50 protein-coding genes and 3 pseudogenes (1 of these 53 cut by a window edge) are annotated in these 57,671 nt (G+C 53.0%); 22 read left to right on the forward strand and 31 right to left on the reverse strand.

Going from position 1 to position 57,671, the window contains the following annotated elements; all coding sequences use genetic code 11:
- The 3 genes from DB847_RS13360 to DB847_RS13370 form a co-directional block, all read right to left on the reverse strand.
- Nucleotides 1-485, reverse strand: the 5' portion of a protein-coding gene (locus tag DB847_RS13360; protein ID WP_108651146.1) for a LysR family transcriptional regulator. 361 nt of this gene lie to the left of the window's left edge; only the first 485 of its 846 coding nucleotides appear in the window; it begins with the start codon at nucleotides 483-485; the stop codon falls past the left edge of the window.
- 66 nt (nucleotides 486-551) lie between these two features.
- Nucleotides 552-854 carry a DUF3955 domain-containing protein gene (locus tag DB847_RS13365; protein WP_234418402.1) on the reverse strand — a complete coding sequence of 101 codons (303 nt, stop codon included), beginning with the start codon at nucleotides 852-854 and terminating at the stop codon, nucleotides 552-554.
- 83 nt (nucleotides 855-937) lie between these two features.
- Nucleotides 938-2,455 (reverse strand): fumarate hydratase, encoded by a 1,518-nt coding sequence (locus tag DB847_RS13370; RefSeq protein WP_108651147.1) that lies wholly within the window; start codon nucleotides 2,453-2,455, stop codon nucleotides 938-940.
- 143 nt (nucleotides 2,456-2,598) lie between these two features.
- Between DB847_RS13370 and pabB the strand changes: the two genes are divergently transcribed.
- The 7 genes from pabB (at nucleotide 2,599) to DB847_RS13405 (ending at nucleotide 10,216) form a co-directional block, all read left to right on the forward strand.
- Nucleotides 2,599-4,014, forward strand: coding sequence for an aminodeoxychorismate synthase component I (gene pabB, locus DB847_RS13375; protein ID WP_108651148.1), 1,416 nt, complete (start codon nucleotides 2,599-2,601; stop codon nucleotides 4,012-4,014).
- A complete protein-coding gene (locus DB847_RS13380) occupies nucleotides 3,917-4,528 on the forward strand; it encodes a CoA pyrophosphatase (protein ID WP_159084611.1) in 612 nt (203 codons plus the stop codon). The genes pabB and DB847_RS13380 overlap by 98 nt, the downstream gene beginning before the upstream one ends.
- 89 nt (nucleotides 4,529-4,617) lie before the next feature.
- Nucleotides 4,618-5,097 (forward strand): hypothetical protein, encoded by a 480-nt coding sequence (locus tag DB847_RS13385; RefSeq protein WP_159084612.1) that lies wholly within the window; start codon nucleotides 4,618-4,620, stop codon nucleotides 5,095-5,097.
- 61 nt (nucleotides 5,098-5,158) lie between these two features.
- Complete coding sequence (locus tag DB847_RS13390) at nucleotides 5,159-6,007, forward strand: GNAT family N-acetyltransferase (RefSeq protein ID WP_108651151.1); 849 nt, start codon at nucleotides 5,159-5,161, stop codon at nucleotides 6,005-6,007.
- A 202-nt stretch (nucleotides 6,008-6,209) separates the two neighbouring features.
- A complete protein-coding gene (locus tag DB847_RS13395; RefSeq protein ID WP_159084613.1) occupies nucleotides 6,210-7,853 on the forward strand; it encodes an AAA family ATPase in 1,644 nt (547 codons plus the stop codon).
- Nucleotide 7,854: 1 nt separating this feature from the next.
- Nucleotides 7,855-9,303, forward strand: coding sequence for a VWA domain-containing protein (locus DB847_RS13400; RefSeq protein WP_108651153.1), 1,449 nt, complete (start codon nucleotides 7,855-7,857; stop codon nucleotides 9,301-9,303).
- Nucleotides 9,304-9,449: 146 nt separating this feature from the next.
- Nucleotides 9,450-10,216, forward strand: a protein-coding gene (locus DB847_RS13405; protein WP_108650678.1) for an IS5 family transposase whose coding sequence is annotated in 2 segments (ribosomal slippage) — nucleotides 9,450-9,825 and nucleotides 9,825-10,216 — 768 coding nt in all. Because the reading frame shifts where the segments join, the coding sequence is not laid out codon by codon here.
- Nucleotides 10,217-10,278: 62 nt separating this feature from the next.
- Here the strand turns inward: DB847_RS13405 and DB847_RS13410 are convergent.
- Nucleotides 10,279-10,566 (reverse strand): Bor family protein, encoded by a 288-nt coding sequence (locus DB847_RS13410; RefSeq protein ID WP_108651154.1) that lies wholly within the window; start codon nucleotides 10,564-10,566, stop codon nucleotides 10,279-10,281.
- 226 nt (nucleotides 10,567-10,792) lie between these two features.
- On the opposite strand from DB847_RS13410, the gene DB847_RS13415 reads away from it, so the two are divergent.
- Nucleotides 10,793-11,437: a YceH family protein gene (locus DB847_RS13415; protein ID WP_108651155.1), complete on the forward strand. Its 645-nt coding sequence runs from the start codon at nucleotides 10,793-10,795 to the stop codon at nucleotides 11,435-11,437.
- Between the two features lie 38 nt (nucleotides 11,438-11,475).
- Here DB847_RS13415 and DB847_RS13420 read toward each other — a convergent pair whose 3' ends face one another.
- Nucleotides 11,476-11,625: a DUF2986 domain-containing protein gene (locus tag DB847_RS13420; protein ID WP_108651156.1), complete on the reverse strand. Its 150-nt coding sequence runs from the start codon at nucleotides 11,623-11,625 to the stop codon at nucleotides 11,476-11,478.
- Nucleotides 11,626-12,761: 1,136 nt separating this feature from the next.
- Between DB847_RS13420 and DB847_RS13425 the strand changes: the two genes are divergently transcribed.
- Nucleotides 12,762-13,724 (forward strand): VirK/YbjX family protein, encoded by a 963-nt coding sequence (locus DB847_RS13425; RefSeq protein ID WP_159084614.1) that lies wholly within the window; start codon nucleotides 12,762-12,764, stop codon nucleotides 13,722-13,724.
- Nucleotides 13,725-13,757: 33 nt separating this feature from the next.
- Here DB847_RS13425 and DB847_RS13430 read toward each other — a convergent pair whose 3' ends face one another.
- The 8 genes and pseudogenes from DB847_RS13430 to DB847_RS13465 all read right to left on the reverse strand — a co-directional run bounded on the left by DB847_RS13430 (nucleotide 13,758) and on the right by DB847_RS13465 (nucleotide 22,538).
- Nucleotides 13,758-14,921 carry an iron-containing alcohol dehydrogenase gene (locus tag DB847_RS13430; protein ID WP_108651158.1) on the reverse strand — a complete coding sequence of 388 codons (1,164 nt, stop codon included), beginning with the start codon at nucleotides 14,919-14,921 and terminating at the stop codon, nucleotides 13,758-13,760.
- A 919-nt stretch (nucleotides 14,922-15,840) separates the two neighbouring features.
- On the reverse strand, nucleotides 15,841-16,566 hold the full coding sequence (locus DB847_RS13435) for a pseudouridine synthase (protein ID WP_108651159.1): 726 nt from the start codon (nucleotides 16,564-16,566) through the stop codon (nucleotides 15,841-15,843).
- Between the two features lie 74 nt (nucleotides 16,567-16,640).
- On the reverse strand, nucleotides 16,641-17,393 hold the full coding sequence (gene kdsB, locus DB847_RS13440) for a 3-deoxy-manno-octulosonate cytidylyltransferase (protein ID WP_108651160.1): 753 nt from the start codon (nucleotides 17,391-17,393) through the stop codon (nucleotides 16,641-16,643).
- Nucleotides 17,390-17,578, reverse strand: coding sequence for a Trm112 family protein (locus tag DB847_RS13445; RefSeq protein WP_199911569.1), 189 nt, complete (start codon nucleotides 17,576-17,578; stop codon nucleotides 17,390-17,392). The genes kdsB and DB847_RS13445 overlap by 4 nt, the downstream gene beginning before the upstream one ends.
- A pseudogene (gene lpxK, locus DB847_RS13450) lies at nucleotides 17,553-18,544 on the reverse strand (tetraacyldisaccharide 4'-kinase). Before lpxK ends, DB847_RS13445 begins: the two are co-directional and overlap by 26 nt.
- The gene (msbA, locus tag DB847_RS13455) at nucleotides 18,544-20,295 is read right to left on the reverse strand and encodes a lipid A ABC transporter ATP-binding protein/permease MsbA (protein WP_108651161.1); all 1,752 of its coding nucleotides are present in this window, start codon (nucleotides 20,293-20,295) and stop codon (nucleotides 18,544-18,546) included. The pseudogene lpxK and the gene msbA overlap by 1 nt, the downstream one beginning before the upstream one ends.
- 87 nt (nucleotides 20,296-20,382) lie before the next feature.
- A complete protein-coding gene (locus DB847_RS13460) occupies nucleotides 20,383-20,718 on the reverse strand; it encodes a ComEC/Rec2 family competence protein (protein ID WP_108651162.1) in 336 nt (111 codons plus the stop codon).
- Nucleotides 20,715-22,538 carry a DNA internalization-related competence protein ComEC/Rec2 gene (locus DB847_RS13465; RefSeq protein ID WP_159084615.1) on the reverse strand — a complete coding sequence of 608 codons (1,824 nt, stop codon included), beginning with the start codon at nucleotides 22,536-22,538 and terminating at the stop codon, nucleotides 20,715-20,717. The genes DB847_RS13460 and DB847_RS13465 overlap by 4 nt, the downstream gene beginning before the upstream one ends.
- Before the next feature lie 31 nt (nucleotides 22,539-22,569).
- Between DB847_RS13465 and DB847_RS13470 the strand changes: the two genes are divergently transcribed.
- The 4 genes from DB847_RS13470 (at nucleotide 22,570) to DB847_RS24420 (ending at nucleotide 24,507) form a co-directional block, all read left to right on the forward strand.
- Complete coding sequence (locus DB847_RS13470; RefSeq protein ID WP_108652980.1) at nucleotides 22,570-23,100, forward strand: DUF2062 domain-containing protein; 531 nt, start codon at nucleotides 22,570-22,572, stop codon at nucleotides 23,098-23,100.
- Between the two features lie 83 nt (nucleotides 23,101-23,183).
- Nucleotides 23,184-23,711: a DUF2062 domain-containing protein gene (locus DB847_RS13475; protein WP_108651164.1), complete on the forward strand. Its 528-nt coding sequence runs from the start codon at nucleotides 23,184-23,186 to the stop codon at nucleotides 23,709-23,711.
- Between the two features lie 18 nt (nucleotides 23,712-23,729).
- A complete protein-coding gene (locus DB847_RS13480; protein WP_108651165.1) occupies nucleotides 23,730-24,200 on the forward strand; it encodes a DUF2062 domain-containing protein in 471 nt (156 codons plus the stop codon).
- Between the two features lie 91 nt (nucleotides 24,201-24,291).
- The gene (locus DB847_RS24420; RefSeq protein ID WP_159084616.1) at nucleotides 24,292-24,507 is read left to right on the forward strand and encodes a hypothetical protein; all 216 of its coding nucleotides are present in this window, start codon (nucleotides 24,292-24,294) and stop codon (nucleotides 24,505-24,507) included.
- Between the two features lie 290 nt (nucleotides 24,508-24,797).
- On the opposite strand, the gene DB847_RS13485 is transcribed toward DB847_RS24420, so the two are convergent.
- The 6 genes from DB847_RS13485 to DB847_RS13505 are packed head-to-tail and all read right to left on the reverse strand — an operon-like array spanning nucleotide 24,798 to nucleotide 34,725.
- Nucleotides 24,798-27,215, reverse strand: coding sequence for an acyl-CoA dehydrogenase (locus DB847_RS13485; protein WP_108651166.1), 2,418 nt, complete (start codon nucleotides 27,213-27,215; stop codon nucleotides 24,798-24,800).
- Nucleotides 27,216-27,231: 16 nt separating this feature from the next.
- On the reverse strand, nucleotides 27,232-29,559 hold the full coding sequence (locus DB847_RS13490; RefSeq protein WP_108651167.1) for a 3-hydroxyacyl-CoA dehydrogenase/enoyl-CoA hydratase family protein: 2,328 nt from the start codon (nucleotides 29,557-29,559) through the stop codon (nucleotides 27,232-27,234).
- Nucleotides 29,556-30,443, reverse strand: coding sequence for a thiolase family protein (locus DB847_RS13495; RefSeq protein WP_199911570.1), 888 nt, complete (start codon nucleotides 30,441-30,443; stop codon nucleotides 29,556-29,558). The genes DB847_RS13490 and DB847_RS13495 overlap by 4 nt, the downstream gene beginning before the upstream one ends.
- Nucleotides 30,444-30,445: 2 nt before the next feature.
- Nucleotides 30,446-30,697 carry a thiolase family protein gene (locus DB847_RS26090; protein WP_199911571.1) on the reverse strand — a complete coding sequence of 84 codons (252 nt, stop codon included), beginning with the start codon at nucleotides 30,695-30,697 and terminating at the stop codon, nucleotides 30,446-30,448.
- A gap of 1 nt (nucleotide 30,698) precedes the next feature.
- A complete protein-coding gene (locus DB847_RS13500; RefSeq protein WP_108651168.1) occupies nucleotides 30,699-32,393 on the reverse strand; it encodes a long-chain-fatty-acid--CoA ligase in 1,695 nt (564 codons plus the stop codon).
- 37 nt (nucleotides 32,394-32,430) lie between these two features.
- Entirely contained in the window at nucleotides 32,431-34,725 is a 2,295-nt protein-coding gene (locus tag DB847_RS13505; protein WP_108651169.1) for a serine aminopeptidase domain-containing protein, read from the reverse strand.
- A 324-nt stretch (nucleotides 34,726-35,049) separates the two neighbouring features.
- On the opposite strand from DB847_RS13505, the gene DB847_RS13510 reads away from it, so the two are divergent.
- Entirely contained in the window at nucleotides 35,050-35,382 is a 333-nt protein-coding gene (locus DB847_RS13510; RefSeq protein ID WP_108651170.1) for a TfoX/Sxy family protein, read from the forward strand.
- 115 nt (nucleotides 35,383-35,497) lie between these two features.
- Nucleotides 35,498-35,878: a DUF4345 family protein gene (locus DB847_RS13515; RefSeq protein WP_108651171.1), complete on the forward strand. Its 381-nt coding sequence runs from the start codon at nucleotides 35,498-35,500 to the stop codon at nucleotides 35,876-35,878.
- A gap of 267 nt (nucleotides 35,879-36,145) precedes the next feature.
- On the opposite strand, the gene DB847_RS13520 is transcribed toward DB847_RS13515, so the two are convergent.
- Nucleotides 36,146-37,030, reverse strand: a complete 885-nt coding sequence (locus DB847_RS13520) for a LysR family transcriptional regulator (protein WP_159084617.1) — start codon at nucleotides 37,028-37,030, stop codon at nucleotides 36,146-36,148.
- A gap of 116 nt (nucleotides 37,031-37,146) precedes the next feature.
- Here DB847_RS13520 and DB847_RS13525 point away from each other — a divergent pair, with 116 nt between their 5' ends.
- Nucleotides 37,147-38,583 carry a CoA transferase gene (locus tag DB847_RS13525; RefSeq protein ID WP_108651173.1) on the forward strand — a complete coding sequence of 479 codons (1,437 nt, stop codon included), beginning with the start codon at nucleotides 37,147-37,149 and terminating at the stop codon, nucleotides 38,581-38,583.
- Nucleotides 38,584-38,941: 358 nt separating this feature from the next.
- Here DB847_RS13525 and DB847_RS13530 read toward each other — a convergent pair whose 3' ends face one another.
- The 4 genes from DB847_RS13530 to DB847_RS13545 form a co-directional block, all read right to left on the reverse strand.
- Nucleotides 38,942-39,307, reverse strand: coding sequence for a hypothetical protein (locus DB847_RS13530; RefSeq protein ID WP_159084618.1), 366 nt, complete (start codon nucleotides 39,305-39,307; stop codon nucleotides 38,942-38,944).
- 705 nt (nucleotides 39,308-40,012) lie between these two features.
- Nucleotides 40,013-41,260 (reverse strand): lipoprotein-releasing ABC transporter permease subunit LolE, encoded by a 1,248-nt coding sequence (lolE, locus tag DB847_RS13535; RefSeq protein WP_108651175.1) that lies wholly within the window; start codon nucleotides 41,258-41,260, stop codon nucleotides 40,013-40,015.
- Nucleotides 41,257-41,940, reverse strand: a complete 684-nt coding sequence (lolD, locus tag DB847_RS13540) for a lipoprotein-releasing ABC transporter ATP-binding protein LolD (protein ID WP_108651176.1) — start codon at nucleotides 41,938-41,940, stop codon at nucleotides 41,257-41,259. Before lolD ends, lolE begins: the two co-directional genes overlap by 4 nt.
- Nucleotides 41,933-43,168, reverse strand: coding sequence for a lipoprotein-releasing ABC transporter permease subunit (locus DB847_RS13545; RefSeq protein WP_108651177.1), 1,236 nt, complete (start codon nucleotides 43,166-43,168; stop codon nucleotides 41,933-41,935). The genes lolD and DB847_RS13545 overlap by 8 nt, the downstream gene beginning before the upstream one ends.
- Nucleotides 43,169-43,248: 80 nt before the next feature.
- Here DB847_RS13545 and DB847_RS26410 point away from each other — a divergent pair.
- The 4 genes and pseudogenes from DB847_RS26410 (at nucleotide 43,249) to DB847_RS13565 (ending at nucleotide 49,819) form a co-directional block, all read left to right on the forward strand.
- A pseudogene (locus DB847_RS26410) lies at nucleotides 43,249-43,826 on the forward strand (PilZ domain-containing protein).
- A gap of 15 nt (nucleotides 43,827-43,841) precedes the next feature.
- Nucleotides 43,842-47,292: pseudogene (mfd, locus tag DB847_RS13555) on the forward strand (transcription-repair coupling factor).
- Between the two features lie 10 nt (nucleotides 47,293-47,302).
- Nucleotides 47,303-48,316, forward strand: coding sequence for a peptidoglycan binding protein CsiV (locus tag DB847_RS13560; protein ID WP_159084619.1), 1,014 nt, complete (start codon nucleotides 47,303-47,305; stop codon nucleotides 48,314-48,316).
- Nucleotides 48,317-48,496: 180 nt separating this feature from the next.
- A complete protein-coding gene (locus DB847_RS13565) occupies nucleotides 48,497-49,819 on the forward strand; it encodes a Na+/H+ antiporter family protein (RefSeq protein ID WP_108651179.1) in 1,323 nt (440 codons plus the stop codon).
- Between the two features lie 32 nt (nucleotides 49,820-49,851).
- Here DB847_RS13565 and DB847_RS13570 read toward each other — a convergent pair whose 3' ends face one another.
- Both DB847_RS13570 and DB847_RS13575 read right to left on the reverse strand, forming a co-directional pair.
- The gene (locus tag DB847_RS13570; protein ID WP_108651180.1) at nucleotides 49,852-50,832 is read right to left on the reverse strand and encodes a YheT family hydrolase; all 981 of its coding nucleotides are present in this window, start codon (nucleotides 50,830-50,832) and stop codon (nucleotides 49,852-49,854) included.
- Nucleotides 50,833-50,904: 72 nt separating this feature from the next.
- Nucleotides 50,905-51,885: an ABC transporter substrate-binding protein gene (locus tag DB847_RS13575; RefSeq protein WP_108651181.1), complete on the reverse strand. Its 981-nt coding sequence runs from the start codon at nucleotides 51,883-51,885 to the stop codon at nucleotides 50,905-50,907.
- Between the two features lie 123 nt (nucleotides 51,886-52,008).
- Here DB847_RS13575 and DB847_RS13580 point away from each other — a divergent pair, with 123 nt between their 5' ends.
- Both DB847_RS13580 and DB847_RS13585 read left to right on the forward strand, forming a co-directional pair.
- Nucleotides 52,009-52,998 (forward strand): ABC transporter substrate-binding protein, encoded by a 990-nt coding sequence (locus DB847_RS13580; RefSeq protein ID WP_159084620.1) that lies wholly within the window; start codon nucleotides 52,009-52,011, stop codon nucleotides 52,996-52,998.
- A 104-nt stretch (nucleotides 52,999-53,102) separates the two neighbouring features.
- Nucleotides 53,103-54,101 carry an ABC transporter substrate-binding protein gene (locus DB847_RS13585; RefSeq protein WP_108651183.1) on the forward strand — a complete coding sequence of 333 codons (999 nt, stop codon included), beginning with the start codon at nucleotides 53,103-53,105 and terminating at the stop codon, nucleotides 54,099-54,101.
- A gap of 187 nt (nucleotides 54,102-54,288) precedes the next feature.
- Here the strand turns inward: DB847_RS13585 and DB847_RS13590 are convergent, their stop codons facing one another.
- The 5 genes from DB847_RS13590 to DB847_RS13610 form a co-directional block, all read right to left on the reverse strand.
- The gene (locus tag DB847_RS13590; RefSeq protein WP_234418404.1) at nucleotides 54,289-55,260 is read right to left on the reverse strand and encodes an ABC transporter substrate-binding protein; all 972 of its coding nucleotides are present in this window, start codon (nucleotides 55,258-55,260) and stop codon (nucleotides 54,289-54,291) included.
- Nucleotides 55,261-55,394: 134 nt separating this feature from the next.
- Complete coding sequence (locus DB847_RS13595) at nucleotides 55,395-56,135, reverse strand: phosphatase (RefSeq protein WP_108651185.1); 741 nt, start codon at nucleotides 56,133-56,135, stop codon at nucleotides 55,395-55,397.
- A 93-nt stretch (nucleotides 56,136-56,228) separates the two neighbouring features.
- Complete coding sequence (locus DB847_RS13600) at nucleotides 56,229-56,609, reverse strand: hypothetical protein (RefSeq protein ID WP_108651186.1); 381 nt, start codon at nucleotides 56,607-56,609, stop codon at nucleotides 56,229-56,231.
- Between the two features lie 58 nt (nucleotides 56,610-56,667).
- Entirely contained in the window at nucleotides 56,668-57,300 is a 633-nt protein-coding gene (serB, locus tag DB847_RS13605) for a phosphoserine phosphatase SerB (protein ID WP_159084622.1), read from the reverse strand.
- 80 nt (nucleotides 57,301-57,380) lie between these two features.
- Nucleotides 57,381-57,653 carry a hypothetical protein gene (locus tag DB847_RS13610; protein ID WP_108651188.1) on the reverse strand — a complete coding sequence of 91 codons (273 nt, stop codon included), beginning with the start codon at nucleotides 57,651-57,653 and terminating at the stop codon, nucleotides 57,381-57,383.
- Nucleotides 57,654-57,671 lie beyond the last annotated feature (18 nt).

Below are 57,671 nucleotides of genomic sequence, written 5' to 3' on the forward strand. Positions count from 1 at the left end.
AAAGGCTCCATGGCCAGACACTCAACACTGACTCCGGAGATCTCCCCGAGGTAACCCGCACAAAGGCCAAGGGCCGCCTCTCCGGACTGAACCCGACTGGCAATCACCGGGGTATGATAGGTGGCAACGCGCAACCAGGGATCCCGCCGGTAATACTCTGCCAATGCCGGAGCAACCAATCCCGCCACCAGAGTTTCTGAACAAGCCAGGATCATTGGTGAATCCTGTGCCTGCTCGGTTTCATCGAATAAAACACCCTTAAGTTGCCCCAGCGCTGGCTCTAAGCGATCCAGCAACCGATGAGCATGAGCTGTTAGTTCAATTTTACGTCCACTGGGCTCGATCAGCGGCCGCCCCAGCCGCCGCTCAAGATTGGCGATCCGCTTACTGACGGCCGATTGACTCACATACAGCTGACCTGCGGTCTTGCCCATTGAGCCCTGCCGGGACAGCTCCAGCAGTGTTTCCAGCTCCTCAAATAGCACACTCACCTCACTGAGTTATCGACCCATACCAACCCGCTTCACAAAGAGAATACCTACAAGCCAAGCTTATTCCCCTCTGGCCCACCATCGCTCCAGGACAAGGCGGGTGATCACCGCTAAAATCCCGATAAAGCTTAACAGATAGCCCAATGGAATAAACACAAACCCAGGCTCATGCAGGTAGCCCTGAGCATCCACTGTGCTGCCCATCAAAGACGATAGGATAAAACTCAGCCCGGAGAGAGCAAAAAGGAGCAGACAGCCACACCAATAGCCACGCGAACTTTTTCCACGAACCAGTTTCATAATGGACAGCAGCATCAGCAGCCAGGCAACCCCGAGGGTTGTGAAAAAAACCAAACTGCTCATCGCTGTCTCCCTCTAACAAGTACCGGGACCGATAAAAATGGAGGCCTTCGCCTCCAATCGTCCCATATCATATTTGCTGGCGGTTACTTGCCTTCCATCTCGGCAATCTTCACCTTCCAGATCTCCGGGCCCTGCTGATGGATGTTGGTGCCCTGGTGATCGACTGCAACCGTGACCGGCATATCCTCAATCTCAAACTCATAGATAGCCTCCATGCCAAGTTCAGGGAAGGCAACCACCCTGGATTTGCGGATCGCCTTAGCCACCAGGTAAGCCGCGCCACCGACCGCCATCAGATAGACGGCATCATGCTTCTTAATCGCCTCAATCGCGGCAGGTCCACGCTCAGCCTTACCTATCATGCCGATGAGGCCAGTTTGTGCCAGCATCATCTCGGTGAACTTGTCCATTCGGGTCGAAGTCGTTGGCCCCGCCGGACCAACCACCTCATCTCCAACCGCATCTACTGGCCCCACGTAATAGATAAAGCGGTTGGTGAAATCCACTCCCTCGGGCAACGTCTCTCCCCTGGAAAGCAGATCGGCGATGCGCTTATGGGCGGCATCGCGGCCGGTCAGGATCTTGCCGGAAAGCAACAGGGTTTCCCCACTTTTCCAGGAGAGGATATCCTCTTTGGTCAGCCCATCCAGGTTAACCCTGCGGGTGCCAGCCCCCGCCTCACGAGTGATCTCAGGCCAATCCTCAAGGCGTGGCGCCTTCAGCTCGGCGGCACCTGAACCATCCAGGGTAAAGTGAACATGACGGGTCGCAGCACAGTTAGGAATGATCACCACCGGCTTGGAAGCGGCATGGGTTGGTGCGCTCTTCACCTTCACATCCACCACGGTCGTCAGGCCACCGACTCCCTGGGCACCAATTCCCAGCTCATTAATTCCCTTGAACAGGGCAAGACGCAGCTCCTCATCGGCATTGTTAGCACCCCGCTCAAGCAGCTCATGGATATCCACCGGATCCATCAGGGATTCTTTGGCAAGCACCGCCGCTTTTTCAGCGGTCCCGCCGATCCCTATCCCGAGGATCCCGGGAGGACACCAGCCCGCTCCCATCTGCGGCACCGTCTCCAACACCCAGCTGGCAATATCGTCAGAGGGGTTGAGCATCTTCATCTTGGTTTTATTCTCAGAGCCGCCACCTTTGGCCGCCAGAATCACCTCAACCTTGTCCCCCGCAACCATCTCAATATGCACCACCCCAGGGGTGTTATCCCGGGTATTTTTACGGCTGCCGGCCGGATCGCTGACGATGGAGGCACGCAGCGGGTTATCAGGATTGGTATAGGCGCGACGGATCCCCTCATCCACCATCTGCTGCACCGTCCAGTCCGTATCCCATTGGGCCTGCATCCCAATCTTGACGAAACAGGTCACAATTCCGGTGTCCTGACAGATGGGTCTGTGCCCCTCGGCCGACATTCGAGAGTTAATTAAGATTTGAGCAATCGCATCCTTCGCGGCCGGGTTTTGCTCTTTGTGATAGGCCTTATCCAGCGCCTGGACAAAATCAAGCGGATGATAATAGGAGATATATTGCAGCGCATCTGCAACTGAATCGATGAAATCCTGCTTTTTTATTATGGTCATAAATGCCCCTTGCTGCGGCAATCTGCCGGCTCCATGCCAAAAGTCATACTTTAGCTTTCGAATTTAGTGTTCGACGGGCGAGTATGATACGCTTGTCGGCCATTTTGAACCAGCTTTGAGATCACAAGTCAGTCATCGCTCAAATGAAACCAACTCTTCATCGAAAGCCCCTGTGTGACACAGACGATATCCATGGGCTGTTTGCCCCGCTTGCTCATCTTCCCTGGGCCATGCTTCTCGAATCAGCCGCAGCGGACCATCCCGATAGTCGCTATCACATCATCACAGCAGACCCCCTCGCCACCCTGACCACCTACGGCCAAACAACCAGAGTAAGGTATGATGGCATAATAGAGGAGAGTGCAGAGGATCCATTGCAGCTTCTCCAAGCCTGGCAACATCAACTGCTGGGAGATTGCAGCCAGATCCCCTGCGAACTGCCATTTTTTTCCGGTGCCATGGGGTTATGGAGCTATGATCTGGGGCGGCGCTTTGAATCCCTGCCTCAGACGCTGGCTGTGGATGACTCTGCGCCGGATATGGCCGTTGGGATCTATGACTGGGCCATAGTGATCGATCGCAGCACGGGCAAAACCGAACTGCTGCAGCTTGGGGGTGAACAGCAACTGCAGGCGCGCTACCAGTGGTGGCAGCAGCAAATCACCACGGAGCAAGCCCCCTTTGCCCTGAGCTCACAGTGGCACTCCAATATGAGCTACCCCGAATACCAGCAGAAATTTACCGCCATCGAGCAGTATCTTAAGAGCGGAGATTGCTACCAGATCAACCTGACCCAGCGCTTTAGCGCCCGCTATCGGGGTTGTGAGTGGCAGGCCTATTGCCTGCTTAGCGAACAAAATAGGGCTCCCTTCTCGGCTTTTATCCGCCTGGATGAGTGTGCCCTGCTAAGCATCTCACCGGAGCGTTTTATTGCCGTCGATGACCGGCATGCTCAAACCAAGCCGATCAAGGGCACCCGGCCCAGGGGCAGTAACCCGGTTGAGGATCGGCAACAAGCCGAGTGGCTCCTTTGTTCAACCAAAGATAAGGCCGAGAATCTGATGATCGTTGATCTACTACGCAACGATTTCAGCCGGGCCTGTGAAGCCGGCAGTGTCAAGGTTCCGATCCTGTTTGGCCTTGAGAGCTTTCCCGCGGTCCACCACCTGGTCAGTACAGTCACCGGCACTCTGGCCCCCGGCCAGCAGGCAAGCGATCTGCTACGAGCCTGTTTTCCCGGTGGATCCATCACCGGAGCCCCCAAGATCCGGGCGATGGAGATCATCGAAGAGCTTGAGCCGACCCGCCGTTCCGTATACTGTGGAAGTATTGGATATATCAGTGCCCATGGACGAATGGATACCTCCATCACCATCCGCACTTTGCTTTGCCACCAGCAAGTCATTCATTGCTGGGTCGGTGGCGGGATTGTCGCCGATTCGACCGTTGAAGAGGAATTTCGTGAAGCTGAGCACAAAGTCGCCAAAATCTTACCCCTGCTTTCAGGAGTTAACCAAAGCCCATCTTCTCAGCCGCTTTGTTCTGCAGCAACCGCCTGAGCCGGTTCATTTCAAACACTTTCTTCCCAAGCGGATGTCGGCGGTGCTGATCCCGATCATCTCACGCGACGAGCGGCTCAGCGTGCTGCTGACCCGGCGCAGCGAAACCCTGCGCCATCATGCCGGTCAGATCTGCTTTCCCGGCGGGCGCTGCGATCCTGAGGATCAGGATGAGGTTCAAACTGCGCTGCGGGAAACCCATGAAGAGATAGGGCTGCAACCCCAAGAGATCCAGATCCTCGGCAAACTCCCGGGCCGGGGTACCCGCACCCAATTTCATATCACCCCCATCGTCGGCTTGATTGAACAGGAGTATGCGCTGCGCTTGAACCACACCGAGGTAAGCGAAGCCTTTGAGGTCCCTCTGCATGTTCTGAGACAACAGCTGCCCCCCTTTAAGAAAAACCATCATCTGGGCCCCTACCCCAGCTTTATCTGGCACCATCACTTGATCTGGGGAGCAACCGCCGGGCTCCTTGAGGAGTGCCTGCAGCTATTCTCCGAGCCCTGTTAACCTCTTCAGTCGCAGAGCTCAGCTTTTAATCAGCAACACAGACCAGCTCACACCTTACACAAAAACCGCTCAACACAGAGGAGAAAAGCTTGTTAGGATGGTCAGTGCGGCAGGATGCCGTACCTGGAGGGATGCATGAAGCGATTCGCCTTATATCTAGTAGTTATCTCTGTGACATTTTCCGCCACTGTGGCGGCCCAAACGCCAGACTTTACCAGGTCAACTCAGCTGACTTTTATGCTGAGCACCTCCTCGGGAGAGCTCACTGCCCACCAGCTCACCCTCAACAATACCCCCTGGTGCTTTATTTCTCAAAGAAGACTCCCCATGACCCGGGACTTTTGAGCCTTGGCTATTATCAAAAGCTCTGGTCAAACGGCGAGCTCCCTTTATCCAAGGCGCCGGATGCCACCCTGACCCTCCATGTTCAGGGCAAGCTTCAGGAGACAGAGCTCAGAGTGAGTGATCCCAAATTTGCAGAGCACAGGGTCAGCTTTAAGTCACAGATACTCAGGGGAAAACCACTTCATCACTTTGGCTCTGCATCGCTCTTTATTAAAACCGGCTAACCCACCCATGGCCCAACTGGCACAGCCTTACGAGGCGCAAAACACGACACAGGAGAAGCTCATGTCCGACCACCCACTGACGATCCGTACCATGATGCCTGATGAGCTCAGCCTTGCCATTGACTGGGCCCGCCAGGAAGGCTGGAATCCGGGCCTTCATGATGCCACCACCTTCTACACTGCCGATCCTAATGGTTTTTTTATCGGTGAAATCAAGGATCAGCCGGTCGCCGTTGGAAGCGCCGTCATCTATGATTCATCTTACGCCTTCTGTGGCCTTTACGTAGTGAGCCCAAAGGATCGCGGGAAAGGCTATGGCATGGCCCTGACGAAGCACCGCCTCAACTACTGTCAGGATCGCAACATAGGTATCGATGGGGTTCTGGAAAACGTTTCTATCTATGAGAATATTGGCTACAAACCCTATTATGAAAACCGCCGTTACCAGTTTATCGCTAAGGCTCCACAGAGTATCAGCCCATCAATTGTCCCACTGGCCCGGATCGAAAGTGCCCCCCTGCTGCGCTATGATCGCCAGTGTTTCCCAGCGGCTCGTGAGCAATTTCTAAATCATTGGGTGTCGCAACCCGACTCCCTGGCCCTCGCTTATCAGGAGCAGGGTGAGCTCAGAGGATATCTGGTTCGTCGCCGCTGCCATCAGGGACATAAGATAGGCCCTCTATTTGCCGATACCCCGGATATTGCAGAAAAGCTTCTGCAGGCTGCGCAGCAGGGGATCTGCGGCGAGCCGCTGATCCTGGATGCCCCCGAGATTAATCAAGAGGCGCAGCAGATCGCTCGGCAGTACGGGATGAACTGTATCTTCGCCACCGCCCGGATGTATCAAAAAGGCCAGCCGAAACTCGCCGATCATAAGATTTTTGGGATCACCAGTTTTGAATTAGGTTAGAGATAAGAGATAGAGATACAGGCAGGAGGCTGTATATATCAGGCCTGTTGCCTGGGTAATCGCCGACAACTGATCTTTATTTGAGCATTTACCCTGTCTTGCGGGCAAAAATACCCCCACAGCATAGACGTCTACTATGTCACTGGTTAGGATGGAAGACACAAACAGGCCCGACCCAATCACAGCGCAGGTGCTCCCAACCATGAATTCAACCGAACATACCCTGCTTGCCGAGCGCATTCATCAACTGATCAAGCAACTCTCCGCGGGACTCTATGAGCGGGTAGATGCGATGCGCCTGAGTCTTCTTGCTGCCCTGGCGGGTGAGAGTGTTTTCCTGTTGGGGCCTCCAGGTATCGCCAAGAGCATGCTGGCCCGGCGTCTCATCAGCGCCTTTGAATCCGGAAACTCCTTTGAATACCTGATGACGCGCTTTTCAACCCCGGAAGAGGTGTTCGGTCCCCTCTCTATCAAGGCTCTCAAAGATCAGGGAAGCTACCTCAGGCTAACCCAAGGGTACCTGCCTGAAGCCGATGTGGTATTTCTTGACGAGATCTGGAAAGCCAGCCCGGCGATCCTCAACACCCTGCTCACCGTCATCAACGAAAAAACCTTTAAAAATGGCCAGCAGATCAGCAAGGTTCCAATGAAACTACTGATCTCCGCCTCCAATGAATTGCCGGAGCAGGATGCCAGCCTGGATGCGCTCTATGACCGATTGCTACTGCGCCTTTATCTGGGGCGGATCCGCGAGAAGGGTAACTTCCAGGCGATGATCACTGCCGAAGGCCATAACTCTCACCAGATCGATCCCGGATTGAAGATCAGTGACAAAGAGTACCAATACTGGCAATCTCAGATTGATCACGTCCAGTTCCCCACCGAATGCTTTGAGAAACTGTTCTCCCTCAAGGAATCGCTGGAGCTGATGGCCCTTGAGAGCGATGATGAGCAGACCAAGCGCAGCCTCTATATCTCAGACCGGCGCTGGAAAAAATCGGTACGCCTGCTGAAAACCAGCGCCCTGTTTAATGGTCGAAACAGCATAGATGCCAGCGATCTACTACTGCTGCGCGATTGCCTGTGGCGCGATCTGGCGGGGCGCCAGGTGATCTATCAGTTGTTTGAAGAATTCTCGGCTCAAAGCGCCTTTGATCAGGATCAGCTCATCGGCAAGACCAGCCAGCTCAAGCAGCAACTGAGTAAACTTCGCAAACGGCTACGCGAAGAGTTTTCATCATCCTTCTCCTTTGAAGAGCAGGGAAGACTACGCAAGAAAAACAGTTATAGCTTTCCCTTTCACCAGGCTCGTCGCTTCCAGTTCCAGGGCAAGCAGGATCTGCTCAAGCTGGTGTTTCTTGAGACCAATGAAGCACTCACCGAACACCCGATGGAGCCGGGTCAATGGGCCTATGTCCCAGCCCGCCTTTTTGCCCGCCGGATCAAGTCGGGTCAGTGCGAGTTAACCGGCTATCTCAATGGACGAAAAAAACCGCAAATGCTGCGTTTTGCCATTGAGGGCAAACAGCTGGTCGGTAAGGATATCGCCAATCATGGGATCCGGGCCGCTATAGTTTGCGACCCAGCTCCTGAGCCCGGTTTATTGAAACAGCTTCGTCAAGAGCTGTCCGAACTCAACCAACAAACAGCGCCTCTGGAAAGAGAGCTCAAGCAACTGCTGCAACGCTTTACCCAGGGAAGCCATAACCACTTCGTACCCTCGTCACTGCTGGACCGGGCCGAATCCAGCTTCAGTGAGTTAACCGTCACCCTTGGGGATATCCAACATCAGCTGGAACATGTGAGCCCTCTCATGGATAACCTCAATCAGCTCTGGCCTGAATAAAATGAGTGTCGACCGCCAGCAGCGGCTGGCCAGTGGGGCACAATCGCTGCAGCAAAGGCTGGAGGCAGAGAGCCAGGAACTCCAGCAAGATCCCAGGGTATCCCAGTTTTTAAATGAGCATAACAGCCACCGCCAGGCGCTTAGCTCGGAGCTCACCCGCTGGCATCAGAAGGTCAGCCAGCAGATTTTGGAGGTTCAACTACCGGATGCACTTGAGTATGAAATAAGGCTGTTTACTCAATGCCAGAGTTGGTCCGGAGCCCAGCTTCTTGAGGGTCTCATCAGATCTCTGGAGTCTTGTGATTCGGCCTTCCTGGAGGATGCCCGGCTACTGCTGACTCAACTCAAAGGCGTTGAGCTTGAGATGGAGCAGCGCCTGCTGCTGCGCCGCTGGCAGCAACACCTTGAGCTATGTATCATCACAGAGCAGCTGGCCGCCATCGACAAGGCCCGAGCCCAGATCCTCGAAGAACTCTATCGCAAGATGAACGCCCAGGAGGAGCTCTCATCTGTAATGGGCAAAAGCGATCCCAAAAAATCCCAGCGATTGTGGAACATGGTCGGTGCAAAACTCGAACGCCAACAGTACCAGCGTCTTAAGCAGATGGCTGAGCTTCTGGAGCACTACCCTAAACTGATGGAGATTGCCGAAGAGCTGGGTCGTCAGGCAGCAAACTCAACGAGTGTCAACGATCTGAGCGCCCAGCACCCCGAGCTTCGCCCTGTGCTTCAGCAGATGCAATCCCTGCCTGAAGAGCTCGGTGGGATCTGCCTGAGTGATGAACTGGCACGCCTCATCCTCTCTGAGACCCTGTTTCTCTCTGATCCCGATCTTGAGGTGATCTTCTATAAACACCTCCTGGAAAAGCGGCTGCTCAACTATCAGTTCCGGGGAAAAAATACCGAGCTGGACGAGGTGATGATCTCCCACGCAAAATCCAGGGATGAGCTGCAACCCAAAGGACCCTTTATTGTTTGTGTCGATACCTCGGGCTCCATGAGTGGCTTTGCCGAGCTATGCGCCAAGGCCCTATGCTTTGCCCTGATGCGCATCGCCCTCAGCGATGAGCGAGAATGCCAGGTTTTGCTGTTTTCCACCGATGTTCTGGAATATCAGCTTACCGCTCGCCGCGGGCTCAATCATGCCCTGGACTTTCTGGGCTACAGCTATAAGGGAGGCACAGATCTGGCACCTGCGATCCGCCACGCCATAGAAAAGATGGCCGAGCAGAAATTTGAAAATGCCGATCTGGTGGTGATCTCTGATTTTATCGCCCCCAAGCTCCCGGACGATCTCCTCAAAGAGCTCAATAAGCTCAGGAAGAACCAGAACCGGTTCAATGCCATCACCCTGTCCCAATATGGTAATCCGGCCCTCACCGAGTTATTTGATAGCAGTTGGCACTTCAACCCAACCCTTTACCAACGCCTCAAGGGACGCAGTCACTGAACTATGACTACAGAATCACTCTAACAGTCAAAAAAACGGTTGAAATCGATTGTTAGCTCTGAGAGAGCAACTTGCTAGGGGCTGTCGTCATGAGCGGACTAGTTTGAGTACAATATATTCTTTCATCATTAATCTGGAACTACACAATGAAGAGCCCAGCCCACCGACGCCATGACATATCAGACCGAGTATGGAGCCTAATCGAACCCCATATATTGGGAAGAAAAGGTGATTGGGGAAAGGCGGGTCGAGATAACCGACTCTTTATCAATGCTGTTTTTTGGATTTTAAGGACAGGCTCACCTTGGAGAGACCTTCCTCCCGATTATGGCGACTGGAAAAATACCCATCGACGCTTCAGTCGCTGGCGTGATAAGGGAGTTTGGGCTCGCCTCCAGGAACGTTTAATCCATGAGCCTGATTTTGAGTGGCTGATGATCGACGCCAGCCATATCAAAGTCCACCCAGATGCCAGCGGTGCTCAGGGAGGTAATCAGGATATGGGGATAACAAAAGGGGGCTAAACAGTAAAATCCACTTGGCTGTAGACTCTCATGGCATGCCTGTTAAGTGCTTTGTTACCTCAGGTACAACGGCAGACTGTTCTCAGGCCTTGGCTCTGATTGATAGTGTCGATGCTGAGTATTTACTGGCTGACAGAGGCTACGATACCAATGCCTTGGTCTCCCAAGCCGAGTTTCTGGGAATGAAAGTGGTTATTCCATCGAGGAGAAACCGGAAGGTGCTACGGGAGCATGATAAAGGTCTCTATAGAGTTAGGCATTTGGTAGAAAATGCTTTTCTTCATCTGAAGAGGTGGCGAGGAATCGCGACACGATATGCAAAAAATACCGCTTCATTTGAAGCGGCGGTTCAAATACGTTGTGTAGCACTATGGGCTGCCATCTTATGACGACAGCCCCTAGCCATGATGAAAATAAACTTCACGGCTAGCGGCGTAAATAACTTAAACACTTAAACCTTGCAATAAACCTTTGCAGTTCTTGGGGTGTAGATACCCAGGGTAACAAAACCGATCAGTCCATCAACAAAGTTCAGTCGAGCTTCAACCTTAGCCACCTTATCCGCTCCGCCACACACTTTCGCAGCATTGGTCATTTGAGTTTGCCCGATACCACTGACCCAAAAAGATTGCATTTTCTCTTGGGTTGGAGTTTTCACAGCCTCATCATTGACCACAAAAGTCTGTGTGGCACACCCCGAAAGAGCGATAATTGCGATCACCATAATTAGTTTTTTCATAACCATCCTATTTGAAAATTTGATTAAGCCAATAATGGCTTGCAGCGTCCAAAACAAAAAATCAATAAAATAATTAACTTAGTAAGCTGAACCAGAGTATTCTAAATTCCTTCTTTAGACAATGCAGAGTAAATTTACATCACTTGGCCTCAGTCAGCCTATCGACTTCTAGAATCCTGGTTTGGGCTCTGCTATAACTGGGGCTGGATTTTATATGGAGCCCTCTATGAAACTGACACTCCACGAAGCCCGGGTGATCGGCAGCCTTCTCGAAAAAGAGATCACTACCCCGGAGCAATACCCCTTGTCACTCAATGCCCTCACCCTCGCCTGCAACCAAAAATCCAGTCGCGATCCCGTGCTCTCCCTGAGTGAGAGTGAGACCCAAAACGCTCTCGATAGCCTGGCCAGTAAACGCCTCATCTCAGAGCAGAGCGGATTTGGCAGCCGGGTGGTTAAGTATAAGCACCGCTTTTGTAATACCGAGTTCAGTGAACTCAAGCTCAACGGTGCCGAGCTTGCGGTGATCTGTCTATTGCTGCTACGTGGCCCACAAACTCCCGGAGAGCTGCGCAGCCGCAGCAACCGCCTGCACGGATTTGAGAATGTGGCAGAAGTTGAGAGTACCCTGAGAGCCCTTTCTCAAAGAGAAACACCCTTAGTCAAACAGCTGGCTCGGGAGCCAGGTAAACGAGAAGCACGCTTCACCGAGCTCTTTTCAGAGGAGTTGTCGGAGCTTGCCACTGACGAGGGTCGAGTTTCAACCGATGAGATAACCGAGCTCAGCGCCTTGAGTGAACGAGTCGGTCAATTGGAACTTGAGGTCGCCACTCTCAAAGCCAGCCTTGCAAAACTGACCGGCGAAAGCTAACGATCCTATCCCGGTACCCATCCGGATACCGGGAAGCTTTAGCAGCCACTCTCCTGCTGAGACTTCAGCTCAATCTCGGCACGTTCAGCCTTGGACAGGTATTTCGGCTTAGGGCTGGCATGCAGCTTTGCATTGGCCTTCTTGGCTTTCTTCTTGAGGATCTGATTAATTTTCTTCTTGCGGTTCATACTATCATCAGGCTATTTGGAAGGACGCAGAGTGTAGCATAGCTTGAGAGACCAATCCTCAAACCTGCCCCAGCTTCACCCTCCCCGAGATAAAAAAAGCAATTCCCACGACTGATCTCCATTAAGATCAGCTGCTCGTGATTAAGATGGAGTGACATCAACAACAGATGAGTCTCCAACACTGGGTTATGTCTCAGATCCGTTGCTCATACAAAGGGGTACTGACTTCAAGATCACCAGCCTTCTGTCGCAGGGGTGAAGCTTCAAAGAAGCGAAACGAGAGGTAGAATACCGAACTGGAAGAGGGTATCGGGGATGATAGCCGGGGCAGCAGAGGTTCCATGGACGGATACACACCCTGTTGGTGAGACGTGAAATCAGACATCAACTACAGATGTAATACCATTCATGAAAGAAATGTGATCGGCTTGCTGATAATCCATGAGTCATTTGAGCCACGCAGCGAGTACATCCATGTATGCCCGATGCCAGCATCCATGCTGACAACGGGCTAAATCACTCACAGATTATCCCAATCAGTGCAAGTCATATCCTGATCACCTAACTATTGGGATTGGTATAAAACACGCTCCAACACTGAACCCAGCCGCACCTTTAGCGAAGCATCGAAATCGCTATAGCTCATAGACTTTAAGGGGTCAAAAGCCGCAGGCTGTCAGTGACTGCGTCGCTCACCTATGACGCACCCAACAATTTGTCACTGCCCGTCACATGACTCAAACAATAAGCATACAGAAGCCTTGGCGATTATTTTGTAATTTAAACAAGGCATTAGGATAAGTCTGCCCTTCAAACAATATGACAAATAAACAGAGCCGATTAAATATCGCAACACATTTTATTGAAGGTGCAACTGCTACTTATTTTTTATAGTGAGTGATTAAAAGTGATAGAAAATCGCAGAAAATGAAACGCCTCATGATGAAAATACTGATATATTTCATCGCTTATTTTCAGAAAAAATAAACAGATAACCCATCGAAATCAAATATAGGGTATAAGTTGCGAAAAAGCCGGATGTCAAAAGCCTGCTTTGAAGGGGCCGCCCATTTTGTGGTGAACCCAGCTCGGGATAGAGTCAGGATTCATCAGCATCAAGACCTTGGAATCTCATGATGAAATATACAGAATTTGCAACTCTAGGGAGTCGCTCAAAGCTTATTTTTAGCCTGCCCCAATTATCTTCATTTATCTATCCAGGGATCCAGGGGGTTAAAAAAATACGCTACGGTGGGCGTTTTTGCCTGTGGGGAGTATTGCATCTGAATATCCTCCACAAGATGGTGAAACTTTTTTCTGACAAGCAACTCTACCCCCTTCTGGAGAGTCAGCCAAGGTTATTGGAAAAACCTCTAAAACCTTACCTGAGTGTTAAATGGAAGAGGAGTGAGCGCGCCGGACATATTCGTCAGCACTACACCCTGATGCAGAACATCTTTGCAGAGCGACTCTATGAAATCTTCTGCGAAGGTGGGTTTGAACTGATGCAGTTTAACGCGGGTGACGGCGGAATGTACAGGATCCAGCTCTGCTATGACGGAGGCTTATCACGCGAGGGCGATCTGACAATTCGCCTGACCGATGCTCAAAACCAGCGGATCTACTCCCTGGCTTGTAGCTTCTCTCACCTGGATAAGAGCACCCTGTTTATCGGTGCCCTGCAGGGTCCCTCTGAAAGTATCCGTGATCGACAGGAGCTCACCCGGCAATTGACCAAATCCCTCTACGGGCTACGCCCCAAGGCGCTGATGATCGAGGTTGCTCAGATGCTGGCTACCACCCTGGGCTTTGAACAGATCCTGGCGATCAGCAATAAGGGGCATATCTACCAGGCGCTTCGTTATTTCGGCTCCCTGAGAGGAAAGGTCAGTTTTGATTATGATGCCCTGTGGCATGAGTTTGGCGGCGAAAAGATCAGTTCATCCTTTTACCGACTCCCAGTTCATCCTGAAAGAAGGCCGCTCGAATCGATTAAATCTAAAAAGAGAGCCCAGTATCGCAATCGGTATCAGTGGCTGGATAATGTCGAAGATCAGATTAAAGACAAAGGATTAATCCCGATTGCTAATGCCAGATAAACTAAGGGAGACCCGAGGGTCTCCCGACAATGATTAGTTCCCCATATGGAACTTGATCCCATGAAAACAAAGATTCAGCAGAGTTTCCAGCTCTTCAACACTGGGTTGCCGAGGGTTACAACCGGTACAGGCATCCGCCAAAGCGTTCTTTGCCATGGCCTTAACATTCACATCCCACACCTCTTTGCTCAATCCATAAGCTTCAAAGCTATCTTCAATCCCGACACACTTACGCAAGGCTTCGATAGACTCGATTAACTGTTCGCAACTGTCCATACCGACTGCACGTGCCAGCTCATCATACTTTGACTTACAAACCTTGCTGTTAAAGCGGATCACGTTGGGCAGTAAGATCGCATTGGCACGACCATGTGGTACACCAAACATACCACCAACCTGGTGAGCCATCGAGTGCACAATTCCCAGTAGCGCGTTGGTAAAGCTCATGCCAGCCTGACAAGAGGCATTGTGCATCTTCTGGCGTGCATCAAGTGATTTACCATCAAAGTAAGCCGCGGGAAGGTTGGCAAATATCCGCTTAACCGCACGCTCAGCCAGGGCATCGGTGTAATCATCCGCCAGTGGCGTCACATAAGCCTCAAGGGCATGGGTCAGAGCATCCATTCCGGTGTTTGCTGTCACATGTTTAGGCATAGACTGACATATTTTACCATCGACAATGGCTACATCCGGTGTTAACTCATAGCTGACCAGCGGATACTTGGTTCCTTTGGTCCGGTCAGTAATCACACTGACACAGGTCACTTCAGTTCCCGTACCTGAAGTACTTGGAATGGCTACAAAGCGCGCCTTCTTTCTCAGGGGCTTGATGGTAAACGGAGGAATTATCTCCTCAAACTTTGTTTCAGGATGCTCATAAAACACCCAGGCAGCTTTGGCCGCATCGATGCAAGAGCAACCCCCCAGACCGATGATCCAATCGGGCTTCTCCTGATTGAGCATGGTGGCGATTTTCATGGTGGTTTCAATGGATGGATCAGCCTCGACACCATCAAAAACAGCACTCGCAATACCTGCCTGCTCTAAATATGCCTGAGCCGATGCAACAAAACCTTCACGAATCATAGAGCCCTTACCTGTCACTATGACCGCTTTCGCTCCTGCCAGATTCGACAGCTCGGACAGAGTTCCGATGCCATGAAAAGTTTTTGCCGGAACAATAAAGTTATTCGCCATTGTCATATCCTACTTCATTCTATATAAAATGATCTGCTCAGATAAACTTATAAATTAAACTTAAAATGGCACCCTAATATCATATTAAATAAATATAAAATCCAATTTTAAATGGCGCTTGGTTTAACCTCTATATTCTATCCAAGCCACGCTCTCACCACATAAGTTAATCAAGGATTTGAAAATTGATTCACTATTAACGCAACACATTGAGTTGATGCTGTGTTGTGGTTGCGCTAATCATAGATTTAACCAACGAAGTGTCAATCTATAAAAGTTTCATAGATGGAGAAACCATTAAATTTCAACAGTAAAAAGTGAGGATGAAGTTGTATCTCATTGTTTTAAAAGGAATTAGCTGGTATTCAAATGAAAACTAAGCCAAAAGACCTATTTTTAATTGACCTTGTTTTAAATAGCCAGAGCCCATCACCCTGAATTGATATAAATTGATCTACATCAAAATAGATTAGTAAGCAAACCGCGCTCTTAAGCAGGAGCTGATGGTCATAAATAACTTAAGATATTTTTATTGCGCAAAACAAATTGTTACTCCAAGCTGATGCCTAAAGCTTTACCCTTGTCCCCCCTTAAAGCAGCCGAGTAATCATGAATTCAGTGGTTATCATTTGTCTTGGGTTGGGCTGCTTCAGCTTAATCAAGGCTAAATAACTGTTCCAAATAGTAGATCACTTGAGGCAACTGTTGAATTGTGAATGAGCAGACCCTCTGCGTCAGGGGTGAAATGGTTTTAAGCCATTGAACGAGAGGTATGGATGCCGAACTGGGAAAGGCTATCAGGGATGATAGCCGATGTGGTGGAGCTTCCATGGATGGATTCATAGCGTGTCTGACAGCACACATCAACAGATGTAGCAATAATAGGATCAGCTATTTAGGTGTGGTCGACACCCAGGGCTCAAATACTCGCAGACTCTTCAGCCAAAAGTGCAAGTTCATGACAGGTTAGATCCCGGCTCTCACCGGGCTTCAGCTCAGGGTCAAGCTCTAATTGGCCAATGGCGGTTCGATGTAACTTGAGGACCGGGTTACGAAACCGGCCAAACATCCGTTTGATCTGATGGTACTTGCCTTCACAGAGGATCACCTCGGCGCAGTGATCAGAGAGGATCTCAAGCCTGGCTGGCAGGGTGGTGATCCCCTCATAGGGGAAGTAAAAACCCCTGGCAAAAGCATCGACATAATCCCGGGTCAATGGCTTACCCAGGGTGACCCGGTAACGCTTGGGAAGTTTGCTCTCGGGAGCAGTCAGCCGCCTGGACCACTGGCCATCATTGGTCAGCAGCATGAGACCCGAAGAGTTCAGATCCAAACGCCCGGCAAGGTGTAACTCGGCCCTGTCGGGCCGCGCCATGAGATCCAATACCGTTTGATGCTCAACATCCCGGGTTGCACTGACCACGCCCACCGGTTTATGCAGCATCACGTAGCTTGCTGAGCGTTCCTGTAACACCCTCTGATCCAGAGTAATATGGGAAAACTGATCCACTTGCAGGTCGACATCCGTCGCTCGCACACCATCCACCTGCACCCTCCCCTGAGCCAGCAGCAGGCGAATATCTTTGCGCTTGATTGCGCAGTGTGCGCTAATGAAGCGATCCAGGCGTGAACGTTTTGAATGCATAGCGAGGATAGATCTCAGTGTGAGTTGGTTTAGGCTCAGCCTGGCAGCGTGAGCCTCAGGGGGTACTTAAGCCACTAACGGCTCAACAGCGCCTTGGCACGGGCCAGATCTTCAGGGGTATCGATTCCCGCCGGGGGTGGCTCGACCACAACCTCAACCTGGATCGACTCACCGTGCCACAGCACTCTGAGCTGCTCCAAGGCTTCAATCTGCTCCAGAGGGCTCACCGGCCAGCTGACATAGCGGGCGATAAACCCTGCGCGATAGGCATACAGGCCGATATGCCGCAGACAGACATTGGCAAACTCGGGTGGAGTCTGGCCAAATTTTTCCCGATCCCAGGGGATGGTTGCCCGACTAAAATAAAGAGCTCGTTGATCGGCATCTGTGACCACCTTTACCGCATTAGGATTAAACAGCTCCTCGGCATCGTGAATAGGACAAGCCAGGGTCGCCATTGAACGATCGGGCCGGGTCTCTAAAGAGTCAGCGACCAACTTGATCAGCTCAGGGGGCAACAGGGGCTCATCTCCCTGCACGTTCACTATGATCTGCTCGTCGCTAAATTGATACTGCTCACAGACCTCGGCCAGGCGCTCGGTTCCGGACTTATGGGTGATAGCGGTCATACATGCCTCACCGCCAAATCCCTTTACCACCTTTTCGATTCGCTCATCATCGGTTGCGACAATGACACGCTCAGCACCAGAGCTTTTGGCACGCTCAACCACCCATTGGATCATCGGCTTACCATCAATATCCGCCAGGGGCTTTCCCGGGAGGCGGCTCGATGCGTATCGAGCCGGGATCACAACCACAAAACTCATGATGAGATCTCTTCCAGTGTCAGCTCCCGCGCCCGGCTCTCAAGAAGAACCGGGATATTATCTTCGATCGGATAAGCCAGGCGATCTCCTCGGCAGATCAACTCCTCTTTGGCCTTGTCATAGTGAAGCTTCCCCTTACATACCGGGCAAGCAATAATCTCAAACAGACGATGATCCAAAGCCATCGGTTTTCTCCTTGATTTTAGTAACGATCGCCTCGGTCAGAGGCTTATCAAAACGGGCACTCACCGGCAAATACCACCAGTTATCGCGGGCAAATCCGTGACACTTGACCGCATCTTTTTCGGTCATCAGCAATGGCAGCTCCCGGGACAGGCTCTCGAGCTCCTCGCTCTGGTAGGCATGGTGATCGGCAAACGCATACCGGCCGGAAAGTTCATAGCCAAGACCTTCCAGGCTCTCAAAAAAACGTTGGGGATTACCGATGGCCGCTACCGCATTCACCCGCTTATCCATGAGCTGAAGGCTTGGGTCTTTTAGGTTCTTAAGCGGATCGGCCATCAGCTCCATCTCATACTCACCCGGTTGCGCTGTGCCACCGTTGCAGATAATGAAATCTGCGCTGTTTAAACGCCAGACCCCCTCACGCAGCGGCCCCATCGGCAGCAGATGGCCGTTGCCGAAACGGCGTCCCCCATCGATGACAACCAGCTCTATATCCCGGTCCAGGGCGTAGTGCTGCAGACCATCGTCTGAGATGATCACATCCACCCCAAACTCTCGATAGAGCTGCCAAGCCGCCTCCGGGCGTTTGGGCGAAACCACCACCGGACACTGACAACGGCGACGGATCAATACAGGCTCGTCACCGGCAAGAGCCGTAGAGCAGGCATCATCAACCACCAGGGGTACTCGGCGGCCTTGCCGCCATAACCCCGGCTGATCACCCCGGGATTAAATCCCTGAGTTCTGAGGGTTTCAACCAGGTGGATCACCACAGGTGTTTTGCCGTTCCCTCCAACCGTGAGGTTTCCCACTACGATCAAAGGTACCGGCGGCTTATTAGCCCGGCGCAACCCACTGCGGTACAGCCATCGGCGTACACCACTGATGAGGGCAAAAAGCCCCGCCAGAGGGGCTAGCAGATAGAGCCAGCGCTTGTGCGCAAACCAGGCTGAGGTGATATCCATCAGGATTGCTGACCAAACTGCAGGGTTCGCAGCTGAGCATAGGCACCACTTTTCGCCATCAGCTCGGTGTGATTGCCCTGCTCAACAATCTGCCCCTCATCCATCACCAGGATCAGATCGGCATTTTCTATGGTGGATAAACGATGGGCAATCACCAGTGAGCTACGTCCCTGTTGCAAGTTATCCAATGCTCCCTGGATAAAACGTTCCGACTCGGTATCCAGGGCCGAAGTGGCCTCATCAAGGATCAACACCGGAGATTCGCGCAGCAGAGCCCGGGCAATGGCGATCCGCTGACGCTGACCTCCGGACAGAGAGGCACCATTTTCACCTATCTCGGTATCCAGGCCCTGTTCCATCTTGCTGACAAACTCGTTTACATAGGCAGATTCGGCCGCTTGCTCAATCTGCTCACGGTTAAACTCTCCCTCACCCGCATAGGCGATATTCCCGGCGATCGAATCGTTGAACAGACACACATGTTGAGACACCAGGGCCATCTGGCGCCGCAGGGGTTTAAGCTTGTAGTCTTGCAGGTTCACCCCATCGAGTAGGATCTCCCCCTCCTCAATGTTATAAAAACGGGTGAGCAGGCTGGCAATGGTGGTTTTTCCTGAGCCGGAACGTCCCACCAGCGCCACCGTCTGGCCCGGTTCCATGGTAAAGGAGATATTCTTAAGAGCGGGTCTGTCACCTTCAGGGTAAGAAAAGCTGACGTTACGAAACTCCACCTTCCCCTTGGCTTTCTCGACCTCGATCTTGCCCGGATCGGGCTCCAGTTTACTGTCGAGCAGATCAAACAGGCTCTGGCAGGCTGCCATCCCCTTTTGAAACTCGCTGTTGATCGATGTGATGCTGCGGATCGGCTTAAGCATCGCCATCATCGCGGTCATCACGGCGGCAAAAGCACCTGCGGTCAGTCCCTCTTTAATGCCAGGGAATGAGGCCAAAAACAGCAATACCGACAGGGCACAGGAGGCGATCAACTGTACGATCGGCGTTCCGATGGCATTGACCGCCACCAGCTTCATGTTTTGCTGGCGCACATGATTGCTCACCTCACCAAAACGGTCCCCTTCAACCTTCTGGCCACCAAACATCAGTACCTCTTTGTGGCCCTTGATCATCTGCTCGGAAACCGTGGTGATGCTACCGACCGCATCCTGGATCCGCCGGCTAACCACTCTGAAGCGACGACTGATGATCCCGATCAACACCCCGACAATTGGGCCGACCACAAATAAGATGAGCGTCAGTTGCCAGGATTGATAGATCATCACCGCCAGCAGACCTATGATGGTACAGCCCTCCCGAACCAGAGTCACCAGGGTGCTACTGGCGGTGGAGGAGATCTGAGTTGAGTCATAGGTGATCTTGGCCAGCAAACGGCCGGTCTGTTGGCGGTCAAAGTAGGAAACCGGCATCGAGACCAGGTGATTGAACACGTTGCGCTGCATCCGCATCACCACATTATTGCCCACCCAGGACATAAAGTAGTTTGAGACAAAGGAGCACAGGCCGCGGATCACCACGATACCGAGGATCGCCAGCGCCATCCAGCGTAGGACAGAGAGATCCTTATCGCCAAAGCCATTGTCAATCAAGGGCTTAAGCATGTATACCAGGGCACTGTCTACGGCGCCGTAACCGGCCATACCGATAATAGCCACACCCAGTGCCAGCTTCATGTCGGAAACATATCCCAGCAAGCGTCTGAGTAACGGCCAGGAGCTTCTCTTTTGATTCTTCATCCAATAACTTCAGGTAATGGAAATAGGCCGACCATTCTAGCGATTATCGCCAAGACAACCAAGGGTTGTATTTGCGATACCAGGGACTTAATCGATTACGGTAAGCAGATGGTTCAACTTTATCCGGATAGATAGCAAAGCGGATCTGGCCACTTTGCGCCGTGCTCCACTGTTGACGCCCCCATAGCGTTTCCTGACCTTGGGGTCGGGAAAGCCCCAGGGGTTGTTGATACTGGCACTATGAACCACATACTCTGGATTAACCGAATCAATAAAACGAGGACTTGATGAGGTTCGGCTTCCATGGTGAGGGGAGACTAAAATGGAACTCGCGAGCTTGTCACCCCAGTTGCTAACCAGCTGGCTCTCACTTCTCTGACCGATATCACCGGTTAATAGCAGCTGGTGCTTTCCGTCACTCACCTGTAATACGCAGGAGTTCTCATTATCCCCCTGCCCGGCTTGCCTGGGTGTAGTATTGCCACAGATAACCCCTGCCACTCAAACCTCTGGCCAGCCCGGCAGAGCCGTTTCCCCTGCGCTCTCCAGGAGCCGATATGTTCGCCGATTTTAACTTTGCCCGCCAGAAACGCCGCCCCTCCTGCATGATCCCTATCCCTGTGACTTAGAATAAGATAATCCAGGCGGTCAACTCCCGCTTTTCTCAGGGTGGGCAGGATCACGGCCTGGGCGTAACTAAAACCGCCTGGGTACGCATTTCCGGTATCATACAAAAGAGCCCGCCCCTCTTTAATCACCATTACCGCCAGTCCCTGGCCGACATCCAGCACCCGTACCTGCCAACCTGGCCCCGGGCTAAAACAGGAGAGCAGCAGGCAGGCCACCCCAACAACCATAGGGAGGTGCATCTTAAGTCTCCAGCAACTCAGCAGAAAAACCACTGCCACTATGACCATGACCCACTCCCAGGAAAAAGGAAGCCATAGCGGGAGCTGACTCTGCAGCCCTCCGAGAGCAAGATGAACCCCGCTAAGTAGCTTATCAGCCCCATAAAACAGCCATGAGGAGAGAGCTGGCCATAGCAGTGAGCATCCTGTTGCCAGCAAAACCCCGGGGATCACCAGCAGGGTAAACAGAGGGATCAGCAGCAAGTTGATAAAAAGCGCGACCCAGCTCACCCCATCAAAAAACAGCACCTGCAGGGGAAGAAGCCCAAGTAGCAATCCAAGCTGGATCCCGACAAGACCACTGCGTGGATAGAGCCAGTGAGTCACCAGGATCACCGACACCGCCCCGAAAGATAACCAGAATCCGGCGTTCAGCAGCTGTAAAGGATCAAATAGCACCAGCAACAGATAGGTCCAGAGCAGATAGCGCCAGGGAGGCCAGTACCTCTGGCACAGGGTCACCCCGCTTAAGATCAATAACATCAGCAAGGCTCTCTGGGTTGGCAGAGTAAAACCAGCCAACCAGGCGTAGCTAATGGCGAGGGCAGCCGCCACCAGATAGGGGCCATAGCGACCCAGTCCCCTGCCAAGCCACCATCCCGCCAGGGCCACCAGCCCAATATGCAACCCGGAGATCGCCAGCAGATGGCTGATCCCGGCTTCACGATAGAGTTGCCAATCGGAATCATTGATAAAACGACGATCGCCAAAGCTAAGGGCCAGGATGATCCCCTGGGATGAAAAACCCCGGGTTAACTCGCGCACCCGATTGAGCCAGTCCAGGCGAAATCCGGGATGCTGAGGCACAATAGCCTGCCACTCTTTAATCGTGCCGGTGGCACCGATCCCTCTGCTATAAAGCCAGCGGGGATAATCAAAACCGGCAGGATTCGCGATCCCATACACAGGCCTTAGCCGCGTCGCGACCGTCAGCTTCCATCCCGCCTCGATTGTCTGCTCACTATCATACCAACTCAGTCTCAGGTAGAGTGGACGAAGGGATGAAAAATGTTGCTCATCCACAGAAGTTGCTCTTAAAGTCAGCCGTCCTGAGCTATCATTTTTATATTGAATATCAACTACTTGACCTGAAACCATCTGAGTCCCTTTTCGTGATGGCTCAGGCAGGGATAGAGCCCCCAGGCGCCAGTCGATCATGGCGCTTGCCGACAGGGCTCCACACAGCAACAAACAGGGGGCTCTGAGCCAGGGAAGACTCCAGGCAACAACCAGCAGCAAGGGAATAGCTACCACAGCCCACCAGGGGGTGAGCCAGGGAGAAATAAGGGCCACCAGTGTCGCACCAACGGCCAGGAGAATAAGCGTGCGATCCATATGGTTCAGTATGTAACAGGGAAGGACAGCCATGCCGAAAAAAATGTTCCGGCGCTTCATGCCCGATCCGAAGCAGCTCAGGAAACATAAACACCTGAAGATCTTTGGGGCGCTGTTGCATGATGCCAATCTATGGCACCTCAATCGTCGCTCCGCCGCCGGTGCCTTTGCGGTTGGACTATTTATGGCCTGGATGCCGATCCCCTGTCAGATGCTATTTGCCGCCGGAGCCGCCATTTTGTTTCGGGTCAACCTGCCTATTTCGGTGGCTCTGGTCTGGATCTCTAATCCCATTACCATGCCTCCGCTGTTTTATGCTGCCTATGTTCTCGGGGCTAAGCTCACCGGCCTGTCGATCCCTGCCGATCAGGGCGATCTGACCTGGCAATGGCTGCTCTCCGCGATGGGAACCGTGGGGCCCGCATTTCTGCTGGGATGCTTCATCTTCGCAATCCTCAGCTCAAGCATCGGCTACTTCTTTGTGCGCCTGCTGTGGCGCTACTCGATCCTGCGGGACTGGAATAAGCGCAAACTACGCCGCTCACAGCAGCAAAAACACTAGCCTACCTCTGCTGTTTTGGATAAAATCCGCTCATTACCGAGGTGTTACCCCCTCCTATCATAAGCTGTGGAGTCGTCATCTCCTTGAAGTTACAGAGACGAATCAACCGGTTTCTTCCTGATCCGGCAAAAATCAAACAAAACCGCTTCCTCAGGGTATTTGGCTCTCGCCTTTACCGGAATAACTTGTGGCAACTCAACCGCCGCTCGGTGGCAGGGGCCTTTGCGGTCAGCCTGTTTATGGCCTGGGTTCCCCTGCCCTGTCAGATGCTGTTGGCCGCAGGTGCCGCGATCCTGTTTAGTGCAAACCTACCGGTTGCCGTTGCACTCGCCTGGGTATCAAATCCGGTGACGATTCCCCCCATGCTCTACTTTGCCTATAAAACCGGTGCAGCCTTGCTGCAACAACCGCCCCTGCATCTTCCTTTTGAGCTCAACACTCAGTGGTTGTTGCAATCACTCCAACAGGTAGGCCCTTCCCTGCTACTTGGTTGCCTTTTGTGCGCTCTATGCTGCAGCCTTGCCGGTTATATTGCAGTTCGCGGACTATGGCGCTACTCTGTCGTCCGCAGCTGGCAGCGACGCTCCCAGGCGCGCTCCCTGTATAATTGACGGCCGAATTTCAAGCTTATGAAAAAACACCTTTGCCCGGAAAAGCTCAGAGCCAAACTGATGCAGTCACGCTTTGACTGGGTTCGCAAGATCATTGACCGACCCGGACTCTGGCACAAAAACCGGGTCAGTATTGCACGGGCGGTTCCTATCGGGATCTTTATCGCCTGGCAGCCCTTCCCTGGCCACATGATAGTAGCGGCCATCGCCTGTGCCATCGTCAGTGCCTATATCCCTCTGAGTATTGCCCTGGTGTGGCTTTCCAATCCCTTTACCTGGCCATTCCACTATGGGCTGGCGTTGGTCACTGGCGAGAAGCTTCTCGGACTGCCACTAAGCCCCCTGAATATGCACCATGTGATGGCCAGCCTGGGTCAGGACTATGTAGCGCTATGGTGCGGAAGCCTGCTTTGGGGAACGATAACTGCTGTACCGGCCTACCTGATGGTGCGGTTGTGGCAGCGCTATAACAGAAATTCACAGCCGTAATATCTAGGATCTGTTGACACTTCCAATTTTGAACCTGTTGCCCCTGAAAATGTTCTGTTCCGGCGCGAATCATGAGGTTTAGTTGTTCTAAATGAGTGATGAGCAACAATCAACAGGGCTTTTTCAGGCGCAACCCGAAGGGCAGTGGCTATTTTCCCTCCCAGCTGCGTTATCAGATGCTCATGTAGAGCAACTACACCACACATCTACTGCCTTGCTGGATGAAAAAATTTCCAACTGCAGAACCAAATCTGAAACCTCAACAGAGCCTAGAGCATTTTTCGGATATATAGGTTCACCCTCATAAAAGCAGCTTTGACTTTGATCGCTGACACGCAAGTCACATCCATGTCGCTCTGCTGCTGCATCCTTGCGTTTGCGGGGGTCGATGACCCGGATTAAATCAAAGATGCTCTAGTGAAACACGAGGAGGAACAGCCTCTGCATCACTCTATTTCACGACAGGGGTCCTGGGCTCTGTTGTAAGAAAGAGCGAAAAGCAGGTCCATTTATCAAATGAACCTGCTACCCAACCTTCTCGCTCGGCTCCTCTGGAGAGGCCTGGCAGCCCAACAGATTCTATGAGTATTAGGTAAGCTACCTCAAACTCTTGTATTGCGCGCAACCAAAGGAGTCGACCTCGATCACCGCATCCATCAGGGACTGAGCCGCTTCGAGCTGATTAAACTCCTCGCTTGAGATCACCCCCTCATCGAGAGCCGCCTGGTAGAGCTTCTCTCTTGCCACCTGTTTCAGCGGACCGCTCTTGCGAGCCTTGTGGATTTTCTCCTCAATCGGCGCAAGGGCCTTAAGTGCCTCGTAAGCCTCCTCCAGGGCACCAAGTGCCTTACTCCCTGAGGCCACCGAGCTTATTCCTGCCGACAGCTTGCTTCGACCATTTTGCTCGCCCATCACCCGCCGGGCTAATCTCAGGGTTTGCTTGTCCGATGGCCCATAACTTCGCTTACCCAGAGCGAATAAGCTTAGGTGCAGCAGCCGCCCAACCCAGGCGATGGGATAGTGGTGGCACGCACCTCTGAGCGCCTCTTCAATCTGCCGGTAGGCATGACTACAGAACCAATCCAGATAAAGCTCATCCTCCTTCAGGCTCCCCTCATCCTCAAAGCGTTTTACGGCCGAGGTGGCAAGATAGAGCCAGGACAGGGCATCCGCCATCCGGCCACTCAAGATTTCCCGGCGCTTAAGACTACTACCCAACAGCAACATAGACACATCGGCAACCAGTACAAAGGCCGAGCTATAGCGGGTGATGGTCTGTTTATGATGCTCGGCTCCATAATGGCCGGATATCTTGAGTAAACGTCCGCGGGTGATCCCATCGACTGCGGCCCGAACCCCATTGCCCAGGGTAAAATTAATGTGGCCCCACAGCGCCTTATCAAAAGCGTAAAGATCGTTGCTGGCGGCGGCCTCAAGCTCCCGGGGCACATAGGGATGGGCACGAATCGACCCCTGGCCAAAGATAATCATCGAGCGGGTCAGAATATTCGCCCCTTCGACTGTGATGCCGATCGGTAGCCCATCATAAGCCCGGCTCAGCAGATTCCTGGGCCCCTTGCTGATGGCCGCGCCTCCCAGTATATCCATGGCGTCGATCACCACCTGGCGCATGTTTTCGGTCAGATAAGCCTTCACCACACAGGAGAGAACCGAGGGGCGCTCACCGCTATCAACGGCCCCACAGGTGAGTCTGCGGGCCGCATCCATCCCGTAGGTCAAGCCACCGATATGCGCCAGCTTTTCTGCAACTCCCTCAAAGCGCCCGATGGGAAGACCAAACTGATGCCTGACCGAGGCGTAGGCACCACATATGTGAGTGGATAATTTGGAGGCTCCAAGAGAGAGCGAGGGTAGAGAAATAGAGCGCCCGGATGCCAGCGACTCCATCAACATCCGCCAGCCCTGACCAATCCCGGCTTCACCACCTATCACCCAATCTAAGGGGATAAACACATCCTTCCCTTCGGTCGGACCATTGGGGAACGGGATCCCCATGGGATCGTGCAACTGGCCCACCTCGACCCCCGGAGTCGCACTCGGGATCAGGGCGCAGGTGATCCCAAGTTCATCCTGCTCCCCCAGTAGTCTCTCGGGATCCCTTAATTTAAAGGCAAGCCCGATGACGGTGGCAACCGGAGCAAGGGTGATATAACGCTTGCGCCAGTCGAGGAGGATCCCGAGAGTCTCCTCACCTTCAAACTCCTGCTTACAGATCACCCCCTGGCTCTGAATCGAGCCGGCATCACTGCCCGCCTTAGGCTCAGTCAGAGCAAAGCAGGGGATCTCCTCACCCGAGGCCAGCCTTGGAAGATAATGCTGCTTCTGCGCATCGGTCCCGTAGTGCAGGAGCAGCTCTGCCGGCCCCAGTGAATTAGGAACCATCACCACCACGGCAACCGCCAGAGAGTGGGAGGATATTTTTTGAACCACCGCCGAGTGTGCCTGGGCCGAAAACCCCAGACCGCCATACTCTTTGGGAATGATCATCCCGAAAAACTTCTGCTCCTTGAGCTGCCGCCAAACCTCGGGAGGAAACTCACGTTCCTGGGTGATCTGCCAGTCATCGGTGATCCGACAAAGCTCCTCTACCGGTCCATCCAGAAATGCCTGCTCCTCATCGGTGAGAGAGGATACCTCAAATTCAGCCAGCTTCTGCCAGTTGGGGCGGCCACTAAAAAGCTCTGCATCCCACCACACGGTTCCGGCATTGAGCGCCGTCTGCTCGGTCTCACTGATCTTGGGCAGCCCTTTTTTGATAAGCTTCATCAGCCTGAGGGTCACCAGGGTTCGCCGCAGATTATCCAGACCAAAGAGGGCGGCCAACAGCGCGGTGATCACCAAGGATGTGACGATAAACCCCGAGGAGGCACCGCAGATCCCGGCGCCAACAATCAGGATCACCAGGGCTGAGATCCAGCTCCAGAAACCCTTTCCCCGGTACAGCAGAACCAGCAGAGCCAGAATCGCAACGAGTATGGTCAGAACAACTATCATAGTTAGCACCTCTTAGTTAATTTCTCAGGGGCTTACCGGTTTTTAACATGTGATTGACCCGTTTAATCGATTCGGGATCCCGGCTCAACCGATGAAATGCCTCGCGCTCCAGCTCAAGTAGCCGCTCTTCGGTCACCGGCTCGGTCATGTCTGCATCCCCGCCACTGAGAACGCCAGACAGAGCCTCACAGATCACCTGATCCTGGGAGGTCGCCTTTGCTGAGCGATGCAAGCCGGCAACCATCAGATCCAGGGGGATCTTTCCGCTCTGTCCGGGCAAAGAGATAGTAACGGGCTCTGGAGCCTGGTAATCCCTGGCAAGCTCCAGCGCCCGGGTTTTGGCATCCGCTAATAGCCGTTGCCGGTTCATGATGATCGAATCTGTGGGTCGTAAGATCTTCATCTCTTTGGCTTCTGCGGCCGATTTAGCAACCTTCGCCATACCGATGAGCTCAAACACCTTGGTGACGGCAGGCATTGGTCCCCTGGCAGCATCCGGGGCCTGAGCCCAGCGCCCGAGCATCTCTTTACATCCACCCCAGCCGGGAATGATCCCGACTCCAACCTCTACCAGACCGGTGTAGGTTTCGGCGTGAGCCACAATCGCATCACTATGCAGCAGCAGCTCACAGCCTCCCCCCAAAGCCATCCCCGAGGGGGCCGACACCACAGGGAAAGGTGCAAACTTCAACGCCTGATAGACTCTCTGCCCCCTGCGGATCACATAGTCGATAAAGGGGTAGGCCCTTAATCTGGCGGCGATCGCCAGTAACCCAATATTGGCTCCCACCGAAAAATTGCTGCCATCGTTATAGATCACCAGAGCCCTGAAATCACTGTGTTCAATCTTCTTAATCGCCCGCTCCATCATGGAGAGACTCCAGAGATTCAGGGAGTTCATCTTGCTGTGAAACTCAAGACACAGAACCCCATCTCCTATATCCCACAGCGAAGCAGAGGGATTTTTCAGCACGGGCGCCCCAGCAGCCTTGATATCCTCCAGCAGTAACACCCCGGGAAGAGGCTCCAGTCGCCGGTAGCCATGATGCAGGGTAAAGATCTCCCGCACTCCGCCGCTGTTTCGGTAAAAGTGCCCCTCACCAACGGCTTTTAATATGGGAGGGACCGCCTCTACCCGTGCCTGAAGCTCCTGGCATAACCACCCGGCCCCCAGCTGATCGATGAGCTCAAAGGGGCCGTATTTCCAGTTGTAGCCAAGCTTCATCGCCAGATCGATAGCTTCAATATCTTCACTCACATCCGGGACCAGCGACGCGGCATAACTCAGGGTGCTCGCCATCACCGACCAGGCATAGGCGCCAGCATCCCCTTTATCACTGAGCAGCTTACGAAGCTTGTTGCGCGCAGGCTTTCCTTTCACCGGAGGTTTAGGTCGCATCGCCCTGGCGTAGTTTCCAGTCTGAAGATCGATCGCCTCTTTGACCTTAATTCCGCTCTCGGTGTTGAGCCGGTAGAAGCCCCCTTTGCCTTTGCGCCCGATATAGCCCTCGGCAATCATCTTGTTGAGAAGCTCAGGCTCCCGGTAGATGGCATGAAACGGATCGGTAGCGGCGAGGCTTTTTTCCAGTGAGCTCAGAACATGGGGCATGAGATCCAGCCCCACCATGTCGAGCAGTCCAAACACTCCGGTTTTAGGGATCCCAAAGGGGCGGGAGATCACCGCATCGGCAAGCTCAATCGAGATCCCCTGCTGCATCGCCTGCACCACGGCACATTGCAACCAGAAAATCCCGATACGATTGGCAAGAAACCCCGGAGTATCCCTGCAGTTTAATACCCCCTTTCCAAGCTTCTCATCACAAAAGTGGCTCACCAAACTTACCAGCTCAGCAGAGGTCTCCTCACCGGCCACCAGCTCCAGTAGCCGCATATAACGGGGAGGATTAAAAAAGTGAGTGATCATAAATTCGCGGGTAAATTCCTCAGGCATGCCATCGACCAATTGCGCCCGGCAAAGAGTCGAGGTGTTGGAGGAGACCAGACTGCCCGGAGTACGAACCTCCTGAATTTTCCGGTAGAGGCTTTGCTTCACCGAAACCTCTTCGAGAATCGCCTCAATGATCCAGTCGCATTCAGCCAACTGCCCCAGATCATCCCGGGTATTGAGTGGGGTGATGAGTTTTGCATTCGAGGGGTGCATCAATGCCGCCGGGTTGCTCTTAGCCAATCGGGTCAATGCCCCCCGGGCGATCGCATCGGGATCATCCCCATCACTGACGCGATCAAAAAGCAGCACCGGAACCCCGGCATTGGAAATCTGGGCCGCAATCCCCGCCCCCATGACACCTGCACCAATCACAGCAACTTTATCTATGGATCTCATTCATAAGCCTCCAGAATGGTTGCTATGCCTTGTCCCGCCCCGATACATTGAGTTGCCAGGGCAAAACGTCCCTGCTCCCGCTTTAACAGCTGGGCGGCCTTGCCGGTAATTCTGGCTCCGGTGGCCCCCAGCGGATGACCTATAGCAATGGCTCCACCATCGAGGTTGAGTTTGCCCTGATCCAGCTTGAGATCCCGAATGCAGGCCAGCGCCTGGCTGGCAAAGGCTTCGTTGAGCTCTATGACATCGAGATCATCAAGGGTGATCCCGGCTCTTTTCAGAGCCTTGTGGGTCGCCGCAACCGGGCCGATCCCCATCACCTCCGGCGCACAGCCGGTCACCGCGATTGCACGAATTTTTGCCAGAATATCTAACTGCTGCTCACGGGCAAAAGCTGCACTACAGACGATGACAGCCGAGGCTCCATCGGTCAGGGGCGATGCGTTTGCGGCAGTCACGCAACCGCCCTCTTTAAATGCAGGTGTCAGCTCGCTCAGCGCCTCCAGGGTACTGCTGCCGCGGATACAGCCATCCTGCTCGATGAGAGCTCCCCTATCGTTCCTGACCGCAATGATCTCCTGAGAGAGCTTGCCAGACTCCTGAGCCATACTGGCCTTTTGATGACTACCCAGAGCAAAGCTATCCTGTTCGCCACGGCTGAGCTTATATCTGTCCACCAGGATTTCGGCGGTATCGCCCATCGAGATATAGGCCTCGGGGAGCTCTGCGGCCAGGGTTGGATTGAGCATAGGATTAAAGCCCATCATGGGGACCCGGGTCATCGACTCGATTCCGGCACAGATGTAGGCCTCGCCGGCTCCCATGCTGATCGCTCCTGCCGCCATCTGGATCGCCTGCATTGAGGAGCCGCAAAAATGGTTCACCGTCACCCCCCGACCGAGCGGGGTAGCTTGGCCAGAAACACCGCCAAGCGCGCCATGTTGAGCCCTTGCTCAGCCTCGGGAAAGGCACAGCCCATAAACACAGCCTCGATGGCTTGCTCCTCGATTCCGGAGCGATCAACCAGGCCCCGGATCACCTGGGCCACAAGATCATCGGGACGCGTCTTGGCCAGAGCGCCTTTATGGGCATAATGAAAAGGTGATCTTGCATAGCCCGCAATGACAATATCTAGCATTTTAGCCTCCCGTGCTCTTATGCTGATGTTCTTCCCTCAGCTCTTTTTTGGAGAGCTTGCCGATCATGGTTTTAGGAAGCACCTGACGAAACTCTATGGCCCTTGGCATCTCCATCGGCGACAGGTGCTCCTTGAGAAACTCCAGAAGCTCGGCTTCACTGACCTCCATGCCTTCAACACACTTGATAAAGGCTTTGGGGATCTCGCCATGCTCCGCCTCTGCAACTCCGATCACCGTCACCTCCGCAACCGCGCCATGACGATTAATCGCCTCCTCAATCACTCTTGGGTAGATGCTATAGCCGTTACAGATGATGATATCCTTGAGTCGATCGAGCAGGAAGATATAGCCCTGTTCATCCATATAACCAACATCCCCGGTGTGTAGCCGCCCCTCTTTAATGGCGTTTGCGGTGGCTCTTTCGTTGTGCCAGTACCCCTGGGTCACCTGGGGACCCACAATACAGATCTCCCCCTTCTCACCGACATTGAGCAGCTGGTGAGGCGATTCAATCTCCCTGACCTCGATCCGGGTTTCGGGAAGCGCGAGACCGATCGATCCCTCCTTATTCACACCATCCATCGGGTTGCAGGCACAAACCGGCGAGGCTTCTGTCAGTCCATAGCCCTCCACCAATCGGCAACCAGTCAGGCTCTCAAACTGCTGCTTGGTATCCATAGGCAGCGGAGCGCCCCCCGAGATGCAATATTTAACCGAGGAGAGATCATAGCGCTTGACCAGGGGAGAATGATTCACCGCACTATAGATGGAAGGGACCCCCATCATCAGGGTGGGCCTCTGGCGATCGATGCATTTAAGCATCTGCTCGAGTTGAAAACGGGGTAGCAGAACGATCTCGGCTCCAAGGGCGATCCCCATGTTCAGGATGCTGGTCATGGCAAATACATGGAACATCGGCAGTACCCCGAGGATCCGCTCCTCGCCTATCCTGGCATCGGCGAACCAGGCCATGACCTGAGCCGTATTGGCGATAAGGTTTCCATGGGTCAATATCGCACCCTTGGGGTTTCCCGTGGTCCCCCCTGTGTACTGCAGGACCGCGATATCGTCTCGATTTACTTTCACGGGAGTCACTTCGCCGGAATTAGCTATAAGCTCAGCGTACTCGAGAAACTCCGCTCCCCTGGGATGGAGCGTTTTATGAAACTGGAATAGTGAAAACAGAGCTCCCTTGACGGTTGACATCGCTCGGGCGAGGCGACAGATCAGCACTTTTTCTAAACCTGTGTGGGGAAGCTGCTTCATCACCTTATCGCACAAGATCTTAAGATCCAGGGTGATCAGAATTTTTGCACCACAATCCTGGATCTGGTGCTCCAGCTCACCCGGGGCATACAGTGGATTGGAGTTGACGACTATGGCACCAATTTTTAGCAGGGCGTAATAACTAATCACATAGTAGGGGCAGTTTGGCAAGAAGAGGATCACCCGATCGCCTTTAGCAACTCCTTGCTGCTGCAACCCGGCGGCAAGCTGCTGCACCTCATCATAGATCGCCTGGTAACTGTAGCTTCGTCCCAGAAACTCCAGGCAGGGGCGCTCAGCGAACTCGCTCGCAACCTGCTCCAGGTTCTGATAGAGCGACTGATTATCCGGCTGTGCCGGACTTCTCTTTGAACTCGAACCCTTGGGTTGCTGCCCAATCTGTTGCGCTATCTGTGGCGTTTTCTCCATTCACTGACCTCCCTGTAAGGTAAACCCTTGCCCTGTGCTAGCTCAGATCAACCTGTTGCTTCTCAAGCTCCCCGATAAAATCCAAAATCCTGCGCTGACAATCGCCGATATTCTGATGCAGGATCCCGTGGTTGACCGACTCAATCATCTGCAGCTGCTTATTCTTTGAGCCGATGAGTTTAAACAGCTCCTTCACCCCCCGGGCCTCCACCACGGGATCATCGGTTCCCTGATAAAGACGGATCGGACAGGATATTTCAGGCAGTTCCCGGGCAAGTTCGTCGTGTAACAGATGGAGTTCATAGGCGATCCGGGTCGGGAAACTGTGATAATTCAGCGCCGGATTCTCGGACAGGTAATCGCGAAAGATTCCCTTCTTCTTCACCACGGGTGTCCAGCTGGTGAGCTGCTCCCAGCCGTAGGCAAGATAAGCAGCCATCAAATGGCTGGTCTTAAACTCCCAGGGCACTGAGACTGCGGCAACCCCGCAGATACCCTTAGAGTGACGGGCCGCCTCTAACAGACAGAGGGTTCCCCCGGTTGCAAAACCTACCAGGAAGATACGATCGGCAAAGGCGGATAAGATTCTTCGACCCCGCTGAATCGACTCGAGCCACTCAAACCAGCGCCGATCCTTGAGATCCCAGGGTGAGGAGCCATGGCCCTTAAGGCGCACCCCCAAAGCCACATAGCCAAGATCCGATATCTGCCTGGCAAAACTCGAGAGCTCAGCCGGTGAGGCCAATAGGCCATGCACCAGCAGTACCCCGATTTTGTTACGGGGACCTTCCGGAAGATAGAGATAGGGTTTTCCCGCGCCCCTGGCCTGCTCCTTTTGATTGATCGCAAGATAAGGTTTCTTCTGAAATCTCTGCCAGTCAAATTGGGCGCTGCGCCGTTCATCATCATACAGATGCCAGGCCCACTGAGTTCGCTCCAGAGATAGCAGAGTGTTGCAGGCATCCTCAACGGAGGATACCGCCCCGTGGATCGGCGTAACCTCGTTAGCATAGACCTGGATGAGGTTTTCAAGACGAACCCGGTTAAAGCTGGATTGCCGGATCAGGGAATCATCAAAGCAGTAGTAACGCCCCTGCTGGCGGATATGCTCCGCACACCCCTCGGAGACAAGGTATTTTTCCAGCTCGGGGCAGGTTTGTCCCCGGGCGAGCTGCCAATAGTTCTCCGGGTTGTCCAAGCTAGCATGCAGATGCACCTTGTCATCGGCCTGACACGCCTTGATCGCAAGATACAGAGCCTTATGATAGAGGGGCTTGGGAAGCCTCTGCTTACCCAGCTCAACCAGGCGGCGGATCAACAGGGAGGCCAGGTGGTAGAGATTAACGGTCACCCCGGAATAGATGGCTTCCATATAATAATCACGAAGCCGACTGGTGCCACGCAGGCTGCAAATCTTAAATAGCTTTTGCGTAGTGGTGCCGGGTGCTTCAGAAAATCTGAAGAAATCATCCAGGGCATTGATCTGGTGAAACACGATTGCAAGCAGCTTTCTCTCCCACCAGTGCCAAACGTTCTGCACATGCAACGGACGACTGATCCGAATATCCATATCGCAATCTTTAAGGAGAATATTTGCTTCGATCAACACCTCCTCAACCAATCTTGGGTTACTCCCTTTGCTAAAAAACTCGGCGCTGCGGCTCAGGATATTGTCGCAGGCACGAATCGGATAAAAGGTGATATTGGCAGGGATGATCTCTGTCGGTTTATTGGCGACCTCAAGAAGAGAGTCAATGGAGTCAATTTGCAAAGCATGGGCCCAGCGCTCCAGCCGCCGGTGATCCTTAGCCTCAAAAACGGCCTGCACCCTTTGTTTGAAAAGCTCAACCATCAGCGCCAGAACCGCAGCGCCCTTATGATGCTTCCTTCTCATCTTAGCCGTGGGTGAGAACACACTGAACTCCCCGGAGTCCTCCATCACCTGGCGATCTTTGACCATGCCACCCTCGGGGAAGAAAATAACCTTTCGCCCCCTGAGAATTTCCGCAGCAAGAAACGGCAGCAGTCTTGGGTAGTTGTGGGGAAGTGCGCCCAATCCATACAGAAAGCTGGCAAAGGACTGGCTGGCATTAAACAGTTCTCCGGCGGCAACGCAGCGGCAGTACTGGCCGGTGGATTGATAGATCAGGTATTGAGGAATGATGGTTTCAAAGCGAGCGAAGTGATTAAACAGGTAAATGTCGCCATTGGCAAAGCTGTCGTCGTCATCGTGAAGACAGATATTGATCCCCAGGCGCTTTTTGACCAGCGAGAAAGCCCGAACACACCAGTCATAGGTCGGTTTAAACTCAAGATCCAGCTCTTTGTCCATTCCCTCACCCAAGCCTCTGTTATCCTTAAGAAGCTTAATCACTCATAGTTATGGTTTTAATCATCTCTATTTCAACACAACCCAGAGGGATATGAGCTCTTTATGGAACTCATCCCTCCCTTGAAGTAAAGCACAATCCGGGCCGATTTGTTTCGACAAAGAGCCGGTTCCCGTTCAAAATTTGAACTCAATCGCATCCAGCTCAAACCGTATTTGCCACTGAGGATTTTTTCTTCCCGAAAAGGTTGATCGGATGAGCTCTCGTCAATCGGAAAAAGCTGTGACAAAATCAAAAATACCTCCCCACAAAGGGCAAAGAGCGCGATGGCATACGATCAGGGATTAGCACAACGAGTCCTCGAATATTTTGAGAGCCGCCTGGATCTCGAAACCAAAAAGATGTTTGGCGGCCTCGGCTTTTTGATTGTCGGAAATATGTGTTGTGGTGTTGTCGGGGATAAACTGATGGCCCGGGTCGGACCGGATGAGTATGAAGCCTGCCTCAAGATGCCCCATGTGGCTGTCATGGATTTTACCGGCAAATCGATGAAGGGCTTTGTGTATGTATTGCCCGAGGGCCTGGAAGACGATAGTGACCTGGCCTTCTGGCTTGGTAAATGTGAAGACTTCATCAACACTCTAACTCCCAAGCTCTAAGGCTCTAAGGCTCTGTTGATATTTAAAGTGAACTAATTTAGCTTCAATAGAAGAAAGGAAACCGGCAGGATGAAATGAATTTCGGCGTAACATTCGAAACCTTAAAGGAGCAGTGATGATAGATAGCATACTGCAAGGCCTGGTAGGGCTAAGTTGCTTGTTTTTGATCGGGCTGGGCGCAAAAACCATGTTTGCCCCAAAATCGATGTTTGGAATTCTTGGCATCGAAGCCCAGGGGGCCACCGGTCTCAACAGCATTCGCGGTTTTCTCGGTGGCCTGTATCTTGGTAGCTCAATCTTGCTCGCCGCAGGGCTCGCAACAGGCAACACCTTGTTTTTTCTTGCCGTCGCAACGACTATGGGAACCGCTGTCATTGGCCGACTCGTCGGTATTGCGATGGATGGTTTAGATAAAAAAGTGATCGCCCCGCTGATCGCAGAGATTGTCATGGTCACCATTTTTATCACTGCCCACTTACAATTGGGGCTTGCTTAAGCGTATTCGCTACCACAACTATATAAGTTGAGTACTTATAAGATGAATCCTGAAGAAGGATGAATGGCTCAAGCACTCAATGCAATCAGTTTCCATGTTAAGTGGCTAGGATTCGTGGCCGTGATGCTCCAGTTACCGAAGACGGGTTTCAACCCCGGGACAGATGGCTTATGCTGCTGAAACCAGTATGTTTGATATGAGTTGCCGATCTGAGTCATGACAAACAAACTTGATGGCAAGTTTATTGTTTATGAAAGCTAAAAAATATTAACTCACCAGAGCAGGTCTATTGACTGAATCAAGCTTATAGCGCTCAACTTCATCACGAAAATTATGTGTGATGAAATCGATGATAAGCTGATTTTTTTTGGCATCTTTATCACCTTTTGGGTAAGCAAGATAGAGGGTGCTGGGGGGCTCATGATGATCCTTGATAACATGCATCAACTTCCCTGATCTTATGAGCGGGATCGCCTCATAGTCGGGTAGATTCGCGACGCCATGACCATGTAAAACAAAGAAGCTTCTCGTAATTGCACAATCACAAATAATATCTGCATCAAACTGATTCATATCCCCTTTATAGGAGATAACACAGTGGTTTATTAGATCCTCTATAGATGCTGGCTCACCATTTTTGATTATATAATTAGGCGATGCACAGAAGTAACGTTCAAATTCGCCTAGTGTCTTAGTATATATATCCAGCGCTTTCATTGGCCGATGGCGAACCGCCACATCAACACTGTCTTGAATTAAATCAGGTTCATTATCCGATAGGCGGATATCCAACTTGATCTTAGGGTATATTACCCTGAACTTTTCCAGCAAAGGCAACAGGATTTTTTCACCAAGTGCTACCGGGCTATACAAGGTTAGCTTCCCCTCTGGCTCTGCCGTAACCCTTTCCATCAGATCCCAGGTTTTATCTACCGTGGCCGAAATTTGAAGGCAATATCGATAATAGGACTCTCCGCTGGAAGTGAGACTGAATTTCTGGGATGTCCGGTTGATCAGGGTCAAACCACACTTACTCTCAAGCTTTTTTATGTGCTCTGTGACGGTAGAGTTGGTCACCCCAAGCAAGCGGGCCGCTTTGGTAAAACTCTTTAAGTCAGCTACATGTGCAAAAACAATCAGGCTTTTACTCAACTCGAACGAAGTCTTCATAGATGTTTCGGAGTTCCGAATTTTATTGGTCGTTTTTATGATATTGATTGGATATCCGAATGTAAATAGTATGACTGAACACCCAAGGAGGAGTTATTATGAAAAGGTCATACCAATCGAACCAGCTCCCTGAAATAAATGAAATTATTTCAGAAGTCGAGATGAGCGATTATATCCATGGTGATTTTATCCTGAGGGGACAGGATCCAATCATTCGCTCTCCCCATCGTTTAGGTTACGCAAGCGCTGTTGCTCAGGGTGCTAACTCACTACTGGCAGGGATGATTTGGCATGCCAGAACCGGTCACCACCTAACGGCTTCAATGCCTATAGAGAGTGCACTAAACTATCTTCATTACAGCCATTACACAAAGCAAAATGGCTTCCCGATGCAAGTAGGTGCCGAAACTGTCAGCGTCAATTCCTACTTTAAATGTAAGGATGGCAGAGCTATTCACACCATTGCAGGCCCTCCATACATGAAGCTTCTCAATGGCTACCTGGATTTCTTTGATTGTGGCAATAGCAGAAAACGTATTGCTGAAGAAGTTGCAAAGTGGAACTCATTTGAGCTTGAAGAGGCACTGGCAAAGGCGGGACTTCCGGCTTGTGTCGCACGCTCAAAGCAAGAGTGGTTAATGCACCCTGTGGGGAAAGCGCTCAATAAAAGACCTCTTATCTCTATTGAACACATTCATGAAGGTGAAGCTGTTCCTTACTCACCACAGCCGCAAGAAATTCTGGATGGAATCAAAGTTATTGATTTTACACATGTTCTTGCAGGGCCCATGCTAGGACAAAACTTGGGGCGATTCGGAGCTGAGACACTTCATATTTCCAGCCCTAAGCACCCTGATACATTAGCGCAAAACCTTATCACAGGATTTTGTAAACGGAATGCTTATTTGGATTTACATGATCATGAGCATCTTACAAAAATGAAAGAGCTCATGGCTGAGGCCGATGTATTTATCAACTCATATCGTCCCGGGATCCCTGATCGCTTTGGATTGGATGCAGCTCAAGTGGCTTCAATGAGCCCAAAAGGGATCATCTATGTTGATATCAGTTGCTACGGTCACGAGACTCTCTGGAGTGACAGGCCCGGTTTTGAAACAATTGGTCAGGCATGCTCCGGATTTTCAGTTGCAGAGGGCACATTTGATGATCCCAAATTCTCACCCGTTTTTTATTTAAACGATCCCTTAACCTCATTCCATGCCCTGAGCGGTGTCTTGGCTGCACTGCATAAAAGAGCATTATTTGGTGGCTCCTACCATGTGAAGGTCTCCCTAGCAAAGACTGGCATGTGGGTCACTGATCTGGGACTGTTAGAGGATGACAAATACAAAGACTGCCCTAAAGAGGATATCCATCAGCCTGAGACCAAAGAGATCGAAACCGTTTATGGGAAAATTACCCGGCTGGCTCCCTGCTACCAATTTAATGAGCTAAGGCTACCGGAAGAAAAGCCCGTAGAACCATTTGGTGCAAGCACACCAAATTTCGAGCATGTCTCAGACCCGATGTCATGATGGATTTCAAATAATACCAATCACCTTTTCGTACACTTACACCGACCGAGGAAAATTGCCCCTTCGTTGGATATAAAAGCCGCGGGTCAGGAGGTGCCTCCCGACCCGCACAAACCTATACCCTCCCCAGCTCCTGGGCAGGCTCCACCGTACTGGCGAGAAAAGCCGGATACAGGGTGGCGATCAGGCTCATCAACAGCACACAACCACTGACAATCGCCCCCCAAATGCATCTGGGATGGGATAAAGTCGATAAAATAGATCAAACTTTATTGCCTTTCGACAGAAATCCGCCCTTTCCTGGAGCTTTTGTTTTGGAGGTAAATCAGGACTATTCAGGAAGGAGGGTAGTTTATTTTTATCCACCCCTTAATTTACTACAGATGGCCCTTAAGAGTTCATGCGTTATGATATCTGGCGTTATTTTTCCATCGTTAATATTGCTAAACTGTGGGACTACATCAGAACCATAAGGGCAGCCAGGACCTTTATCCCAAACCGGCTTGTTTCCAATGGGATATTCCTTGATTATCCCATGCCTATACTCACATATCTCTTTACCGTTATGGTCTAGCAGTGGATTGCAGCGATAGAAGTGAAGAGTCAAGACACCTTCACTTGTAACATATACCCCCACACCATCGTCACCACGCTGAATCGCTTTCGAAACCAGCTTTTCAATTTTTGTTCTGCTTGAGTAAATCCTATCGAAGTCTACTTTCATACAGATAAGACTCATAGAGCTATCAATGGTCATAGGTAATTATAGCTACTCGCCTGCCTTAGGCAGCACAATCAAAACTCGAAAGCCCATTAAGACTTGGAGCAGCAGATTTACGATGCGGCTCAGATATCAGCAGGATATGCCAGGCCTCAGCTTAAGGCTTGATACTGAGCTGTGACTTTTGTGAGCGAACGGACATTTGATTTTCTATTCATGAAGGGAAAATCACAAAGCTCTTTGCAAATAGAATCGGTTTAGTGAGATTTATATATGGGCAAACCCCTTTAAGCGATATCGGATATCTCTCTAAAGCTAGATTGACGTTCATTCATTGCGATATTCGCTACCACGCGATACCAAGTATGACTCAAAGCTGTGTTCGCTAAGGCGACAAAACGCTGTCCACCACAGGTTGAATCTAACTTAATTATTGAGAATTAATTTCTTCGAGGCAAGATGCCGAGCTGGGAGGATGGCCAGGGATGGTTATCATCGAGCTTGGGAGATGTATCAGGGATGATAAATACGATGCGCGGGGCAAGTTTTTGATTACTTTTGGCGATACAAAAATAATGTGCCGTCGGCATCCCGACACATGTTGCGCAGCCACAAAATCGAGCAGCATGCCCTGCAGAAAAATCCGCAGATAATCATACGTGGATATAAAAGCCGCGGGTCAGGAGAAGCCTCCTGACCCGCACAAAACTATACCCTCCCCAGCTCCTGGGCAGGCTCCACCGTACTGGCGAGAAAGGCCGGATACAGGGTGGCGATCAGGCTCATCAACAGCACACAACCACTGACAATCGCCACATCTCCCAGGTGCAGCTGGGATGGGATAAAGTCAATAAAGTAGATGTCCGGATTGAGAAACTGGTGGTTAATCAGGTGCTGAAACGCGCTCGACAGTGGCGTCAGATACCAGGAAAACAACACCCCAAGACCAACACCGATCACACAGCCTATGATGCCATTGACCATCCCCAGGACCATGAAGGTCACGCGTATTCGCCACTGGGTCAGCCCCAGGGTACGCAAGATGGCGATCTCTGAGCGTTTATCATTAACCGCCATCACCAGGGTCGAGACGATATTGAAACAGGCGACCGCCACCAGCAGCAACATGATGAGGTAAAGGATGGTCCGCACCATCTGGATATCCTGATAGAGATAACCCTGAGCATTCATCCAACTTGAGACATAAAAGGGCACACCCAGACCCATCGCAGCCTGTTTAGTGAGCTGCTCCGCCTCAAAGATATTATTCACCCTCAGGGTGAACCCCTGGATCTTGTCCTGCCACCCCAGCAGGCGCTGAGCATCCTTGAGGTGAATAAAGCCCAGCAGGTTATCCAGTTGCCCGCCAATCGACAGCAACCCAGCCACCCGGAACCGCACCGTCTTGGGAGAGAGAATTCGCGAGCTATTCTCCCCCATCTGTGGCAACAGCAGGGTCACATAATCCCCCACCTTGAGCTTTAGCTTGTGGGCAATCCCGGCTCCGAGGATCAGATCGTCTGCTCCCGGTTTGAGGGCCTGCCAACCCTTGCCACTCATGAAGTGTCCCGCATCCGAGATCCCCTGCTCATCCTGTGGCAACACGGCCCTCAGTTGCACCGCCTTGAGCTTAGCGCCATTTTGCAGCAAACCGTTAAGCTTGATATCCGGAGCCACCGCCGTGATCCCAGGCTTGGCCGCCAGCTGCTTCATCAAAGGCTGCCAGTTGCCTATGGGAGGGGCCATCGCCTGCAGCTCTCCCTGGGGGATCACCATTAGCACTCGCTGGCGCAGCTCCTTCTCAAAGCCGTTCATCGCCGACAGGCAAACGATCAACACCATCACCCCCAGTGCAATCCCCAGCACCGAGGAGCGGGCAATAAACTGGGTAAAACCACTCTTGCCCCGCAACCGGCTAAATCGCAGCCCGAGTCTGAAAATCAGCGAGGGGCTCATCGTTGGCTCTCCAGTTTGCCATCACACAGGGTTTCACTGCGATCCAGCTGAGCCGCCAGCTCCCGGTCGTGGGTCACCATCACGAAGGCCGTTCCCATCTCACGGTTAAGCTCACACATCAAAGAGTAGACTGCCTCCGCACTCTGGTGATCCAGGTTCCCCGTCGGCTCATCGGCCAGCACCAGCTGAGGCTGGTTAATAAGCGCCCGGGCGATGGCAACCCGCTGGCGTTCGCCGCCGGAAAGCTCTGCCGGACGATGGGCCAGACGCTTACCAAGACCCACCCGCTCCAGCATCCGCGAGGCACTGCGCTTTGCCTCGGCAAAGGACTGACCCGAGATCATCAGCGGCATCGCCACATTCTCCTGGGCCGAAAACTCTCCCAGCAGGTGGTGAAACTGATAGATAAAGCCCAGCTTTTGATTGCGAAACGCCGCCTGCTGACGGGTGTTCAGGGTAAAGACATCCTTTCCCTCAAACAGTACCTGACCCGAGCTTGGCTGATCCAGTACCCCAAAAAGATGCAGCAGGGTGCTTTTTCCCGAGCCTGAGCTGCCGACAATCGCTACCATTTCGGCAGGCCTTAGTGAAAAATCGATCCCCTTGAGGACATCGGCTTTTACCGAGCCCTCCTGATAGCTCTTGGTCAGGCCGATTCCCTGCAATAGCCACTCACTCATAACGCAACTCCTGTGCCGGACGGATCTTGGTGGCGCGGTACGCCGGGTAGAGGGTGGCAAACAAACTCATCAATAAAGCTCCAACAATAATCAACAGGATCTGCATGGGGCGAATATCAACCGGCAGCGCCATGCCGCCTACCGCCTGATAGAAATTAAGTCCAACCATAGACAACAGGGGGTTGAGTTTATAGGTCGCCAGCAGGCCTACAATGCCGCCAATCAGGGTCCCCAACACCCCGCTATAGAGCCCCTGGAACACAAAGACCCGCAAGATAGTCCCGGGCGTCGCGCCCAGGGTCAGCAGTATGGCTACCTCCCCTCGCTTATTACTGATCACCATCACCAGGGAGGAGAGAATATTAAAGGCCGCAACAGCGATGATAAGACACAGCATCAGCCCCATCATATGTTTTTCCATCGAGACCGCCTGAAACAGCTCGCCGCGGGTGGCTCGCCAGTCACTGGCAACCAGCTGATCCGGGAGTGGCTTGGCCAGGGTCTCACCAACGGCAAAGGGATCATCGAGCCACAGCCGAACGCCTGTGATCTCTCCCTTGGGATAACGCAGCAGGCGACCCGCATCCTGGATATTGGTCAGGGCCACGGTATTATCGACATCGGCACCGACCCCGAAAATCCCGGCCACTGTAAACAGCCGCTGCGAAGGCATCTGTCCAAAGGGGGTAAAAATTGGCTTACGGGTTACCAACACCCGAACCTTGTCCCCCACATACACCCCAAGTTGATTGGCAAGCCCCTGGCCTAAGATCAACCGATAGGAACCAGGGGTGAGGCTCTTGAGCGAGCCAATCAGCAGGTTGTTGGCGATCTCATCCTGTTTGGGCTGCAGCTTGGGATCGATGCCGTAAAGCTCCATTCCCTGCAGGCGTCCGCGGGTCTGGGCCACCGCCTCATCGATGATCAGCGGAGCCAGGGCGGTCACATGGGGCAACTTCTCCAGGGCCTTGCTATAGGCGGACCAATGGGCTAACTGCTGGCTGGGATTACTCACCACCACCTGGGGAACCACCCCGAGGATGCGGGTTTTCAACACCCCCTGAAAGCCGTTCATCACGGAAACCACGACGATCAGCGCCATCACTCCGAGGGCAATCCCTCCGGTAGAGAACAGGGTGATAAAAGAGACAAAGCGGCTACGCTCGCGGGAGCGAGTGTAGCGCAGACCGATAAACAGGCTTAACGAGCGGGCAAAAGAGCTTTTCAAATCGAGTCGCTTAAGTTGCGTATTGATAGAGATACGAGATAATAAATGTAAACCGCTACCAACAACAAGGGATGGTCTCTATGTCCAAGGAGCAATATTTCACTGTGGCCCACAGATTACCGGTCAATGTGATCCCGCAACCAACCGGTTTTGAACTTCCGGACATAGAGCAACTTGAAGCCGAGATCCCAGACCCTTTCCGCATCTCCACCAGCATTGCGGCCATCGACATCAACAAATCCCGCCTGGTGCGCAGCTATGGAGAGGAGGTCCAGGAGCTGATTGAGATCATCAATCAACAGTCACGAAAAATAGATATGATCATGGGCTATGTGCTGGCCCAGCAGGACGATCCGGCCCATCGATTTCACAGCCTGCAGTTTGGTGGGGGGAGCTGGTCTACGCGGCCCCCGAGGCTTTAGATCTAGGGTGTTATGTCCGGCTCAAGATCTTTCTTCCCGAGGAAGCCGCCGCCATCTACTGCTATGGCCAGGTCTCGGGGAGCAAACCCCACCAGAATCAACAGCTCATCGCGTTGCGTTACGCTCAGATCCGCGAACAGGATCAGGAACTTCTGATCCGTGCCAGTTTACATATTCAATCAAAACAGCTAAAACAGCGAGCAGAGATGCGTTCGCGCCAACAACCGACTCAATAGTAGCCCCAATATCGAATGAAAATCGAAGCCGTCGCCACACGTCCCCGCCCCAAGGCCGGGGACAAAAAAACTCTTGCGGGCCTGTATGGTAGTGCCCTCTCCTATGCTATCGCCCGCTGTGTTGCCAGCCGGGATGCGCTGCAACTCCTGGTGGTCGCAGATACCCCGACCGCCCTGCGCCTCGAACATGAGGTGTCCGGCCTGCTGGACGATCCCAGCCTACCGGTGACCTTGTTTGCCGACTGGGAGACACTCCCCTACGATCATTTCTCCCCGCACCAGGATATCATCTCCGCCAGGCTGGAGACCCTGTACCGCCTCGGTAGCTGGCAGAAGGGACTACTGATTGTCCCGGTCTCGACCCTGATGATGCGCCTGCTCCCCGAAAGCTTTTTGCAGCAATTTACCCTGCTGCTGAAAAAAGGGGAGAAGATGGAGCTGCATACCTTGCGCGATCGCCTGGAGCAGGCGGGCTACTACGCCACCTCCCAGGTGATGGAGCATGGTGAATTCTCGGCCCGCGGCTCGATTCTCGATCTCTACCCCATGGGGAGCTCTACTCCCTATCGGATCGACTTTTTCGATGATGAGATCGACTCTATTCGTCCCTTTGATCCCGAGACCCAACGCTCCGAGGACCAGGTCAACTCCCTGTCCCTCCTGCCGGCCCATGAGTTTCCCACAGATGAGGCGGCGATAACTCTATTCCGCCAGCAGTATCGTGAGCAGTTTGAGGTGCGCCGGGAGCCCGAGTCCATCTACCAGCAGGTCAGCAAAGGTACCCTGCCCCAGGCATTGAGTACTACCTGCCGCTGTTTTTTGAGAAGCTCTCGACCCTGTTTGATTACCTGCCGACCAACACAGAGCTGCTGTGTCACGGCGATCTCCACGGGGCTGCCGAGCAGTTTCGCGATGACATCAGGACTCGCTACGAGCAGTTGCGCTACGATCAGCTGCGCCCACTGGTCAAGCCAGCAGCACTCTATCTTGAGGTTGAAGAGCTCTTTTCCGGTCTCAAACCCTATCCAAGCCTGCAACTCAATCAGCAACCCGAAGAAGGCCGGGGTGGGATCAGTGCCGACATCACCCCCCTGCCACCCATTCAGGTGCAGCCACAAAAAGAGCGCCCCCTGAGCGCCCTGTGTGAATTTATCGACGACTATAGCGGACGAGTGGTGCTGATTGCCGAGTCCGAAGGACGCCGGGAAGCCCTGCTGGAGCTGTTATCCGGCGCGGAACTTCACCCCAAGCTCTGCCAGAGCATGCAGGATGTGCTGACCTGTAAATCCCCGCTAATGCTGTTGGTCGCATCCATCGAGCAGGGCTTCACCCTCGGCGAATATCAGCTGGCGGTGATCAGTGAGAATGAGCTTTTAGGTGAGCGGGTTACCCAGAGCCGGCGCCGCAAGAGCCAGAAAACCAGCTCCAGCGATATCGCGATCCGCAACCTGGCGGAGCTGACCCAAGGCCAGGCGGTGGTACACCTGGATCATGGGGTGGGCCGCTACCTTGGATTACAGACCCTGGATGCCGGTACCCTGCCCGCCGAATATATGGCCCTGGAGTACGCCGGGGGGATAAACTCTATGTTCCGGTCACCGCTCTGCATCTTATCAGCCGATACAGTGGCGCCGAAAACCCGCCACTGAATAAGCTTGGCAATGAGACCTGGGCCAAGGCCAAGCGAAGAGCCGCCGAAAAGGTCCGTGATGTGGCCGCCGAGCTGCTGGATGTCTATGCGCGGCGCGAAGCGGAAGCAGGCCATGCCTATTCCCTGGAGCGGGATCTCTACGCCCAGTTTGCCGCAGGCTTTCCTTTTGAGGAGACCGCCGATCAGCAAAATGCCATCGACGCGGTTCTGCAGGATATGCGCCAACCCAAACCGATGGATCGCCTGGTGTGTGGTGATGTGGGCTTTGGTAAAACCGAAGTGGCGATGCGCGCCGCCTTTGTGGCGGTGCAAGCCGATAAACAGGTGGCGATGCTGGTTCCCACCACACTGCTGGCTCAACAACATTTTGAGACCTTCCGCGATCGCTTCGCCAACTGGCCAATTCGGGTGGAGGTCCTGAGCCGCTTTAAGAGCCCCAAAGAGCAAAAAACAATTTTGCAGGATGTGGCCGATGGCAAGGTTGATATCCTGATCGGCACCCATAAACTTTTAGGAAGCTCCCTTAATTTTGCCGCACTGGGACTCTTGATCGTCGATGAAGAGCACAGATTCGGGGTTCGGCAAAAAGAGAAGATCAAGGCGATGCGGGCCAATGTGGATCTACTCACCCTGACCGCGACCCCGATCCCCCGAACCTTGAACATGGCGATGCACTCGATTCGTGACCTGTCGATTATCGCCACCCCACCCGCCAAGCGCCTGGCGATCAAAACCTTTGTCCAGCAGAGCAGTGATGCCCTGCTTAAAGAAGCGGTATTGCGTGAGCTCAAGCGTGGAGGCCAGGTCTATTATCTGCACAATAACGTCGAAACCATCGCCAAGTGTGCCGAGAAACTCACCGAATTACTGCCTGAGGCACGGATCACCATAGCCCATGGCCAGATGCGCGAGCGCGAGCTGGAGCAGGTGATGAGTGATTTTTACCATCAGCGGCATAATCTACTGGTGTGTACCACCATTATCGAAACCGGCATCGACGTTCCCAGCGCCAACACCATCATCATGGAGCGGGCAGATATGCTGGGTCTGGCGCAACTTCACCAACTTCGCGGACGGGTCGGTCGCTCCCACCACCAGGCCTATGCCTACCTGATGACCCCTCACCCCAAGCGAATGACTTCAGATGCCAGAAAACGCCTGGAAGCGATCGAATCACTGGAAGATCTGGGTGCCGGATTTACCCTGGCGACTCACGATCTTGAGATCCGTGGCGCCGGTGAGCTTCTGGGGGAAGATCAGAGTGGCCAGATGCAGTCGGTGGGCTTTACCCTGTATATGGAGATGCTGGAGCAGGCGGTCAAGGCGCTCAAAGAGGGCCGCGAACCATCCCTGGATGATCTCTTGCAGCAGCAAAGTGAGGTCGACCTCAAGCTTCCAGCCCTCATTCCCGATGACTACATTCCGGATATTAATCTCAGGCTCTCCATCTACAAGCGGATCGCCTCCTGCAGTGATCACCAGGCCCTGGATGAGATGCAGGTTGAGCTCATCGATCGCTTCGGGCTACTGCCGGCGTCGACCAAGAACCTCATTGAGATCGCTCACCTTAAGGTGGATGCCAGCCAGGTCGGCGTCAGCCGTGTTGAAGCCCATGAGCGAGGCGGGTATATTGATTTTGCGGCCCATACCAAGGTGGATCCAACCTATCTGGTGGGGCTACTACAAAAGCATCCACAGCTTTATCGTTTAGACGGCCCGAGCCGTCTGCGTTTTATGATTGAAACCCCGGATCGCCGGGATCGGATCAAACTGATCCAGTCTCATCTGCGTGATTTTGCCGCTAATGCCGCTTAAGGAGAGTTCGTTGAAAAAAGTTGCCATTTTTATCCCTTTATTGATGCTTGCATCCATGAGTCAGGCCTGGGCTGCGCCACGCTTTGAAATTGAGATGATCCTGTTCGAGCGCAACGTCAATCCTGCAAGCATCAATGAAAACTGGCAGGCTGAGGCGCATCGCCCGGACTTCACCAAGGCGCGCTCACTGCTCCCTCCCGATGCACACCCTTACCCGGCGACGGTCACCAGCGCAGATATCAATCCATCACAGCTACCGCGTGGGGTGACCCTGCTCAGTAACCAGCAGCTCCAGCTCAACCGTGCATTTGCACGGATCAGCCAGGATCCATCCCTCACCCCTCTGCTTCACTTAGGCTGGCGCCAGCCGGTTTACTCCAAGCGCCGCGCCCAGATCTGGCATATTATCGGTGGCAACAATCTATGTCCGGTGCTAAATCAGGACGATTCGCAGCCAAACCCGCTCACCACCGACAATGCAGCGTCTCAGGAAAGTGAGGGTATGGTCAGCTCGGTCACTGAAAATGATGGAGCCACCACATTGGAAGTTGGTAGTCCCGACAGTAGCAGCTCTGATGAGGCTAGCAGTATCCCGCTGATCCCGGCGCCATCTTCAGACTTTCATCCCTGCTGGTCACTGGATGGGACCCTTCGCATCTACCTGCGTCACTATCTCTACATAGAAACAGATATGCTGCTTCGGGAAAAAAGCGATCAGCCCCCCACTGAAGTGAATCCTCTCGAGGACAAGAGCGGTGATACAACAAGCACTCAGGCTGACGATAGCACAGTGACGACTCAAGTCTCGGATGTCACCAGCAGCAGCGAAAACGAGCCGAACACGACAGCGGCCCCTGTATCAACCCCAGCCAATCATGATCTGAGCCCAAATGGGGATGGCAGCTGGATCATCAGCTATCCGATGGAGCAGTTCCGCCGGGTTCGCAGCTCAGAGATCCACTACTTTGATCACCCCCTGATGGGGATGATCATCCAGATCCGCAAGATCCCAAAGGCTGGCTAACTCCAACGGGAGCAGCCGCCGCTGCTCCCGACCCTCCTACATGAGTCCCAAGAAAAAGAGCAAAAACCCCCCTCTTAATCCATTTTTTTCAAGAAGAGTTTAAAAAAACAAGTTATCTTTTGATTGCACTGGGCAGGGATTGAGTGCTAAAAATAGCAAAAACCGACAAAAGGACACCCGATGAATCCTGTTGCCATTGCTGTATGTTTAATGTTGTTGCTCAGTCTGCTGCGGATCAATGTGGTGGTCTCCCTGACTCTCAGCGCCCTGGTCGGGGGTCTGATCGGCGGTTTGTCACTGCAACAAACCCTCACCGCCTTTAGCGGTGGCCTGGGAGGCGGTGCAGAGATAGCACTCTCTTATGCAATGCTCGGCGCCTTTGCCGTTGCTATCTCCCGCTCAGGGATCACCGATTTGCTGGCGCACAAGGTGATCAGCCAGCTTGGCAAAGAGGCTAGCCCGGGCCGGGTACTCTGGGTAAAAAGCATGATGCTAACAGCCATCCTGCTGGCCGCCATCGCCTCGCAGAACCTGATCCCGGTCCACATCGCCTTTATTCCGATCCTGATCCCGCCGCTGCTGCATGTGATGGCACAGATGAAACTGGATCGACGGATGGTCGCCTGCATCATCACCTTTGGCCTCACCGCCACCTATATGTTGCTGCCGGTGGGTTTTGGCGGGATCTTCCTCAATACTATCCTGGCCAAGAACCTCATCGATAATGGTCTGCAGATCTCGGCCAGCCAGCTGCCGCTGGCGATGGCGATCCCCGTTGGTGGCATGCTGCTGGGGCTCCTGGTGGCGGTATTTATCAGCTACCGCAAGCCAAGGGAGTATGATCTGCAGAAGATCCTGGATGCGGAGCCGGAAACCGTGGATCTCAATCCGCGTCACCTATGGGTGGCAGTAGTTGCGATCGCTGTTGCCCTGGGGTTACAGCTCAAGACCGACAGCATCATCCTCGGGGCCCTGGCGGGCTTTGTGATCTTTACCTGTGGTGGGGTGATCAAGTTTAAAGAGAGTCAGGATGCCTTCACCCAGGGGGTGAAGATGATGTCCCTCATCGGCTTTATCATGATTGCCGCAGCCGGCTTTGCCTCGGTGATGAAGGCCACCCACGGCGTCGAAGCCCTGGTGCAGTCGGTCTCGGTGATGATGGTAAATCACAAGGCGATTGCCGCTTTAGCACTCCTGGTGGTGGGACTTCTGATCACCATGGGGATCGGATCCTCTTTCTCCACCATCCCCATCATAGCGACCATCTATGTGCCTCTGTGTATCCAGCTGGGCTTCTCCCCCATGGCCACCATGGCCCTGGTGGGCACCGCAGGCGCCCTGGGGGATGCGGGCTCCCCGGCATCGGACTCCACCCTGGGGCCCACATCCGGCCTGAACATCGATGGCCAGCACGATCATATCTGGGATAGTGTGGTTCCAACCTTCATCCACTTTAATATTCCGCTGATCCTGTTTGGCTGGATTGCGGCGATGACCCTTTAATTGAAGATATCTTTACAAGATAAGAGGCAGGATCAGCAATGATCCTGCTCGACAAACCAGCGAAGTAGTAGTTGATCCATCCAGCGCAACTCCCGCCCCTGGGTCGGCAGGGCCATAAAACCCATGTGCCCTCCCAGCTCAGTCAAAAGCAGATCCAGCTGTGGATTATTAAGGCCGGACAGGACGCGGTTATCCACCACAGGATCGTCCCTGGAGCCCAGCAGCAGGGTCGGTACCCGGATCTGTGGCATGAGTGGCAGAGCCGAAGCCTTGTGGTAATAATCCTCGGCACTCTCAAACTGGCAGCTGGGGGCGGTAAACTTCTCATCAAAGGCATAGATCCCATCGATGCTATGCCAGTCAAAGGTTGTATCCTGTTTCATCAATTGCTTAGCCAATGCAACCAGTCGCCGGGTAAAATAGGGATCAAACAGAGGGCCATGCTGGCGAACCCACTGCGAACAGGCAAGCAGATCGACCGGGGGAGAGATCGCGACAAGTGAGTGCAGCGGGCACTGCTCCCCCTCTTCCCCCGCCATTTTTAGCGCGGTATTTGCGGTCAGGGAAAAGCCAATCAATGATATCGCCATTGCGGGATAGATACTCTGTAATCGAGCTATGATCTGTCTTAAATCCTCGCTGCGTCCGGCATGAGCGATACCGCTTGCCAGGTGAGCTGCCGGGCCGGCACAACGCATGTTGACCCGAAACACCGGGTAACCCAGCGCCACCAGCTTACGAGCGAGACGACTTAAGTAACCGGAGCGATAATCGCCGGTTAGCCCATGCACCATGACGACCAGGTGATCGCGCATGCTCTGATCGGGCCAGTTCTCACAGATAAATAGCCGATCCCCATCGCTGAGCCTTAAATTCAGCCAGCTATCAGGTTTGAGGTTTATTTTTTGTGGCCAGTAGGATGCCGCTATGGTCTGCCCGTAACAGGAGTGCAGCCCCGGCAGGGGCTCGAAAGAGGGAACCGCCAGACGCTTCAGAAGCTCACAATCACCCATAGGCTGACATCCGGGCGGTAATGCGTTTTTTTCTGTAGCAGGCCAAAGGGGCAACTGTGACTCGGATCAAAGCTAGTCCACAAATTTTGCTTTAGAGACTATGGATGCCGGCAGGTTGGTTCGCCACTTTTTCAGCTGAGTGCGGCTAAAAAGATAGTAGCCTTTTTCAGCGGTTCTGGGACTGATCCGGCTGGGAGCCTTTCCTGCAAGGATCTCCCTGGCAATTGCAGCGGCCTCTTTCCCCTGCTCATAGCCCGAAAGTACCATGCCGCCGAGCGCCTTATCTGCTCCAACCTCAAAATCCCAGAAGGCAAAAGGTGGGATCGGCGTATGCTCCGAGGTCCAGCGGATCACCTTCTCTGCCGGAACATGCAGCCCCTCATCATCGATCAGGGTGTGATAGAGGCCAATCACCATCACATCGTAGTGCTTATTGGCCTCAAGTACCGTCTCCTGCCAAACACTCCAGTCGCCGATAAATTTCAATGAGATCTTAAGCCCCAGTAGCTTTATCTCACTGCGTCCCTGGAACACCTCCTGGGAAGACGCCTGAGAGGTAGTTCCCGAATCAAACAGCACCAGCACGGACTCTGTGTTTGGATAGGTGCGACGAATATCTACAATCGCCCGCTTTAACAAAGGGCGCTCCAGAACGCCGGTAATATTGCGCCCCAACGGAATATAGTCACGGGGATTATTATTGATGCCGAGGTAAACCACCGGGGTGCTGGTTTCAATCAGCTTAGGGCCAAGGTAATTGAGCGCGTTATCATCCCCCAGCACCACCAGCACAGGTTTAAGCTCCTGATATTTTTTCCAGGCCAGATCGGCACGCTTCTCATAGAGGGATTTAGGCAAGCGTTTGGTATCCATCTCAAAATAATTCAGTTGATACTCCTTGCCCAGGTACTCCTGAAGCGCTTTTTTGTAGCTTTTATCCCAGGGGTATCCGTCATGATAACTCTCAATCACCAGGATCGCCGGCTTGTCCGCAAAACAAGCGCCTGTCCACAAACCCAGGACAAGGGAGATCAACACTATCCATAGTCTCATCGCGCTATCCTTTTACCCTTTCGCCTCCAGATGGATGCTCTGGAGTCAACTGAAAACTGGGAAAATTGAACCCTGGATACTATAAGGTTAATGATACTTGGCCAAAATGAAAGGAATCACCCCATGCGATCATTCACTACCCTATTAGGTGCCCTGTTGCTGACTCTGTGCTGGGGAGTCGCCTCGGCAAAGTCTGTACTGGTTATCGAGAGTTACCATGCCGAATATCCCTGGGATGCCAGCTATATGGAAGGGCTTAAAAAAGAGCTGGGCTCAGGCTTCAGTATTAGTAGCTTTGAGATGGATACCAAGCGGGTTCCCAAATCTGAGTATCAGGCCAAGGCCGATGCAGCCTGGGCTGAGTATCAGAAGATGAAGCCGGACCTGGTGGTACTGGGCGATGATAACGCTCTTAAGTTCCTGTTCCCGAAGTTTAAAGAAACCCAGACCCCGGTGGTCTTTCTTGGGATCAACTCCAACCCACGGGATCTGAAAATCAGCAGCGCAAAAAACTTTACCGGCGTGCTGGAGCGTCCCCTGTTCAAGCGCTCGGTGGCCGAGCTTAAGAAAATCTTAAAACCTGCCCCCAAAAAAATGATGGTGCTGTTTGACTCAGGTAATACCTCCAAGGCCGCGGTTGCCAAGTTGTTTGCCGGTCAAACCTCGACCAAGATTGCCGGTGTCACCGTTGATCTCAAGCTCATCGGTAAGCTGGATGATTGGAAAAAGACCGTCAGCAGTGCCAAGGCCGATGGTTATGATGCCATCATAGTTGGTCTCTACCACACCCTGGTGGACTCCGCCGGTAAACATGTTCCGGCAGGTGAGGTGCTGAGCTGGACCTCCAAGGATACTCCGGTTCCTGTCTTTAGCTTCTGGGACTTTGCGGTCGGTGCCGATAAGACCGCTGGAGGCCTGGTGCTGTTTGGCCAGATCCAGGGAGAGGAAGCCGGTAAGCTGGTGAAGAAGATCCTGGTCGATGGCGCATCACCAAGCAGCCTCAAGCCACAAGCCGCCGAGAAGGGACGTTTCCTGTTTAGCAAGGCTCAGCTGGCTAAGTGGAAGATTACCCTCCCCGCCTCTATTGAGAAAAAAGCAAACTTCACTGACTGATATCCATATCTTTTCTCGCAAGACCTTTGGGTCTTGCGAGAAATCACCTCTATGATCATCCCTGAGCTATCCTTAATCCAGGAGCCATCATCTCAGAGCCATGTATGGGAGTCCTCACCCGCGTTATCTGTCTTGCCATCTGCCTGCTGCTTCCGGGGGCAACCAATGGCCAGGTAAAGCACCGGGTATTGGTCATTGAAAGCTATCACGCCGAATACCCCTGGGATGCCAGCTACAAGGAGGGACTTCAATCTGAGCTCGGCTCCGACTACCAGCTTGATTTCTTCGAGATGGATACCAAGCGGCTTGCCCGCGAGCGCCATCTGCAGCGAGCCAATGCCGCCTGGGAGCACTACCAGCAAACAAAGCCTGATCTGGTGATCCTGGGAGATGATAATGCGATCCGCTTTCTCGGGCCTTTGCTGGCACAAAACTCGGTCCCTGTGGTTTATCTTGGGCTCAACAATAATCCCAGGGATTACAGCATCTATGGTGCACCTAACATCACAGGGGTGCTTGAGCGCCCGCTGATCAAACGCTCCATCGCTTCGGCCAGCCAGTTCTTTACTCCTCACCCCAAACGGATATTGCTGCTGTTAGACAGTGGCCAAACCTCGGAGACTATTTACAAGGAGATTTTCAATGACCAGCCCAACAATACCTTCTTAAAGATCTCGGTGGATGTCCGGCTGGTCGGTAGCTGGGAGCGTTGGCAAAAACTGGTCAAACAAAGTAAAAAACAGGGTTATGACCTGCTATTTGTCGGCCTGTTTCACACCCTGCGCAATCATCAAAATCAACACATCCCGGCTCAGGAGGTGCTTCAATGGACCTCAACCCATACACCTATCCCTCCCCTGGGGTTATGGGATTTTGCCGTTGGCAAAGATAAAACCATCGGCGGGTTGGTACTCTATGGCAAGGAGCAGGGGATCACCGCGGCCTGGATCGCCCGGCAGATCCTGGAGCAGGGAGTCTCTCCCGGCAAAATTCACCCGGTTCCGGCCGAGAAGGGGCGCTATCTGTTTAGTCGATCCCAGCTGGAAAAATGGAATACCAAACTGCCTGATTTCATCGAAACAAAAGCCCAGTGGGTCGATTGATGGCGAATACCTTTCATGAAAGAAATGTGATCGGCTTGCTGATCATCCATGAGTCATTTGGGCCACGCAGCAAGTACATCCATGTATGCTCGATGCCAGCATCCATGCTGACAACGGGCTAAATCACTCACAGATTATCCAAATCAGTGCAAGTCACATTCTGATCACCTAACTATTGGGATTGGTATTACTCGACGAATTTAGCCTTGCGCGCGATCTTATCCGGAAGTTTAATGTTCCACTTTTGTAGCTGCGAGCGGCTAAACAGGTAATAGCCTTTTTCGGCGACCTTAGGCGAAACCGACGCAGGATCCATCCCATTTAGGATCTTTTTGGCCAGCACCCCGGCGGCTATCCCCTGCTCATAGCCGGATAGCACCATGCCGCCTACGGTTCGCTCCCTGCCGACCGCAAATCCCCATAGCCCAAACAGAGGTAACGGCGAATGCTGTGAGCTCCAACGGATCACCTCTTCTGCCGGAACGTGTTGCCCCTGCTGATCAACCAGGGTGTGGTAGAGACCTATCACTATGGCATCGTAATGCTTCTTGGCATGACGGACTATGGTCTGCCATGACTCCCAGCGGCCGATATAGCGCACCGTCACCTGGGTATTGAGAATGGTCACCTTACTCTCCCCCTCCATCACCTCATTGGCGATGATCCGCGAGGTCACACCTGAATCGAACAACAGCAGGATCCGCTCCACACCGGGAACCAGACGCCGCAGCTCGGCGATAGAGCGCTTGATCAGCGGACGCTCTAAAATCCCCGTTATGTTGTAGCCGATCGGGATATAGTTACGGGGGTTGTTGTTGATCCCTAAAAACACCGTTGGCGTCCCGGATTGAATCAACCGGGTCCCCAGGTAGCGCAAAGCATTGTCATCCCCGAGGATCACCAGATCAGGCTTGATCTTTTTATATTCAGCCCAGGCAGCATTGGCACGTTCTACGTAGCGTGTTTTATGAACCCGCTTGGTATCCATCTGAAAATTAAAAAACTGAACCTCATCGGCCAATACATGTTCCAGGCCACGCTTGTAATCCTGATCCCAGGGGTAACCATCATGATAACTCTCGATCACCAGTACCTTGGGCTTATCTGGGACTGACGCGGCAAAAGCACCACAGGAAAAGAGAAACAAGGGGATCAGCAACAAACAGCAACCAAGGGATCGAGGATAGAACGCCGATCGCAAGTTTCCCCACAGCCCTCTCAGGCTCATCACAGTAGCAGCCCTAGTTTGCATCTCCAGCCTATCGGTATGGATACATGCTAAAAGTCTAGCAGTTATAGGGAGTTAAACTCCTCGATATGCGAATGACCGCGCATCTTGAGAAAATCGAGCAGAGCCCTGGGCGAACGGGCCAGTAACCGCTCCTCGGGAAAGCCCGCGAGCTTTACCAAACGAATGCAATGCTCAAAGTCTCCCAGGGTAAACGCCACATGGGAGTCGGAGCCAAAGCTCAGATAGGCACCGAGATCCCGCGCCAGCTCAACCACCCTCAAACAGTTGGCCTCACTCCCCTTTCGCGAGTGGATAAACGAAGAGTTATTGATCTCAAGGGCTACCTGGCTCTGGGCCGCCGCGCTGATCACAGCCTCTAAATCAACCGGATAGGCGGGGTTTCCAGGATGGGAGATGATATCAACCCGCCCGGAGCGGATCGCCGCTATCATGGCCCGGGTATGACTCTTGGGATCCCTCGGAGGAAACACGGTTTCATGAAAGCCGGCCATCACCAGATCAAGCTCTTTAAGATAGCTGTCCGCAAGATCGATCTCGCCCTGCTCATTTTTGATATTGGCCTCAATCCCGCGCAAGATCCCAACACCATTGACCACTCTTGGCAGGATCCGCATATTCACAAAATGCCAGGGATGAGGCGCATCCTGCATCTCGGGTCCGTGATCGGTAATCGCGAAAAGCTTGATCCCTTTTTGTGGTGCAACCGCCAGGTAATCGTGCAGGGTGCTATAGGCGTGGCTGCTAGCCACCGTATGAGTGTGAGTATCGACCGAAAAGTGCATGAGGGCTCCGGGTTCCAAGAATTTTTCTCACAATACCAGCTCGCCCCAAGGCGAGTCACTACACCACTAAGGATATTATGCCCGAGGCAAAGATCAGAAGCTGGCATCAAAGCGCAGCCAAAAACCATTATGCTCCGGCCCCTGCCCGGCAACGACCAGCCCATGATGGTAGTGCAGGCCAACAGAAACCGCCTCATTGACCGAGAGGATCATCCCAGCTCCCACCTGAGTTCGCTGCGGCTTCCTTGCAAGCCACAGCTGTGACCCATGATAAAGCAGGGCGCGCCGTCCAATATCCAGTGAGGGAACGAGCCCAGCCTGCCAGGACTCGGAAGTATGTTGCCACTGCCGCTGACAGCTCTGGGAATAGATACACAGGGGCTTAAGTTGCGCCTGCTCGAGGGCTGAGGCTTCACTGACCGCGCTCAAACCACACCAGCATACAAGGCTGACAATCATCTGCAGAAACTTCATCTGCAATACCTCGAACCGATAAGCCTAACTCAGTTCAAGCAATATCATTGCCAGCTTATCACGACCAAAACCAATTGAGCCTGGAGCTTGCCCCGAGTAATCCGCGAACCACCTCAAGATTGCCATGATTTACAACACATTGTGCAGCCTGCTGCACCTTGGGTTTGGCATGCAGCGCGATTCCAACCCCGGCGGCAGCCAGCATCTTGAGATCGTTTGCACCATCGCCGATGGCAACGATTTGCCTGCCCGTGACTCCCAACTGCCCGGCCAACATCCGGAGCTGCTGCTGCTTGACGCTGGCATCGACAACTCTCCCCTCAACCTCCCCGCTGAGTTCATCCCCACAAAATGCTAACCGATTGGCACAGACACCATCGAGATCCAGCTGTTTTTGCAATGCTTCTGCAAACAGGGTGAATCCGCCCGATGCTATGTGAACCTGCCATCCGGAGCGCCTGACGCAACCGACCAGCTCTTCAAGGCCCGGCATCAGGGGAAGAGAGTGAGCCAGCGCTTCAAGTTGCTGGCGCTGCATCCCCTTAAGCTTCATCAAACGGGCCCGCAAACTTTGCTCAAAATCCAGCTCACCACGCATGGCCCTGGCTGTGATAGCCGATACTGCATCACCGACACCGGCCAAATGCGCCATCTCATCGATGCACTCAATCGTGATGGCTGTTGAATCCATATCCATCACCAGTAATCCAGGCTTATCAAGACGTGGTAGTTCGTCAAGATAAAAGGTATCAACCCCAAGGCCCAGCTGCTTCAGGTGCTCTGAAAAATCAGGATCAAAGCGTTCAACTCCAAAGGCAATAAACTCCAGCCCCCCGCCAGCCAGGGTTGTGAAAGACAGTGCTGAAGCCGAAATTGATTAAGCAACTCACTAATCGTAACTAGCTCGCCAAGTTCAAGCCTGGGCGCTGTCACCAGCAAAGGGGTACAGTTGCCGGGTAATTGATCCCGGGGAGACAGGCCGGTTTGGGAGAGTGACCAGTACCCCGGTGAGGTATGTTTATCTAATTGCTCTAACAGCTGCATCCTGCATCCTCGGTAAAA

Origin of the sequence: Dongshaea marina, assembly GCF_003072645.1 — a bacterium.
Taxonomy (GTDB): domain Bacteria; phylum Pseudomonadota; class Gammaproteobacteria; order Enterobacterales; family Aeromonadaceae; genus Dongshaea; species Dongshaea marina.

What these genes read in the sequence shown, in the direction of transcription:
- DB847_RS13365 (WP_234418402.1), bottom strand. Translation starts at nt 854, where the DNA reads ATGAGCAGTTTGGTTTTTTTCACAACCCTCGGGGTTGCCTGGCTGCTG.
- DB847_RS13370 (WP_108651147.1), bottom strand. Translation starts at nt 2,455, where the DNA reads ATGACCATAATAAAAAAGCAGGATTTCATCGATTCAGTTGCAGATGCG.
- pabB (WP_108651148.1), top strand. Translation starts at nt 2,599, where the DNA reads ATGAAACCAACTCTTCATCGAAAGCCCCTGTGTGACACAGACGATATC.
- DB847_RS13390 (WP_108651151.1), top strand. Translation starts at nt 5,159, where the DNA reads ATGTCCGACCACCCACTGACGATCCGTACCATGATGCCTGATGAGCTC.
- DB847_RS13395 (WP_159084613.1), top strand. Translation starts at nt 6,210, where the DNA reads ATGAATTCAACCGAACATACCCTGCTTGCCGAGCGCATTCATCAACTG.
- DB847_RS13400 (WP_108651153.1), top strand. Translation starts at nt 7,855, where the DNA reads ATGAGTGTCGACCGCCAGCAGCGGCTGGCCAGTGGGGCACAATCGCTG.
- DB847_RS13410 (WP_108651154.1), bottom strand. Translation starts at nt 10,566, where the DNA reads ATGAAAAAACTAATTATGGTGATCGCAATTATCGCTCTTTCGGGGTGT.
- DB847_RS13415 (WP_108651155.1), top strand. Translation starts at nt 10,793, where the DNA reads ATGAAACTGACACTCCACGAAGCCCGGGTGATCGGCAGCCTTCTCGAA.
- DB847_RS13420 (WP_108651156.1), bottom strand. Translation starts at nt 11,625, where the DNA reads ATGAACCGCAAGAAGAAAATTAATCAGATCCTCAAGAAGAAAGCCAAG.
- DB847_RS13425 (WP_159084614.1), top strand. Translation starts at nt 12,762, where the DNA reads ATGAAATATACAGAATTTGCAACTCTAGGGAGTCGCTCAAAGCTTATT.
- DB847_RS13430 (WP_108651158.1), bottom strand. Translation starts at nt 14,921, where the DNA reads ATGGCGAATAACTTTATTGTTCCGGCAAAAACTTTTCATGGCATCGGA.
- DB847_RS13435 (WP_108651159.1), bottom strand. Translation starts at nt 16,566, where the DNA reads ATGCATTCAAAACGTTCACGCCTGGATCGCTTCATTAGCGCACACTGC.
- kdsB (WP_108651160.1), bottom strand. Translation starts at nt 17,393, where the DNA reads ATGAGTTTTGTGGTTGTGATCCCGGCTCGATACGCATCGAGCCGCCTC.
- DB847_RS13445 (WP_199911569.1), bottom strand. Translation starts at nt 17,578, where the DNA reads ATGGCTTTGGATCATCGTCTGTTTGAGATTATTGCTTGCCCGGTATGT.
- msbA (WP_108651161.1), bottom strand. Translation starts at nt 20,295, where the DNA reads ATGAAGAATCAAAAGAGAAGCTCCTGGCCGTTACTCAGACGCTTGCTG.
- DB847_RS13465 (WP_159084615.1), bottom strand. Translation starts at nt 22,538, where the DNA reads ATGGATCGCACGCTTATTCTCCTGGCCGTTGGTGCGACACTGGTGGCC.
- DB847_RS13470 (WP_108652980.1), top strand. Translation starts at nt 22,570, where the DNA reads ATGCCGAAAAAAATGTTCCGGCGCTTCATGCCCGATCCGAAGCAGCTC.
- DB847_RS13480 (WP_108651165.1), top strand. Translation starts at nt 23,730, where the DNA reads ATGAAAAAACACCTTTGCCCGGAAAAGCTCAGAGCCAAACTGATGCAG.
- DB847_RS24420 (WP_159084616.1), top strand. Translation starts at nt 24,292, where the DNA reads ATGAGTGATGAGCAACAATCAACAGGGCTTTTTCAGGCGCAACCCGAA.
- DB847_RS13485 (WP_108651166.1), bottom strand. Translation starts at nt 27,215, where the DNA reads ATGATAGTTGTTCTGACCATACTCGTTGCGATTCTGGCTCTGCTGGTT.
- DB847_RS13490 (WP_108651167.1), bottom strand. Translation starts at nt 29,559, where the DNA reads ATGAGATCCATAGATAAAGTTGCTGTGATTGGTGCAGGTGTCATGGGG.
- DB847_RS26090 (WP_199911571.1), bottom strand. Translation starts at nt 30,697, where the DNA reads ATGCTAGATATTGTCATTGCGGGCTATGCAAGATCACCTTTTCATTAT.
- DB847_RS13500 (WP_108651168.1), bottom strand. Translation starts at nt 32,393, where the DNA reads ATGGAGAAAACGCCACAGATAGCGCAACAGATTGGGCAGCAACCCAAG.
- DB847_RS13505 (WP_108651169.1), bottom strand. Translation starts at nt 34,725, where the DNA reads ATGGACAAAGAGCTGGATCTTGAGTTTAAACCGACCTATGACTGGTGT.
- DB847_RS13510 (WP_108651170.1), top strand. Translation starts at nt 35,050, where the DNA reads ATGGCATACGATCAGGGATTAGCACAACGAGTCCTCGAATATTTTGAG.
- DB847_RS13515 (WP_108651171.1), top strand. Translation starts at nt 35,498, where the DNA reads ATGATAGATAGCATACTGCAAGGCCTGGTAGGGCTAAGTTGCTTGTTT.
- DB847_RS13525 (WP_108651173.1), top strand. Translation starts at nt 37,147, where the DNA reads ATGAAAAGGTCATACCAATCGAACCAGCTCCCTGAAATAAATGAAATT.
- DB847_RS13530 (WP_159084618.1), bottom strand. Translation starts at nt 39,307, where the DNA reads ATGAAAGTAGACTTCGATAGGATTTACTCAAGCAGAACAAAAATTGAA.
- lolE (WP_108651175.1), bottom strand. Translation starts at nt 41,260, where the DNA reads ATGAGCCCCTCGCTGATTTTCAGACTCGGGCTGCGATTTAGCCGGTTG.
- lolD (WP_108651176.1), bottom strand. Translation starts at nt 41,940, where the DNA reads ATGAGTGAGTGGCTATTGCAGGGAATCGGCCTGACCAAGAGCTATCAG.
- DB847_RS13565 (WP_108651179.1), top strand. Translation starts at nt 48,497, where the DNA reads ATGAATCCTGTTGCCATTGCTGTATGTTTAATGTTGTTGCTCAGTCTG.
- DB847_RS13570 (WP_108651180.1), bottom strand. Translation starts at nt 50,832, where the DNA reads ATGGGTGATTGTGAGCTTCTGAAGCGTCTGGCGGTTCCCTCTTTCGAG.
- DB847_RS13575 (WP_108651181.1), bottom strand. Translation starts at nt 51,885, where the DNA reads ATGAGACTATGGATAGTGTTGATCTCCCTTGTCCTGGGTTTGTGGACA.
- DB847_RS13580 (WP_159084620.1), top strand. Translation starts at nt 52,009, where the DNA reads ATGCGATCATTCACTACCCTATTAGGTGCCCTGTTGCTGACTCTGTGC.
- DB847_RS13585 (WP_108651183.1), top strand. Translation starts at nt 53,103, where the DNA reads ATGGGAGTCCTCACCCGCGTTATCTGTCTTGCCATCTGCCTGCTGCTT.
- DB847_RS13595 (WP_108651185.1), bottom strand. Translation starts at nt 56,135, where the DNA reads ATGCACTTTTCGGTCGATACTCACACTCATACGGTGGCTAGCAGCCAC.
- DB847_RS13600 (WP_108651186.1), bottom strand. Translation starts at nt 56,609, where the DNA reads ATGAAGTTTCTGCAGATGATTGTCAGCCTTGTATGCTGGTGTGGTTTG.
- serB (WP_159084622.1), bottom strand. Translation starts at nt 57,300, where the DNA reads ATGGATTCAACAGCCATCACGATTGAGTGCATCGATGAGATGGCGCAT.
- DB847_RS13610 (WP_108651188.1), bottom strand. Translation starts at nt 57,653, where the DNA reads ATGCAGCTGTTAGAGCAATTAGATAAACATACCTCACCGGGGTACTGG.